Raw genomic sequence first — 57,671 nt, 5'->3', positions numbered from 1 at the left:
GCCCGCTGCGCGAGCAGAACGCCCTCGAGGCCGGCCGCGCCGTCACCGCGCTCGCCCGCGACGTCGTCGCCGTCACGGGTCCCGACCGGGTGTCCTGGCTCACTACGCTGTCCAGCCAGGTCCTCACGGGCCTGACCCCGGGCGACGGCGGGGCAGAGACCCTGCTGCTGGACGCGCAGGGCCACGTCGACCACGCCATGGCGGCCCTCGACGACGGCGAGCGTCTGCTCCTCGTCACGGAGGCGGGCGATGGCGAGGCCCTCGCCGCCTTTCTCGACTCCATGCGCTTCATGCTGCGCGTCGAGGTCGCCTCCCTGCCCGACGTCGTCGCCCTCGGCGCGATGGGCGACGGGATCGACGCCCTTGAGGCCGCCGCAACGGACGCCGGCGCCCACCTCGGCACCTGGCGCGACCCGTGGCCCGGCGTCACCGACGGTGGCACCAGCTACGACGTCGGCCTGGAGCGCCCCCACCCCGGCACCGGCTACCGCGCCGGGATGGTCCTCGTTCCCGAGGATCACGCCGAGGCCGTCGCCGTCGGCTTCCTGCGCGGCGGCGAGGACCGTCCGGGCGCGTCCCGGTCGCTCGCCGGGTCGCTGGCCTGGGAGGCGCTGCGCGTCGAGGCCGGCCGGCCGCGGTGGGCGCGCGAGGTCGACTCCCGCGTCATCCCGCACGAGCTCGACTGGCTGCGCACCGCCGTCCACGTGACCAAGGGCTGCTACCCCGGGCAGGAGACCATCGCCCGCACGCTCAACCTCGGCCGGCCCCCGCGCCGCCTCACGGTCCTCCAGCTCGACGGCCTGGCCGGCGAGCTGCCCCTGCCGGGCGCCGTCGTCCGCCTCGGGGAGAAGAAGGTCGGGACGGTCACCTCGGTCGTTCGCCACCACGACCTCGGCCCGATGGCCCTCGCCCTCATCAAGCGCAACGTCCCGGCCGACGCAGCCCTCACCGTCGAGGTGACGGAGGACCCCGCGGAGATCGAGGAGGGCGCTGTGCCTGAGGTCCTCGGACGCGTCGACGCCGCCCAGGAGCTCCTCGTGACCCCGGAGGGGCGAGCGACCGCGAGCCCGGCGCAGCGCCCGGGTGAGGGACTCCGCAAGTCGCTTCTCCACTGAGCCGTGGCGCGCCGTTAGGGTGGCCAGCGTGAACGTCCTCGCCACCCTCGCCGTGTACACCCAGCTGCTCGTCCACTGGGCGTACCTCGCGCTGCAGTGGGCGGCGGTCATCGTGGGAGTCCTCGCCTTCGTCGACGTCCTGCGCCGCCCCGCCGACCACTTCGTGGCCGCAGGCAAGCGGACGAAGGGCTTCTGGATGGGCGTCAACGCCGCCGGCTTCATCGCCGTGCTGCTCCTCGGCTCCGGATCGATGCTCGGTCTGCTCGGCTTCGTCGCGAACGCCGTCTACCTCGCGGACGTCCGCCCCGCGCTCGACTACCTCAAGCCGGTGCGGGTGCGCTCGCGCGTGCGCCGCGCGGACGGCTCCAGCCAGACCCGGCCGAACCACCGCGACGGGCGCGGTGGCAGGCCGGGCGGCGACGGCGGCTGGCGGCGCTGATGCGCGCCGTCCTTCAGCGGGTGGTCCGGGCCGCCGTCCGTGTCGACGACGGCGACGGCCGCGGCCCGCAGGTCGTCGGTGAGATCACCCGGCCCGGCCTCCTCGTCCTCGTCGGCGCCACGCACGACGACGGCCCCGAGCAGGTGGCGACGGTCGCCCGGAAGATCGCGGAGCTGCGCCTCTTCGACGGCCCCGCGTCCGAGGGCGAGCGGGGGAACGAGGTGTCCGTCACGGACCTTGGCGCGCCGGTGCTCGTCGTCAGCCAGTTCACGCTCTACGCCGACGTGCGCAAGGGGCGCCGCCCGTCGTGGAACGCGGCCGCGCCCGGGGAGGTGGCTGAGCCCCTCGTGGAGGCGGTGGCCGCGGACCTGCGCTCGCGTGGCCTGGAGGTGGCGACGGGCAGGTTCGGTGCCCACATGCTCATCGACATGGAGGCCGACGGCCCGGTCACGATCCTCGTCGAGGCCTGATCGCGCGCGCCGCGTCGGGCCCGTTGCTCCGCTTTGCACCGACCGCGCCGCTTCGCACCCGCCTCGCTGCTCCGCACCTACCACGCCGCTTCGCACCCTGCGCGCGCCGTCGGTACGTGTCGAAGCCGCGCACAGCGTGCAAACCGGGGCGAAGGGTGCATTGGTGTGCGGGCGGTGCGTGCGGGACGTGACCTCGGAGGGCCCGCCGGGACTCGGGGCCACGATCTGCTGTCCACCGATCGGTGGGCGCCCGAGTGAGCCGTCCGGTCGCTACCGGCGAGCCGTCGCGGCACCGAGGCTGGTGTTGTGAACGACATGACCGCCGCCCCCGCTGTCGAGCTGCGAGGGCTCACCAAGTCCTACGGCCCGAAGCAGGTCCTCACCGGCCTCGACCTCACGGTCGCTCCTGGCATCGTCCTCGCCCTCCTCGGCCCGAACGGCGCAGGCAAGACGACGACCGTCGAGATCCTCCAGGGTCTGCTCCGTCCCGACGCCGGTGAGGTGCGCGTCCTCGGTGAGGAGCCCCGCCGTGCCGGTCGCGCCTGGCGCGCCCGCCTCGGCGTCGTCTCCCAGTCCTCCCACGACCTCGTCGACCTCACGGTGACGGAGGCGGTCGCGTCCTCCGCCCGCTTCTACGTCGAGCCCGCCGACGTCGCCGCCACCATCGCTCGGGTCGGCCTCGCCGATGACGCCCGCACCCGGGCCGGCCGCCTCTCCGGTAGGAGGCGCCGCCGCCTCGGCGGGTGCCTCGCTGAGGACGGAACCGTCACCGAGCTCGCCCGCTCGGCCGGCTCGGAGTGCCTCGTCTCCTGGCTCGAGGGGAGAACGCCTCGCAGCACCAGGACGACCCGCCCGACGGCGCTCGTCGCCGAGCTCACCGACCGGCTCGCGGGAGCTGACGGCGAGGTGCCCGGCCTGGAGGGCCGCCCGCCCAGCCTCGAGGACCACTACCTCGCCCTCGTCGCCGACCACGAGGCGACGGGCCGTCCCCAGGGCGACGCCGCCTGAGCGCTGCCCGAACCGCTCCGTCCCGCCGCGTCACGCTCAGGAGACCACCATGACCGCCCTCTCGCCCGCCGCCCACGACGTCGCCCGCACCGGACGCCGGTCCTCCCACGCCTTGACACCCCGGCCCGGGAGCTCGCTCGCCGCCGTCGCGTCGCTGACGCGCACGAGCCTGATCCAGTTCGTCCGCGAGCCCGTCGGCGTTGACGTCTCGCTCCGCGGTTACGGCATCGACTACTGACGGACGCAGCCGGCGGTATGGAGGTGCCAGCACCGGCTCGAGTCAGCCCGTTTGGCGCGAGTGCGCCTGGTTCTCGGGCTGACTCGCGCCAAACGGGCTGGCTCGGTGTTTCTTACGGCGGCCTCATCGAGCTCGGGCGACCGCTGTGGCCCCATCTGGCGCCTTCTTCGGGGATGCGCACGGCCGCGCGCTCGCACTGGAGGTGCTCGGTGCCGTGGCCCGAGTGAGCCCGCGTCACCATCACTGCTTCGCACCCTGCGCTCCGATTCGCGCCCTGTGCGCGTCGTTGGCACGTATCGACGGGGCGCACAGGGCGCAAGCCGACGCGAGGGGTGCAACGGGGCGCGGGCGGTGGGGGTCCCGACATGCGAAGCGCAGGCAGCACCACCTCAACCCTGAGTCTCCTCGACTCAACCCGCCTCCACGCCCACTGCGAACAGTGGCATGCCGCCCCCACCCCCGCGGTTAGCCTTACCAGCACGTGCCAGCGCCCTGTCTCCGGCGGCTCTCCGAGCCTCCCCGCGCGAGACCGCCGGGCGCGACCACCCGAAAGCACGTGCCGAGGAGAAACCAGCGATGTTCGAACGCTTTACCGACCGCGCCCGCCGCGTCGTCGTCCTGGCCCAGGACGAGGCCCGAGCGCTCAACCACAACTACATCGGCACGGAGCACCTCCTCCTCGGCCTCATCCACGAGGGCGAGGGAGTCGCCGCCAAGGCCCTGGAGTCGATGGACATCTCCCTGGACGCCGTGCGCGCCCAGGTCGTCGAGATCATCGGCGAGGGCCAGTCCGCCCCCTCCGGCCACATCCCCTTCACGCCGCGCGCCAAGAAGGTCCTCGAGCTCTCCCTGCGCGAGGCCCTCCAGCTCGGCCACAACTACATCGGCACCGAGCACATCCTGCTCGGCCTCCTGCGCGAGGGCGAGGGCGTCGCCGCCCAGGTCCTCACCAAGCTCGGCGCGGACCTGTCCACGGTCCGCCAGACCGTCATGCAGATGCTCTCCGGCTACGAGGGCAAGGAGACCGTCAACGCTGGCGGCCCCGCCTCCAAGGAGGGCACCCCCTCCGGCTCCGCGATCCTCGACCAGTTCGGTCGCAACCTCACCGCCGCCGCGCGCGAGGGCAAGCTGGACCCGGTCATCGGCCGCCACAAGGAGATGGAGAGGGTCATGCAGGTCCTCTCCCGGCGCACCAAGAACAACCCCGTCCTCATCGGCGAGCCCGGCGTCGGCAAGACCGCCGTCGTCGAGGGCCTCGCCCAGGCGATCGTCCACGGCGACGTCCCCGAGACCCTGCGCGACAAGCAGCTCTACTCCCTCGACATGGGCTCCCTCGTCGCCGGCTCCCGCTACCGCGGCGACTTCGAGGAGCGCCTCAAGAAGGTCCTCAAGGAGGTGCGCACGCGCGGCGACATCGTCCTGTTCATCGACGAGATCCACACGCTCGTGGGTGCCGGCGCCGCCGAGGGCGCCGTCGACGCCGCCAGCATCCTCAAGCCGATGCTGGCCCGCGGCGAGCTCCAGACGATCGGTGCCACCACTCTCGAGGAGTACCGCAAGATCGAGAAGGACGCGGCCCTCGAGCGCCGCTTCCAACCCGTCACCGTCGAGCAGCCCTCCATCGAGGAGACCATGGGGATCCTCGCCGGCCTGCGCGACCGCTACGAGGCCTTCCACCGCGTCGTCATCACCGACGACGCCATCGAGGCCGCGGCCAAGCTCTCCGACCGCTACATCAACGACCGCTACCTGCCGGACAAGGCGATCGACCTCATCGACGAGGCGGGCGCGCGCCTGCGCATCCGCCGCATGACCGCCCCCCAGGAGCTCCGCGACATCGACGAGAAGATCGCCGACGTCAAGCGCGAGAAGGAGTCGGCGATCGACGACCAGGACTTCGAGCGCGCCGCGGCCCTCCGCGACGACGAGCGCCGCCTCACCGAGGAGCGCTCCGAGAAGGAGAAGGCCTGGAAGTCCGGCGACCTCGACCAGGTCGCCGAGGTCGACGAGAACCTCGTCGCCGAGGTCCTCGCCATGTCCACAGGGATCCCCGTGGTCAAGCTGACCGAGGCCGAGTCCGCCAAGCTCATGAACATGGAGGCCGAGCTCCACAAGCGCGTCATCGGCCAGAACAAGGCGATCGAGGCCCTGTCGAAGTCGATCCGACGCACCCGCGCCGGCCTCAAGGACCCCAAGCGCCCCGGCGGCTCCTTCATCTTCGCCGGCCCCACCGGCGTCGGCAAGACCGAGCTGGCCAAGGCCCTCGCCGAGTTCCTCTTCGACGACGAGGACGCCCTCATTCAGCTCGACATGTCCGAGTTCGCCGAGAAGCACACCGTCTCGCGCCTCTTCGGCGCCCCTCCGGGCTACGTCGGCTACGACGAGGGCGGCCAGCTCACCGAGAAGGTCCGCCGTCGTCCCTTCAGCGTCGTCCTCTTCGACGAGGTGGAGAAGGCCCACCCGGACATCTTCAACTCGCTCCTCCAGATCCTGGAGGACGGGCACCTCACCGACTCCCAGGGCCGACTCGTCGACTTCAAGAACACCGTCATCATCATGACGACGAACCTCGGCTCGAAGGACATCGGCAAGGCCGTGGCCACGGGCTTCCAGTCCACCGAGGGCGGCACGATGGACTACGAGGAGATGAAGTCGCACGTCAACCGCGAGCTCAAGCAGCAGTTCCGTCCCGAGTTCCTCAACCGCGTCGACGACCTCATCGTCTTCCCGCAGCTGACGAAGGAGGAGGTGCGCGAGATCGTCGACCTCATGGTCGCCCGCCTCGACAAGCGCCTCGCCGAGCAGGAGATGACGATCGAGCTCACCGACGCCGCCAAGGAGCTCCTGGCCGAGCGCGGCTTCGACCCGGTCCTCGGCGCGCGCCCGCTGCGTCGCGCCATCCAGCGCGACATCGAGGACGCATTGAGCGAGAAGATCCTCTTCGGCGAGATCGAGCGCGGCCAGAAGGTCGTCGTCGACGCCGAGGGTGAGGGCATCCTCGGGGAGTTCACCTTCCGCGGCGAGCCCTGGGACCCGAAGGTCGGCTCCGACCCGCTCGAGGACGAGGCGCCCGAGATCGACGGCCTCGGTGTCGCCCCGGTCTCCGGGACCGAGGACGCCACCTCGCCGACGACTCCTGTCGCCCCGACGACGCCGGTCACGTCCGACGGCGCCGCACCGCAGGAGGGCTGACGACGTCCTGACGCCGCGCCATCGACGGGGCCTCGGTCGGCCGACGGCGCAGCACCGCTCACGGAGGGCGGGCACCCCACTGGGTGCCCGCCCTCCGCCGGTGCTCAGGGCCGGGTCGCTCCACAGGCCGCACGCGTGCCGCACGGTGCTCGTTTCGGGAGCGCGACGACGCCGAGAGGCGTACGGTGCGTGAACGGCGTTTCCGGCAGCGTGACGATCTCGGCCCCACCGCCGCCCTCGTCCGGCTGCCGACGCCCCCACCCGTTCCCGTCCCAAGGACCCCTCATGGCGCAGCAGACGCAGAGCGGAGTCGTCGACACCGCCCACAAGCCCCTCATGAGCACGACGCAGATCCTGCTCATGAACCTCGGATTCTTCGGGATCCAGTACTCCTTCGGCATGCAGCAGAACGCGATGTCGCCGATCTACCAGTTCCTCGGGGCGTCCCCGGACGAGCTGCCGATCCTCAACCTCGCCGGCCCCGTCACGGGTCTGCTCATCCAGCCCATCATCGGTGCGCTCTCCGACCGCACCTGGTCCCCGAAGTGGGGGCGCCGCAAGCCCTTCTTCATCATCGGCGCCATCGGCTGCTCGGTCTTCCTCTTCCTCATGCCCTTCGTGACGGCCGTCTGGATGGCGGCGCTGTGCCTGTGGCTGCTGGACGCCAGCAATAACACGGCCATGGAGCCCTACCGCGCCTTCATCGCCGACCGCCTCCCCCAGAACCAGCTCGCCAAGGGCTTCCTCGTCCAGTCCCTCTTCTGCGGCGCGGGCTCGGCCCTCGCCGCCGGGACGCTCTCCGTCCTCGAGACCACCCTCAAGGGCGCGACCGCCGCGGGCATCCCCTACTGGATCTTCGGCGCCTTCATGGTCGGCTCGGTCTGCTCGATCGCCACGGTCCTCGTCTCGGTCCTGTCCACCAAGGAGCTCCCGCCGACGGAGCACGAGCTGGCCGAGCTCGAGCGCAAGAAGAAGGAGGAGGGGCCCTTCGGCTTCGTCCAGGACATCGTCGTCGCCATCACGGAGATGCCGCGAGGCCTCAAGAAGCTGGCCTGCGTCTACTTCTTCCAGTGGTACGCGATGAACGTCTTCTGGCAGTACCTGGGCCTCATGGTCGCCGTGAAGTACTTCGGCGTCGACATCACGAAGTCCGGCTACGCCTCCACCGAGGCCTTCTCGCACGCCTCCGGCTTCGCGACCGGCCTCATGGTCGCCTACTACCTGTCCTGCACCGTCGTGGCGCTCTTCCTGGCTCGCGCCTCCGCGGCGATCGGCCCGAAGCACGTCCACACGATCTCGCTGCTCATCGCCGCCGTCAGCTTCTACCTGCTCACCCACCTGGGGTCGGTAGGCCACACGACGATCCTCTACCTGCCGATGATCGGCATCGGCATCGCCTGGGCCTCCATCAACGGCATCCCCTACGTCATGGCCACCGAGATGATCCGCCACGAGCGCCAGGGCGTCTACATGGGCGTGCTCAACATGATGATCGTCATCCCGATGCTCATCCAGACCTTCACCTTCGGCTGGGTCTACGACCACCTCCTCGGCGCCAGCCCGGTCGACGCGCTGCTGTTCGCCGGGGCCTTCCTCGGCGTCGCCGGCCTGCTCATCCAGTGGATCAACGTCGAGAAGGACGCCGATCCGCTGGCCCGCGCCGGCGTCGTCGAGACGACCCCGACGACCGTCGCCTGACCCGGCCCCGACACGAACCAGGAGGATCCCCCATGTCCTACTCGACCATCGTCGCCGGGGTCGCGGACCTCGACGCCGACACCACCGTCCTCGAGCGCGCCTGCGCCGAGGCCGTCGCCCACGACGCGACCCTGCTGCTCGTCGCCGGCTTCGACCCGGTCAGCGCCCGTGACCGCGCCCGCACCGCCACCGAGGCGGGGCCCGAGCTGCGCTTCCACGAGACCACCCTGAGCGAGACCGAGGCCTACGACGTCGTTGAGCGGGCCCGTGAGCGGGCCGCCGCGGCCGGTGTCGCGGTGGTCCAGGGCGTCGTCGTCGAGGGGCGGGCCGTCCCGGCCCTCACCCTCGTCGCACTCGAGTCCCAGGCCGACCTCATCGTCGTCGGCTCGCAGGGCTCCACCACCTTCACCGGCCGCCTCTTCGGCGCCGCGAGCATCCAGGTGCTGCGCAAGTCCCACTGCGACGTGCTCGTCGTCCAGCAGGCCTGAGGAGCCGCACCGCATCCTCTGAGACCCGCGTCACGACGCCGTTCCGAGCTCGTGAGCCCGCTCCCGGGCTCCTCGGGACGGCGTTCGTGCGCGCGGCGGGGGAGTCGTCGCACGTCACGATCGGTTCACGGCGGGCGTGACCGCAGCCACGTGGATGACGCGTCTCATATTCTCTGTTATGGTCCCGCACGATTCGGAGTCATGCCGTATCGCTCAGTGCCCCACCCAGCGCACGCGGTGAGCGAGGCGGCCCCCCTCCCTCACGATCCCGAGCCACTGCTCCCGACCGTCCGGCTGGCCGGGCCCTCCGCGGCGCCGCACCGGCGGCGCCGGTGACCGAGCGACCCTGGTAAGACGGGTCGCGTGAGGAACGGAATCGAATGGACAGCACGTCCACCCCCTCGAGCAAGCCTCCCGTCCAGAAGGTCGACGTCAACGCCGAGAAGCATGCCCGCAAGGCGCAGGAGAAGGCGGACCGCACGGGCAAGGCCCGCGCCGCCAAGGCCGCGCAGAGGGCTGAGCGCGAGCGCCGCCGCCTGGCCAACATGCGCCGCCGCCGGCGCCTGCGCACCGACGACGTCACCGTCGTCGAGGAGTCCGCGCTCCGCAAGGCCATCCTCGGCGCCGTCGTCGGCAACATCATGGAGTGGTACGACGTCGGCGTCTACGGCTACGTCTCCGTCCTCATCGGCCAGGCCTTCCTCCCGAACGCCACCGACGCGGCCCAGAACCTCTTCTCCCTCGGCGTCTTCGCCGTGACCTTCGTGGCCCGCCCGCTCGGCGGCGTCATCCTGGGATCCCTCGGCGACCGCATGGGCCGCAAGGAGATCCTCGCCTTCACCCTCACGATGATGGCCCTCGCCACCACCGGTGTCGGCCTGCTGCCGCCCGCCAGCGCGATCGGCGTCGCCGCGCCGATCCTCCTCATCTGCCTCAAGCTCATCCAGGGCTTCTCCACCGGCGGCGAGTACGCCGGCGCGACCACCTTCGTCACCGAGTACTCCCCGGACAAGAAGCGCGGGTTCTACGCCGCCCTCCTCGACTGGGGCTCGTACATGGGCTACGCCCTCGGCGCGGGCTTCGTCACCATCCTCATGGTGACCCTGCCCGACGACACGATGGCCACCTGGGGCTGGCGCTTCCCCTTCTACCTCGCGCTCCCCATGGGCGCCATCGCCCTCTACATCCGTACCCACATCGAGGACACCCCGGCCTTCCAGGGCGCTCAGGCGGACGAGTCCGAGGACGTCGACCTCGCGGCCGCGGAGACCGACGTCATGAAGCCCGAGGAGGGCCCGCTGCCCTTCCCGCAGATGGTCCGGACCTACTGGCGCGAGCTCGGCACCGCGATCATCCTCGTCGCGGGCGCCAACACCGTCGGCTACGCCCTCACCGCGTACATCCCGACCTACCTCACCTCGACCCTCGGCTACGACGCCGTCCACGGCACCCTGCTCTCGCTGCCCGTCCTCATCGTCGTCGCCTTCCTCATCCCGACCATCGGCCTCCTCGCCGACCACGTCGGTCACAAGCCGGTCCTCTGGTCCGCGGCGATCGCCACGATCGTCCTCACCGTCCCGGCCTTCCTGCTCATGCAGCACGGCCAGATGTGGTCCACCTTCGTCGGCCTCGCGCTCCTCGCGTACCCGACCGCCGCCTACGTCGGCAACCTCGCCGCCACGCTGCCCGCCATCTTCCCGACGGCGCACCGCTACTCCGGCATGGGCATCGCCTACAACATCGCCGTCGCCCTCTTCGGCGGTACCGCGGCCTTCATCATGGAGGCCATCTCCACGGCGACCCACTCCGCGACGACGCCCGCCTACTGGATCATCTTCACCTCCCTGCTCGCCTTCTTCGCGATCTTCCGTCTCAAGGAGACCGCCCGCCGCCCGCTGCCCGGCTCGATGCCGGCCGTGGCGACCGAGGAGGAGGCCGCTGAGCTCGTCGAGACCCAGGAGGACAACCCCGACCTCGACGTCAAGGAGATGTTCGCGTCCGCCCCGACCCACCTGGTCGACCAGGAGCCGTCCGTCGCCGAGGCGGAGGCCGAGGTCGAGGTCGCCCTCGCGGCGGAGGAGAAGGCACGCGCCCGCCTGCGGCGCGCGGAGTCCGCGAGCGCCGCGGCGCGCCGCGCGGTCGTCGCCGCCCGCGAGCGCGAGACGGGCCAGGTGCAGGCCGAGCTCGTCGACGACGGGCAGGCTGCGACCGCCCTCCGCGAGGATGGTCCGCACTCCATCGCCGACCTCGGCGAGGAGCCCTCGCTTCCCGAGTGAGCACGCGACGGCTCGAGCCCGCGTCGAGCCGTCAACGGGGCGCCGGACGGTCTCCCCTCCGACGGCCCCGAGGAGGAGGTCGACGTCGTCAGCGTCATGGAGTCGACCCGCTCGTACTTCAAGGGCGGCGTCTCGGCCGTCGTCCTGGACGACCGTCGCGGCGCGACGGTGACGCTGCCGTGCGGCTCGCAGAACGGGACGCAGATGTCCGATCTTCGGCGCCATGGCGCGGTTAGGACGAGGGTCCCACGTCCCGGTGAGACGGATCACCCAGGTGGTTGGTGTGGTTTGGGTCCTAGACGACCGTCACAGTAGTGTGGGCCTCGACAACACACACCCCTTGAGTCACAAGGAATGCGAAAGAGGCGACGATGCCCAAGTACGTGTACCGCTTCAGTGAGGGCGACAAGGACCAGAAGGACCTCCTCGGCGGCAAGGGAGCGAACCTCGCCGAGATGACCCGCCTGGGTCTCCCGGTTCCCCCCGGCTTCACCATCACCACCGACGCCTGCCGGGCCTACCTCCACGACGGCGAGGTCCCCGACGAGCTCGCCCCCCAGGTCACCACCGCCCTGCGCGAGGTCGAGGAGGAGCTCGGCCGCGAGCTCGGCGCCGCCGAGGACCCGCTCCTCGTGTCCGTGCGCTCCGGCGCCAAGTTCTCCATGCCCGGCATGATGGAGACCGTCCTCAACATCGGCCTCAACGACGAGTCGGTCGAGGGCCTCGCGGCCGCCGCCTCCGACGAGCGCTTCGCCTGGGACTCCTACCGCCGCCTCATCCAGATGTTCGGCAAGACCGTCCTCGACATCGACGGCGAGCACTTCTCCCGCGCCCTCGACGCCAAGAAGGCCGACCGCGGCGTCAGCCTCGACTACGAGCTGGACGTCGACGCCCTCAAGGAGCTCGTCGCCGAGTACAAGACGGTCGTCCTCGAGCAGGCCGGCCTCGACTTCCCCCAGGACCCGCGCGTCCAGCTCGACATGGCCACCGAGGCCGTCTTCCGCTCCTGGAACACCGAGCGCGCCCACATCTACCGTCGCCGCGAGAAGATCCCGCACGACCTCGGCACCGCCGTCAACGTCTGCACCATGGTCTTCGGCAACATGGGCGACACCTCCGGCACCGGCGTGTGCTTCACCCGCGACCCCTCCACCGGCCGCTCCGGCGTCTACGGCGACTACCTCATCAACGCCCAGGGCGAGGACGTCGTGGCCGGCATCCGCAACACCCTCACGCTCGCGGACCTCAAGAACATCGACCGTCAGAGCTACGACGACCTGCGCGCCGCCATGCGCAAGCTCGAGACCCACTACCGGGACCTCTGCGACATCGAGTTCACCATCGAGCGCGGCAAGCTCTGGCTCCTCCAGACCCGCGTCGGCAAGCGCACCGCCGCCGCCGCCTTCCGCGTCGCCACCCAGCTGGTCGACGAGAAGCTCATCACGATGGACGAGGCCCTCACCCGCGTCACCGGTGACCAGCTCACCCAGCTGATGTTCCCGCAGTTCGAGGCCTCCGCCGACAAGGAGCTCCTCACCAACGCCAACCCGGCCTCCCCGGGCGCCGCCGTCGGCCACATCGCCTTCGACAACGCCGAGGCCGTCGAGCGCGCCGAGGCCGGCGAGTCCGTCATCCTCGTGCGTCGCGAGACCAACCCCGATGACCTGCCCGGCATGGTCGCGGCCGCCGGCGTCCTCACCGCCCGCGGCGGCAAGACCTCCCACGCGGCCGTCGTCGCGCGCGGCATGGGCAAGACCTGCGTCTGCGGCGCCGACCAGCTCGAGGTCGACGCCGAGGCCAAGACCGTCCGCGTCCTGGGCCGCGAGGACGAGCTCGTCCTCACCAGCGAGGACGTCATCGCCATCGACGGCCAGACCGGTGAGGTCTTCCTCGGCGACGTCGCCGTCTCCGACTCTCCCGTCATGACGTACCTGCGCCGCGGCCTCGAGGAGGCCCTCGACCGCGCCGGCGACGTCGACACCCGCGAGCTCGTCACCTCCGTGGACCGCCTCATGCGCCACGCCGACAAGGTCCGCCGCCTCGGCGTGCGCGCCAACGCGGACACCCCCGACGACGCTCGCCACGCGATCCACCGCGGCGCCGAGGGCGTCGGCCTGTGCCGTACCGAGCACATGTTCCTCGGTGAGCGCAAGCAGTTCGTCCAGAACCTCATCCTCGCCGAGAGCGACGAGGAGCGCGAGCACGCGCTCGCGGCCCTCCTGCCGCTGCAGAAGGGCGACTTCGTCCAGATGTTCGAGACGATGAACGGCAAGCCCATGGTGGTCCGCCTCATCGACCCGCCGCTGCACGAGTTCCTCCCCGACCTCACCGAGATGAGCGTCAAGGTGGCCGTCGACCGCGCCAACGGCGTGCTCGACCCCGCTGACGAGCAGCTGCTCTCCGTCGTCCGCCGCAACCACGAGGCCAACCCGATGCTGGGCCTGCGAGGCGTCCGCCTCCTGCTCACGATGCCCGGCCTCATCGAGCTGCAGGTCCGCGCCATCGCCGAGGCCGCCGTCGAGCGCCTCAAGGCCGGCGGCGACCCGCACCCGGAGATCATGATCCCGCTCGTCGGCTCCGTCCGTGAGCTCCAGATCGCTCGTGAGCGCGCCGAGGCCGTCCTCACCGAGGTCTCCGGCAAGTCCGGCTACAAGCTCGACTTCCCGATCGGCTGCATGATCGAGCTGCCGCGCGCCGCCGTCTCCGCGGACACCATCGCCGAGGAGGCCGACTTCTTCTCCTACGGCACGAACGACCTCACGCAGACCACGTGGGGCTTCTCCCGCGACGACGTCGAGGGGGCGTTCTTCAAGGAGTACCTCGAGGAGGGCGTCTTCGGCGTGTCCCCATTCGAGACCATCGACACCCGAGGCGTCGGCCGCATGGTCGAGCTCGGCGTCGAGCGCGGTCGCAAGACCAAACCCGGCCTCAAGATGGGCGTCTGCGGCGAGCACGGCGGTGACCCGGAGTCCATCGACTTCTTCCACCAGGTCGGGCTCAACTACGTGTCCTGCTCCCCGTTCCGCGTCCCGGTCGCCCGCCTCGAGGCCGGCCGCGCCGCCGTCTTCTTCCCCGAGGAGAAGAACGACGAGGAGTGACGAGCACGACGCCGCTCGGCTGAGGCCCGCGGGCGCCCGCCGCCCGCGCTGAGCCGAGCACCGCGACCCGCACCGGTTCCCGGTTCCTCCTAGGAGGGGCCGGGAACCGGTCGCGTCCGGGGCGCCAGGACGTCGTGGGCCCGTGCCAGAATCACGACCATGAGCCCCGCCGTCCCCGCCGCCTCGAGCGGCTCCGCCGCAGACCCCGCCGGGCCCCGGGCCGCCGTGGAGCTGGGGCGCGCCCTCACCGAGCAGGTGGGGCGCGTCGTCGTCGGGAAGCCGGAGGCGGTCCGGACCGCCGTCGCCACCTTCCTCGCGCGCGGGCACCTTCTCGTCGAGGACGTACCCGGCGTCGGCAAGACGACCCTCGCCCTCGCCCTGGCCCGCAGCCTCGACCTCGCCGTCAACAGGATCCAGCTCACCGCGGACCTCCTCCCGGCCGACGTCACCGGCGTCAGCGTCTACGACCAGACCACCCGCGAGTTCCGCTTCCACCCCGGCCCGGTCTTCGCCGGCGTCGTCATCGCCGACGAGATCAACCGCGCCACCCCGCGCACACAGTCCGCCCTCCTCGAGGCCATGGGGGAGGGGCACGTGAGCGTCGAGGGGCGCACGTTGCCCCTGCCCGACCCCTTCCTCGTCCTCGCCACCCAGAACCCCCTCGACATGGAGGGCACCTACCGCCTCCCCGAGGCGCAGCGCGACCGCTTCATGACCCGCCTCGCGCTCGGCTACCCGGACGCCGAGGCCGAGGCCTCCATGCTCCTGGACCGAGCCGACTCCGACCCCCTCGAGGACCTGCGGCCCGTCGCGGGAGAGACCGAGGCCAGGCGGGCCCGTCACGAGGTCGCCCGCCTGCGCGTGCCCGAGGAGACCGCGCGCTACACGGTCGCCCTCGTCGCCGCCACGCGGTCCACCGACGAGCTCTTGCTCGGTGCCAGCCCCCGCGCGGGGCTCCAGCTCCTCGCCCTCGCCCGCGCCGTCGCCGCGATGGACGGACGCGCCTTCGTCAGCCCGGACGACGTCGCCCGCTGCGTCCCGCCCGTCCTCACGCACCGCGTGCTCCCCGCCGGGCGGTGGGCGAGCGCCGCCGCGGCCCACGAGGCCGCAGCCGTCGCCCTCGAGCGCGTCGTCGCCACGACCGGGGTCCCGGGACGGCGGTGAGCGGGGCGGATCCGCTCCCGGCCCGTCCGACCCGGCGGCGAGCCCGTGGAGGAGCGCAGGACCGTGCGGTGCAGCGCGGTGGGTCCCGGGACCGGTCGCGGGGCGGGACACGGGGCGGGTCATGGGTCCTGCCGACGACGACGGGCTGGTGGCTCCTCGCCCTCGCCGTCTCGCTCGGTCTCGCGGGGCACCTCCTCGGCAGCCGCCTGGTCGGCGCGGGGCTCGTCACGGACGCCGGGATCCTCCTCGGCAGCGTCCTCGCGATCGCCCTCGTCACCGCCTGGGGTGAGGCCGCGCTCGCCTCAGCCGCCGGCGCCGTCCTCGGCCCGGAGGAGGCGCTCGCCGGGCACGGCGTCACCTGGACCCTGTCGACGCACGTCCCGTTCGGCGTGCCCCACGCGGTCACCTGGCGCACCGGCGGGACGGCGCACGTGAGCGCACCAACCGGCCGGTGCACCCCGTCCCTGGACGGCGCCGCCCGCCTCGGCCTCGACCCTCAGGAGCGGGGCGTCCTCACCGTCAGCGCCCGCCGGCTCAGCGTCACCGAGCCCCTCGGCCTGGCCCGAGGGAGCCGCGGCCTGCGCGCGAGCACCGAGACGATCGTCCTGCCCCGGCCCCTCACGGTCCCGTCCGAGGTGCTCAGCGCCGTCGTCTCCCGCGCGCGCTCCGAGGGCGCCCTCGCCGCGCCGCGATCGCGTGGGGGTACGGCCAGCGGCGACCTTCGCCCGTACCGGCCCGGCGACCCCCTCGCCACGATCCACTGGCGCCAGTCCGCCCGCACCGACTCCCTCCTCGTCACCGAGCACGAGGACGAGGCGGGTCCGCGCGCCGTCATCGCCCTCGACACCGCTCCGGCCGCGTACCGAGGTCGCTCGGACGCTCACCACCACCGGACGGGCCCGAGGACCGCCGCCCGCCCGCCTGCCGGCCGCGGAGGCTCCCAGGTGGACGAGGACCCTGGCACCCGGGGCCACGACGGACCTGCCCGGGACCGGGAGCGCGCCATCCGGCTGGCCTCCTCGCTCCTGGCCGAGCTCACCGGCTCGGGCGTGAGCGTCCAGCTCGTCGTCGACGGCGTCCCGGTCGACGACGTCACGGCCCGCAGGATCCTGGCGCTCCTCCCGCGCTCGGATGAGGACGCGGACGCGCGCTCGGGACCTACCGCCGGCCTGGCGACCGTCGGAGGCGACGGGGCCCACGGCGACGTCCGTGTCCCGGGCGGGCCGGGCGAGGTCGTGGACCTCCTCATCACCGGCGTCGGCGGCCCCTCTGCAGGCGCCGCCGAGCGCTGCGCGGCGCTCCTCGTGCGCGTGCACGACGGCGCCCTCCACCTCGATGAGGGGACGCGGCCGTGACCGCCCACGAGCCCGCCGTCACCCGGTCAGGTCGAGGCGCCCGGCCGCGTCGCCACCGCGGCCCCCGCCCCGTGGAGACGCCCCTCGACGCCGCCCCCGCACGCTGGCAACCGCTCGCCGCCGCCCTCATCGTCCTGGCGGCCTGGACCCTCGCCCTCGGTGCCCTCACCCCCGTCCTCGCCGCGGGCCCCTGGCAGGGGCACGCTCTCACGGTCGTCGCCCTCGCGCTGGTCGTCCCCGGGGCCGCCCGCACCCTCGTACCCCGCCGTCCCCTGACCGGCGTCCTGCTCGGGCTCCTCGCCGGCGTCGTCGGCACCCTCCTCATCGCCCACGGAGGCGGCGGGCTGGGACCCTGGCTCACCGACCCGGGCTCCGCGCTCCAGGACGCCGGCGGGCTCGCCCGCCGCACCGTCCCGCCCATGACCGTGACCGGCCCCTTCGAGGTGGTCGTCCTCGCCGCCTGCCTGCTCCTGGGCTGGTCCTGCGCCCTCATGTCCGCCGGCGGCGCCGACCAGGTCGGAGGCACCGCGCTCGTCCCCGGTCTGGCCCTCCTCGCGCCGCCCGTGCTCGCCGCCCGCAGTGCCCCCGGCCGCACCGTGGTGCTGCTGGCCGTCTGCGTCCTCCTCCTCATCGTGACGGGGGCGCCGCGCCGGAGCCCCTCGCGCTCCCGCCCCGCCCCCCGGAGTCGCAGCGCTCTCCTCGCCCTCCGGTCAGCAGGCGGGCGCCTCCTCGCCGTCGGCCTCGCCCTCGGACTGACCACCCTCCTCCTGCCCGTCGTCCCCGAGGCGGTCGTCGTGGCACCCGGCCAGGTCCGCGGCGGCTCGACGAGCGCCGACCCGACCCTCACCCTCGGCCACGACCTCGTCAGCGGGGACGACCGCACGGTCCTGCGCTACACCGACGAGACCGACGGCGCTCCCGCCCGCCGCTCGCTGCGGCTCACGCTCGCCGTCATCCGCGACCTCGACGGCACCACCTGGCAGCCCCTCGACACGACGGGCGGCACGAGCGCGGACTCGCTCCAGGACCCGGCGGGCGACGGAGCGCTCACGGCCGGAGGCGCGCTCGCCGCGGCCGGCGCCGACCCGACCGGCGCCGGCCTCGAGCGCCTGCGCGTCACCGACGTCGCCCTGGCCAGCGACCGGCTGCCCGGGCTCCAGTCGACGGTCCTCGTCACCGACGCCTCCGGCACCCGGACGAGGGACTGGAGCTGGGTGACCGGGACGAGCACCGCCCTCACCACCGCCGAGCCGCTCGAGCGCGGCGCGTCCTACACCGTGCTCGGCTGGACGAGCCTGGCGGGCCAGGAGCGGACGGCGCAGCGCCCGGCGGCGGCCACCCCGAGCGCCGAGGCCCTCACCCCCTACACCGCCCTCCCCTCCGACCTCCCGCCCGAGGTCTCCGCGCAGGCGCGGTCGGTCGTCGCCGCCGCGGGTGCCGGCGACCCCGCCTCCGAGGCGATCGCCCTGGCCGACTGGTTCCACGGCAACGGCTTCGCCTACGACGAGTCCGCACCCGGCTCCTTCGACGGCGCGGGCGGCTCGCCCATGGACACCGTGCGCGCCTTCCTCAGGGACCGCTCGGGCTACTGCGTCCACTACGCCGCGACCTTCACCCTCATGGCCCGCAGCCTCGGACTGCCCACCCGCATCGCCGTCGGCTACGCGACCCGCTCCGACGGCGCGGGCACGGACGTCACCGGCCGCGAGCTGCACGCCTGGCCCGAGGTCTGGCTCGCCGGACAGGGCTGGACGGCCTTCGAGCCGACCCCCGGCGGCGCCGGGGCCCGCGCCGACCAGGCCGACGCGACCGTCGCCGGGCCGACGCCCACGCCGAGCGCCACCGCCCCTGAGCCGACGGCGAGCGCGGCCGCCACCACCTCGGCGACAGCGGCGGCCGCGGCGGCGACGCCCGCAGGTGCCGACGGGGAGCGCTCGGGAGACCCGTGGCCCCTCCTGCGCGACCTGGGGAGGATCCTGCTCACCGCCCTCGTCCTGCTCCTGCCCGCCGCGGTGCGCGAGGCGGAGCGACGCGCCCGACGACGCCGGGCCCGGAGCGGGCCACGACCGGCCCGCTCCGCGTGGCGCGAGCTCCTCGCCGAGGCGCGGGACCTCGGGGTCCTCACCGGCCGGACGCCCCTGCGCGCCCAGACCCCGGAGGCGGCCGCCGAGGCGCTCGGTGCGGCGGTGCCCGGTGCGGCGGGCGCGGCGGCCCGCCTGGCCCGCTCGGTCACCGAGGAGCACTACCGCGGAGGTGGTGCGGAGAGCGACGACGTCGCTGGAAACCTCGAGGAGGCCGTCACCGCGCTGCGCTCGACCGTGACCGCCCCGCGCCGGGCTCTCGGCCGTCTCGCGCCGCGGGGCCTCGCCGTCGCGCCGCGCGAGCGGCGGCAGGCCCCGCCCTCCGCGCGCGGCTGAGCGCGCCCGCTGGACCGCCGTGGAGGAGCCCCTGGGCGACGGTGGTGAGCCGTGGGCGGCTCACCCGCCGGGAACGGAGTCGGGGCCCGTCGGTGCCGCCGGACGTGGACGGGGACGCTCAGCTCCCCAGCCTGAGCCTCCCCGCCAGCCAGTCGGCCTGGTCGGCGAGGGCCCGCGACCACACGGACCACTCGTGCCCGCCGGTGTACGTGCGGGTCGAGACCTCGATGCCCGCAGCGCCCGCGCCGTGGGCGAGCGTCGACACCGACGGCGCGTACCGGCGGTCGGATCGCCCTGCGGACAGGATCCCCGCGACGCCGTCGTAGGCACCCGGGGCGGCCGCGTCCCAGAGGCTGAGGGGGTCGTTCGCCTCGAAGGCCTCCCGGTCCCCGCCGAAACCGATCGGCACGGTCAGGACCGGTGGCTCGAGCGCGGGGCGCACCTGGGCGCTCATCGCGAGGAACGTGCGGAAGGGCGCCCGACGCCGGGCGATGACCTGGAGGGCGCAGGTGGCGCCGTTGGAGACGCCTCCGATCGCCCAGCGGGCGGGGTCCGCGCTCACGGCCGTGTGCTCGCGCAGCCACGTCGGCACGTCCCGCTCGAGGTACGTCGCGGCGGCGCCGCCCCTCGGCGTGTCCGATCCGAGCGGGTTGCGCCACGGCGACCCGAGCTGGTCGACGACGAGGACGATCGGCGCCCGCCCGCCGTAGCGGACGGCGAGCGAGTCCATCGTCGTCGCGAGGTCGCCGCGGGACACCCAGTCCTCGGGCGAGCCCGGCTGCCCGGACATGAGGACCAGGACGGGCAGCCCCTCCTCGGCTCCGAGCGGGATGGGCCGTGCCCCGGTGCCCGGGTGCGCCGGAGGCAGGTAGAGCCACGCCGGGCGCGGCGCGAGGGGAGGCAGCCCCCTCGGGGCGCTCGCCGGGACGTGGACGCGAAGGAGGCTGCTGGAGCGGGCGGGGCCCCGGCCGGTCGCCTCAGTCACGGGAGACGAGGACCTGGGCGAAGCGGGCGGCCTGGGCCGGCGTGATGTCCGGGACGTAGGCCCGCGCGATCGCCAGACCGACGGTCGGCAGGTCGACGACGTCGGGCACGGCCAGGTACATGGGGACGCTGCGGGGCTTGAACTTCCGCTTGAAGGAGTGCAGGGAGCCGAAGCCGTAGGCGGGCTCGAGCAGACCGGCCAGGAGGTCCAGGAGCGGGTCGAAGCGGGAGGCCCCGGCGTCGTCGACGCCCTCCGGCACGGGGGAGTGCGACAGCGGCGCGCCCGACAGGGACAGGAACCGCAGTCCGTCGGCCTGGGCGTCCTGGGCGGCGCGGGCGATGAGGTACTCGATGCTCGGCCGCCACCCGCCGTCCCGCTTGCGCATGACGTCGAGGGTGAGGCCGACGACCTGCCCGTCCTCGTACACCGGCATCCACGAGGTGACGGCGTGGACGGTGCCCTCCTCGTCGACGGCCAGGAGGAGGCGCGTCTCGTCGTCGTCGATCTCGGCGAGCCCGCCCAGGGTGAAGCCCATCTCCGGGAGGGCCTTCTCCCCGGCCCACGCCTGCGAGATGGCGCGGATCTGGTCGCGGCGGCCCTCGGGGGCGTCGCGCCAGGTGGTCCACACGGCCGTGATGCCCTCGCGGGAGGCGTGGTTGAGGGCGGTGCGGACGTCTTGGAAGGCCTTGCCCTTGAAGGCGAGGTCGGGCAGGTCAATGACGGCCTCCTCGGCGACCTGCAGGACGGTCCAGCCGCGGGCGCGGGCGGCACGCATGACGGGCTCGTGCACGGAGTAGAGGGCCGGGATGAGGCCGGTCTCGTGGCAGAAGCCGGTGAAGTCGTCGACGGCGGCCTCGACGTCCTCGGCGGCGCACGCGGGGTCGGACAGGGTGAGGGCGACGCCGCTACCGGTGCGGTAGGCGAAGCCCGTGCGCCCGTCCGCGGACAGCCGGGCCTCGTTACCGGGCCAGGTGAGCATCCAGCCGAGGGAGCCCGCTCCGGTGGTGCGCACGAGCTCCTTGAGGTCGGTCCGGGTGGCGCCGCCCGCCGCCGTCGGCGCGAGCACGGCGACGAGCGTCGCGCCGGCCCCGACCAGCCAGACGATCGCAGGCACGCCCTGCACGGCCACGTGCGCGAGCACGGAGCGGGCGATGAGCTGCGGCGCGAGGAAGGGCTCCGCGGAGCTCGGCAGGAGACGGGTGGCGTAGTCCCAGAAGAGGTCCCAGGCGTTGGCCTCAGGGGCGAAGCCCTCGGCGTCGGTCAGGCCCAGCACCACCGCGACGACGGCGCCGAGTGCGGCGGTCGCCGCCCACACGCCGAGCGCGCGTCGCAGGACGGCGCGGCTCGTGCGCTGCCCGAGGTCGCGCCAGCTCCAGGCGACGAGGAGCACGACGAGCAGGTTGAGGACGAGGGGGAGCGCCAGGTGGCTGGAGACGAGCCAGGGACCCGAGGTCGGGATGACGACGGCGTCGTGGTCGACCTGCCCGGTCGCGACGGACAGGACCGAGGTGATGGCGAGGAGGACCTGGAGGGCGATCGTGCCGATCGCGGCGACGCGGCGGCCGCGGCGCAGCCCCTCGGCGAGGACGAGCTGCAGGAGGACCGGCATGAGGGCGAGGAGGACGGAGCCGAAGCCTCCCAGGGGGTCCTCCCCGCCCGCCAGGCCGACGCGGACGCCGGACAGCGGCCCCGTGGCCGCGCGGGAGATGACGGCGAGGCCCATGGTGAGGGCCCAGCCCGTGACGAGGACGGCGAGGACCGAGCGGGAGGAGCGCGCCGTGCGGCCCAGGGCGGGTGAGGGCTGGGCGCTGCGCCAGGCCACGGCCCCCAGGGCCGTGCCGGCCAGGGCGGAGCCGAGGCGGGCGACCTCGCTGGCGGTGCCCGTGACGGCGGCGACGAGGGCGAGCAGCCCGAGGAGGAGGACGCGGGTGCGCCAGCGCCACGTGTGGCCCATGAGCTCGGAGGACGCGCCGGGGGAGCCGACGAGCAGGAGGGCGACACCGCTGATGGCGTGCTCGCCCATGCCCTGCCCCCAGGACGGCCAGATCGACGAGAGGACCGGGTGGAGCAGCACGACGGCGCCGACGCCGACGACGTGCCCCACGAGCGCGGCGAGCGCGAGACGGCGCGAGCCCATGAAGCGCTCGAGGAGGACGCCCCCGGTGAGAAGGAGGACGGCGCCGATGAGCGGTCCGAGGACGCCGGCCCCGGCCCAGGCCGTGAGGAGGGCCCAGGGACGGTCTGTCCCCTCGAGCGGGGCCGCCAGCACGGAGCCCCGGGCGACGGCGTGCGTCCCGCGTACGAGGAGCTCGATGACGCGGGCGACGACGAGGATGACGGCGAGGGTGAGGCTGACCGGCCCGGAGGCGCACCAGGACCACGCCGCCCGGGCCGGTCGGACAGCGGCGGCCGCGGCCCGGCGCAGTGGGCCGGGCGTAGTGTCCTCCGGCTCCTCGGGCTGGGACACGGTCGGGGCGCTTGCTGTCATCGCCTCATCCTCGCTCGCGCCGTCCCCCGTGCGGCTCCGCCTCGAGACGGATCCTGGACCTCGTGCCTCGCCCGTGAGGAGGGGAGCTGCCTCATCTGAGGACGTAGGCACCGAGCCAGCGACGCAGCGCGGAGAGCGCCTGCTCGCGCACGGGCGGCGCGGAGAGCACGACGTCGTGGACGGCGCCGTCGAAGCGGGCGACGGTGACGAGGCCGCCCATCCCGACCGCACGGCGCGCGCAGGCGTCGCCGTCGACGAGGGGGTCGGCGCGCCGGGAGTCCTCGGTGCGGGTGAGGGAGAGGTGCGTGCGCGCGGCGGACATCAGCAGCACGGGGCAGCGGACGTCGAGGCCGCGGGCGACCCGGGCCTGACCCGCCATGACGGCGAGCAGCCAGCCGGGGCGGATCGGCGAGCCCGCCAGCGGCCGCCACGGGTCGACGAGCGGGTACCCGGCCACCCAGGGGTCGTCCTTCCAGGCGGGATCGGGGACGGGCCCGTCGGCCGCCGTCCACCCGCGGGCGACGTCGAGGACCCTGCCAGGGTCCGAGGCGGGCAGCGGCAGGGGGCGGCGCGGGTCGCGGCGGCCGAGTCCGCGCAGCACGGGGGAGCCGACGACGCGGACGAGCGGCGAGCCCTGGATCTCAAGCCAGGGACCGTTGAGGACGAGGGCGTCGACGGCCCCGGGATGGCGGTCCGCCCACAGGGAGGTGATGAGGCCGCCGAGCGAGTGCCCCATGAGGACGACGGGCAGCCCCGGGTGCGCGGCTCGGACGAGGGCGAGGGCCGCGTCGATCTCCTCGTCGTAGGTGCTGAGCGAGGTCGTCCACCCGACCATCTGCCCCTCGCGCAGGGAGCGTCCGCAGCGGCGCAGGTCGAGGGCGTGGAACGCTCCGCCCGTGCGGGCGACGTCGCGGGCGAGCACGGTCTGGAAGAAGTAGTCGTTCCAGCCGTGCACGTAGAGCATGGCGAAGCGCGGTGAGCTCGGCGTCCCGGGGAGGGCCCGCGGGTCCTCGGCCGGGACGTGCCGCACGAGGGTGGCGACTGCGCCGTCGTCCTCGGCGTCGGGCCGCAGTGGGAGGGTGCGCTGCTGGAACCCTGGGCCGAGGTGGTCCGGAGACCACGCGCCGACGGGCGCCGGCTGCGGGGCGCCCGGGACGGGACCGCGCTCGCGGCGCGTGGCGGGGCGCTCCGTGCCCCCAGCGGGGAGCTTCGCGTCGCCACCCTGCTCGTCGTCGGCGCTGGTACCGGGTAGCCGGCTGGTGCCGCTCACCTCAGGCCCCCGCGAGAAAGTCGCGCAGCATGGCGTCGACCTGCTCGGTCTCGATGAGGAAGCCGTCGTGCCCGTGGAGCGAGGTGATGACCTCGCGGCGCGCGCCCGGGATGCAGCGCTCGAGCTGATCGGCCTGCGCGGGCAGGAAGAGGCGGTCGGAGTCGACGTTGGCGACGAGGGTGCGAGCCGTGATCGTGCCGAGCGCAGCCTCGGTCCCGCCCCTCTTCTGGCCCACGTCGAAGACCATCATCGAGTGGGTGACGATGAGGTAGGTGTTGGCGTCGAAGCGGGCGAGGAGCTTGCCGGCGTGGTAGTCGAGGTAGGACTCGATCTGGTAGCGCCCGCCGACGGCGGGGTCGCCGTCGCCCTGGTGGGCGCGTCCGAAGCGGGCGTCGAGCTCGGCGGCCGAGCGGTAGGTCGTGTGCGCGATGGCGCGCGCGAGCCCCAGCCCGCGAACCGGGCCGACGGAGTGGGAGTAGTAGTCGCCGTCGAAGAAGTAGGGGTCCGCGACGATGGCGAGCTCCTGGAGGTGGCACCAGGCGAGCTGGTCCGCCGTCGTCGAGGCGCCCGAGGCGAGGACGGCGAGGTTGCGCACCCGCTCGGGCCGGGAGACCGCCCACTCCAGGGCACGGTGGCCTCCCAGGGACGCCCCGAGGACGAGGTGGAAGGTCTCGATGCCGAGCGCGTCGGCGAGGCGCACCTCGGCGGCGACCTGGTCGCTGGTGGTGAGCCAGGGGAACCGCGAGCCCCAGGGGCGCCCGTCGGGGGCGGTGGAGGACGGACCGGTGGAGCCTTGGCAGCCGCCGAGCAGGTTGGCGGCGACGACGAGATAGCGATCCGTGTCGATCGCGCGGCCGGGTCCGACGAGGTCCCTCCACCAGCCGGCGGTGGGGTGGCCGGGACCGGCGTCGCCGGTGACGTGCGAGTCGCCGGTGAGGGCGTGGAGGATGAGGACGGCGTTGTCGCCGGCGGGTGAGAGGTCGCCCCAGGTCTCGAAGGCGAGGACGGTGCCGGGCAGGGTCTCACCGGACTCGAGCGGGAGGTCTCCGATCTCGAGGAAGCGACGGTGTCCCGGGTCGTCCCCGGGGCGCCAGGCGCCGGTGGGCGAGCCCGCCTGGCGGTCGACGAGCTTGGCGGAGGCGGTGCCGACGCCGGGCCACTCGGCCCAGGTCCCGTCGGTGCCGGGTTCGTTCGGGTGCTGCTCTGTCATGCTGCTGAGGACTCCGGTGCCGTCTCGTCTCAGGACAGGGAGGAGAGCGCCTGGTCGAGGTCGGCGATGATGTCGTCGACGTGCTCGATGCCGATGCTCAGGCGCACGGTGCCGGCGTTGATGCCGGCCTTGGCGAGGCCCGCCTCGTCGAGCTGGGCGTGCGTCGTCGTCGCCGGGTGGATCGCCAGCGAGCGGACGTCCCCGATGTTGGCGAGGTTGGAGAAGAGGGTGAGGTGGTCGATGAAGGCGGCACCGGCCTCGCGACCGCCCTTGAGGTCGAAGCCGAAGACGCTGCCGGCACCACGCGGTGAGTACTTCTGCTGCAGGGCGTGGTACGGCGAGCTCGGCAGGCCCGAGTACCGGACGTCCGCGACCTCGGGGCGGTCCTGGAGCCAGGTGGCCACCTTGAGCGCGTTGTCGACGTGGCGCTCCATGCGCAGGGAGAGGGTCTCGACGCCCTGCTGGATGAGGAAGGCGTTGAAGGGACTGGCGGCGAAGCCGAGGTCGCGCTGCCCCGCCGTGTGCGCCTTGAGGATGAACGCGACGTTGCCGAGCGGGCTGCCGACGCCGAGGTCCTTGGCGTAGACGAGCCCGTTGTAGGAGGGATCGGGGGTGTTGAAGTCCGGGAAGCGATCGGGCTGGGAGGCGTAGTCGAAGCGCCCGGAGTCGACGATGACGCCGCCCACTGAGGAGCCGTGCCCGCCGAGGAACTTCGTGGCCGACTCGACGACGATGTCGGCTCCCCACTCGATGGGTCGGATCAGGTAGGGGGAGGCGATGGTGTTGTCGACGACGAGCGGGATGCCGAGCTCGTGTGCCGCGGCGGCGATGGGCTCGATGTCGAGGATGTCTCCGAGCGGGTTGGGGATGGACTCCCCGTAGAAGGCGATGGTGCGCTCGTCGGCGAGCGCGGCCCAGGCCGCAGCGTCACCGGTCGTCTCGACGAAACGCACCTCGATCCCCAGCCTGGGCAGGGTCTGGGAGAGGAGGTTGACGCTGCCGCCGTACAGGGAGGGGGAGGCGACGATGTTGGAGCCCGCGCCACCGAGCGTGAGGAAGGTGAGTGCCTCGGCACCGAGCCCTGAGGCGACGAGGTGAGCGCCGACGCCGCCCTCGAGGGAGGCGATGCGGCTGGCGACGACGGCGTTGGTGGGGTTGTCGAGTCGGGAGTAGATCGGGCCGAGGGAGGCCAGGGCGAAGCGGTCGGCGGCCTCCTGCGCGTTGGGGAAAACGAAGGAGGTGGTCTGGTAGATCGGCAGGGCCCGCGCGCCGACCTCGGCGTCGGGGGTGTGTCCTGCCTGGACCTGCCTGGTCTCGAAGCGCCAGCCGGCGGGGTTGGCGGCGGTGGGGAGGGGAGTGGAGTCGATGGGGTTGGTGCTCATGTTGCGTGCGTCCTTCGTCGTTGAGGAGACGCGGGGGAGCTGCGCTCAGTGCGGCTCGTTCGTCGTGGCGGGCCTGTCGGGTGCGCCGTCCGCGTCCCAAGGGGAGGGAGCCGGGGTGGACCGGCGGACGTGCACGTGGGCCGCGTGCGGGTGTGCCCGGGCTGCGGCGGCGTGCGCGTCAGCGGGGCATTCGACGGGTGGCGCTCACGGTGCTGGTCGAGACGGTCGGCATGTCCAGGACCCTACCCGGCGGCGGAGCCGACGTCCTCCGTCCGACCGAATCATGGGCGGACTGACCTCCTCCTCGAGAATGACACCAGTGTCGTGAGACGTCTCACATCTGTGAAAACTCGGCGTGTTGCCAGGGGTTTCTGAGGTTCGCGGGATAGCCGCAACGGGTGGTGCGACTGTGAATGTTGTTGATTCTGTTTCGTGATGTGGTTCGTGTGGCTAATGTGCTTTCCAACCAGGAGGTGCGTCCGTCAAGGGGACGCGCCGTAGAACGACGGAGGACTTGTGAGCCTGCCTTCCCGTACACGACTCGACCGCGGGCCCGCGCGCACCAGCGCGCTCGTCGCGGTCGTCGTGCTCGCAGCCACCCTCACGCCGGTCGCCGCAGCGGACCCGGTGAGCCAGGACGACATCGACCAGGCCAAGGCGAACGAGGCGACGACGTCCTCGTCCATCGCCGACCTCGAGGCGCAGATCGCTCAGCTGAGCGTCGACTCGGACAACGCGCAGGTGGCCGCCGAGACCGCCAACGAGGACTACCTCAGCGCGCTCGACGACCTCGACGCCGCGACCGCGGACGCCGAGACGGCCCAGACGAACGCCGACGAGGCGGCCAAGAAGACCGAGGCCGCCCGCAGCGACCTCGGCCAGGTCGTCGTGCAGACCTACCAGGACGGCGACGGCGCCCTCAACGCCCTCACCCCCTACCTGTCGACGGACTCCTGGGGTGACGTCTCCGACGACGACGTCGCTCTCACCCGCGCCGGTGAGAACACCGACGCCGAGGTCCAGAAGGTCGAGGCCCTTCAGGCGGTCGCCGACACCATGCAGTCCATCGCCGACCAGAAGGTCACTGAGAAGCAGACCGCCGCCGACGACGCCGCGGTCGCCAAGACCGAGGCCGAGACCGCCGCGACGAACGCCGAGACGGCCGTCACGAACGCCGAGACCAAGCGATCGGGCCTCATCACCCAGCTCGCTGAGCAGCGCAACACGACCACCGCGCTCGAGACCAAGTACCAGGACCAGCTCGAGGCTGAGCGCAAGGCCCGCGAGGAGGCTGCCGCCAAGGCTGCTGCGGAGAAGGCCGCACAGACCCAGGCTGCCAAGGACGAGGTCGCCAAGGCGCAGGAGGCCGCCAAGTCCGGCAACATCGCCGAGTCCGAGGCCACCCCCTCGGCGAGCGCCGCCCCGACGGAGGAGGCCACGGCCGAGTGGACCCAGGAGCCGACGGCCGAGCCCACCCAGGAGGCCGCCGCTGCCGCCACTGCCGACACCGACGCCAGTGCGAAGGCCGAGGCCGACGCCAAGGCGAGCGCGGACGCCGAGGCCACCGCGAAGGCCCAGGCCGACGCCAAGGCAACGGCGGACGCCGAGGCCACCGCGGCCGCCGAGGCGCAGAAGAAGGCTGACGAACAGGCAGCCGCGCAGAAGGCGGCCGAGGAGCAGGCCGCTGCCGAGGCCGCCCAGAAGGCCGCTGAGGAGCAGGCCGCTGCCGAGGCCGCCCAGAAGGCCGCTGAGGAGCAGGCCGCTGCCGAGGCCGCCCAGAAGGCCGCTGAGGAGCAGGCAGCGCAGGAGGCGGCCGCGCAGGCCGCCGCCGCCTCCGCCAACAAGGCCGACACCGTCATCTCCGCCGCCAAGGACTACCTCGGGGTGCCCTACGTGTGGGCGGGCGAGTCGTACTCAGGCGTCGACTGCTCGGGCCTCATGGCGCTCGCCTACCAGCAGGCCGGGGTCTACCTCACCCACTCCTCCCGCGCGCAGTACGGGCAGGGCACCGCGATCCCGTTGTCGGAGGTCCAGCCCGGCGACCTCGTCTTCTGGTCGCACGACGGCACGCAGTCCGGCATCTACCACGTCGCCATGTACCTGGGGAACGGGCAGATCATCGAGGCCCCGAACGTGGGCATGGTCGTCCGCATCACGTCCATGTCCTACAGCGGCGGCATCATGCCCTACGCCGTGCGCCCCTGAGGCGCCTCCCCGGTCCCGTGAACGCTCCCGTTCCCGAGAACAGGGCCTGAACCGTCCACTCAGGTCCGCTGACGCCGTCCGGCCGCACCTCTTGCAGCGGCCCGGGCGGCGTCGGCGCGCCCGGAGCGGTGGGGTCCCGGCCCCCCGGGTGGGGGCGGACGTGACGGAGGGGCCGCACCGTCGCCGGTGCGGCCCCTCCTGCTCGCGCTGATGCGCGCTGCTCAGGACGCCTCAGTGCCCCTCGCGGGCGATGCGCTCCTGCTCGCGGTCGTAGGAGCGGCGGATCTCCTCCTCCGCCTCCTCGCGGCCCACCCAGTGAGCGCCCTCGACGCTCTTGCCGGGCTCGAGGTCCTTGTAGACCTCGAAGAAGTGCTGGATCTCGAGGCGGTGGAACTCGCTCACGTCCTCGATGTCGGTGCGCCAGGAGGCGCGCTGGTCCGCGGCCGGGACGCACAGGACCTTGTCGTCGCCGCCCTTCTCGTCGCGCATGCGGAACATGCCCAGGGCGCGGCAGTGGATGAGGCAGCCGGGGAAGGTCGGCTCCTCCAGGAGCACGAGCGCGTCGAGCGGGTCGCCGTCCTCGCCGAGCGTGCCGTCGATGAACCCGTAGTCGTCGGGGTAGCGGGTCGAGGTGAAGAGCATCCGGTCCAGCTTGATACGGCCGGTCTCGTGGTCGACTTCGTACTTGTTCCTGTTGCCCTTGGGGATCTCGATGGTGACGTCGAACTCCACGGGAAGTCTCCTTCTGAATGTCGTCTCCGGCCGTCTCCCGATCCGGTCGGTCTGCCTCGCCGTCGTCGTCCTGGGGCGCCGACGGGCCGCGGCGTCGCGTCGGGAGGGCTGGCCGCAATGGCACTAGTGTGGCGCACGAGGGCCCTCGCCGAGGCCGACTCGCCCCAACGGGCGGCCGGGCCGCGGAAGCCACGACGTCCGCGCGGGCGCGGCAGGACGACGCGGCCGCGGGCCTGATCCACGTTCCCCACGCCCCGGAGGTCCCGTGCGCAAGGCAACGATCGCTGGACTCACCGCCGCGACCCTCGTCGTCGCCGGCGGCTTCTACGGTCTCGCCGACGCCCTCGACGTCGCCCCCGGCCTGCTCACGACCGCGCCCGTCGGCCCGACGGCCGCCGCCTTCCCCACCGTGGAGCCCGGTGCGGGCACCGCCCCCACCGTCGCCGGCCTCGACGCCGACGCCGCCACTCCCTCCACGTCGGCCCTGGCCTCCTACGCCGACGCCCTCGCCTCCGACGACCTCATCAAGGGAGCCACGACCGGCGTCTCGATCATCGACGTCGCCACCGGTGACGAGCTCCTCGACCACGACGCCGGCAAGGCGCTCACCCCGGCCTCCTCCAACAAGGTCCTCACCGCCTGGACCGCGCTCCAGGTCCTCGGAGCGGACCACCGCCTCACGACCTCCGCCGTCCTCGACGGAAGCACCCTCACCCTCGTCGGCGGCGGCGACGTCCTCCTCTCCTCCGACAAGGGCGACGCCTCGGCCACCGCCGGGCACGCCGGGCTGGGCGACCTCGCCCGCGCGGCGGCCAAGAGGCTCAAGGCCCAGGGCGTCACCAAGGTCTCCGTCCGACTCGACGACACCATGTTCTCCGGCCCCACCTGGAACGACGGCTGGGAGTCCGGCAACGAGGCCTGGGTGGCTCCCGTCCAGCCGATCATGATCGACGTCAGCGCCGTCAAGGAGGGCTCCGGCTACCCAGCCGACCCCGCCATGGAGGCCGCCCAGGCCTTCGTCACGCACCTCAAGGAGGCCGGGATCACCGTCCACGGCGACCTCTCCCGAGCCGCCGCCCCCGACGGAGCCACGGAGCTCGCCTCCGTCCGGTCCGCGCCGCTCGAGGACGTCCTCGCCGTCTCCCTCAAGGCCTCGGACAACACGATGACCGAGGTGGAGGGGCGCGTCACCGCCGTCGCCGCCGGGAACGAGGGCAGCTTCGAGGGTGCAACCGCCACGGTCGCGGCGCGGCTCAAGAAGGACGGCTTCGACACCTCCGGCCTCGTCCTCAAGGACTCCTCCGGCCTGGCCAAGGCCGACAAGGTCCCCGCACGGCTCCTCGCCCAGGTCATCGCCCGCGCCGCCGGCTCCGACGGAGGCACCGCGGGCCGCACCCTCATCGGCGACCTCCCGGTCGGAGCCCTCGACGGCACCCTGGACGACCGCTTCAACGGCGCCGCCGGCGCCGGGACCGTGCGCGCCAAGACCGGGTCCCTCGATCAGGTCTCTTCCCTCACGGGCACCGTCGTCACGAAGGACGGCCGCCTCCTCGCCTTCTCCGTCATCCTTGACGGCTTCGAGTCCGGCGGCCTCGGCAGCGCCCGCGTCGCCATGGACCAGGACCTCATCGGGCCCCTCGCCGACTGCGGCTGCCGGGGCTGAGCGCCGTGGTCGCTCCCGCCTCCCCGATCGACTGGGAACGTGCGCTTCACCTGGCGCGTGCCGCCACGCCCCCGGGTCCCCGCGCAACGGCTCCCGAGCGGGCCGCCCTCGTCGTGCTCCTTCACGACGCCGCCGTCGACGCCCCGGCTCGCGTCGGCGGCCTCACGGGGCTCGAGCGGGAGGCGCGGGCCGTGGCGCGCTCGCTCGACGTCCGCGTCGTCGACCGCGACGCCGCCCGCCGGGCCGCCGTCGACTCCGTCCGACGCCTCGTACCCGCCGCTGCGCACGCGCCCGGGGAGCGGACCGGCGGCTCAGCCGACGCGGGCCGTGCCGACGCGCCGGGGCGCGGACGCAGCGCGGTGAGCATGGCGCTGGGCGCCGGACGCGCCCTCGGCCACCGCGCCGGCGGCACCGTCGGGACCCGTCTCGCAGCCACCGAGGTGGCCGCCGCGCTGGGCACCGTCTCGACCCGCCTCCTCGGCGAGGTCCTCCCCGCGGTCCCGGATCCCGCGGGGGCACCGGACGGCGACGGCGAGGAGGCCGCCTCCGCCTCACGGATCCTCATCGTCGCCCCCAACGTCCTGGCCCTGGCCCGCCGTCAGGACCTCGACCTCGCGGACCTCGCGCGCTGGGTGGCTCTCCACGAGACGGTCCACGCCGTCCAGCTCGCCGCCGCGCCGTGGCTGGCGGCCCACCTCGTCCGCGCCACCGCTGAGGTCGTTCGCGCCGTCACGGCGCGGGACGTCGCCGCCGCGCGCGAGCGCGCCGCCGGGCTGTCCGCGCACCTCGCCCTCCTCGAGGGGCACGCCGAGGCCTCCCTCGACGGCGTGGGGCCGGAGGAGATCGGCAGCGTCCACCGCCTGCGCGCCGTCGTCGGCCCGGCACGGTCGGGCGCGCTCGGAGACGTCCTCGCCCGCCTCACCAGTGTCCGTGCCAAGGGCGCCCAGCACGCCGACGGCGCGGACTTCGTCCGAGCCGTCCTCGCCGGCACGGGCCCCGCGGGCCTCGCAGCGGCCTGGGTGGCGCCGGAGAACCTCCCCCGGCCCGACGAGCTCGAGGATCCCGCGGCGTGGGAGGCAAGGGTCCTGCGCTGACGGCGGCCGCGGTTACCGCGCCCGCGCGGCCCATGACAGAATCCCGACATCACCGGACCCGCAGAAAGGCAGGACATGGACGCCGCTGACATGGGGGAGGACCTCGCGCAGGTCCTCATCACCGAGAAGGAGATCGGCCAGCGCCTCGACGAGATGGCCGCCCAGATCGACGCCGACTACGAGGGCAAGGACATCCTCCTCGTGGGCGTGCTCAAGGGCGCCGTCTACGTCATGGCGGACCTCTCCCGCAGGCTGCACCGCTCCGCCCCCATGGACTGGATGGCCGTGTCCTCCTACGGCTCGGGCACCAAGTCCTCCGGCGTCGTGCGCATCCTCAAGGACCTCGACGCGGACCTCACGGGCCGCCACGTCCTCATCGTCGAGGACATCATCGACTCCGGCCTCACGCTGTCCTGGCTCGTCGGCAACCTCTCCAGCCGCGGCGCCGCCGGCGTCGAGATCGCTACCCTCCTGCGCAAGCCCGAGGCCGCCAAGGTCGAGGTCGACGTCAAGTACGTCGGCTTCGACATCCCCACCGAGTTCGTCGTCGGCTACGGCCTCGACTACGCCGAGCGCTACCGCAACCTGCCCTTCATCGGCACCCTGCGGCCCGAGGTCTACGGGGGCTGACCCGGGAGCGGCCGACCGTCGGGCTCCCTGCGCGGCGCCGGTGACCCTTCCGTGACGCCGCCACGCCCCTCGCGAACCGTGACGCCCCTCGCGGCGCGCCGCAGCGTCTTTCGGCTAGCGTTTGGCAGTCAGACGCGCGAAGGGATCCACCGCTGATGAGCAACAACACGCACCCCGGCAGCAGCCGCCACTCCCGGGGACCCGGGCGCCGGGACGGCGGCCGGGACAGGAAGCGCGGCGCTCTGCGCAACCCACTGGTGTGGATCGCGCCCTTCGTCCTGCTCACCCTGCTCGCATGGGCGCTCCTGTCCAGCGCCTCCGGCTACCGCAGCATCGACACCTCCGACGGCATCGACCTGCTCAAGAACCAGGCGAAGACCATCGAGTCGGTCACCGTCATCGACGGCAACCAGCGCGTCGAGCTGGACCTGTCCTCCTCCTACGAGCAGCAGCCCAAGAAGAAGGGCGAGTCCGCCCAGAACCTCGGCAAGAAGGTCCAGTTCACCTACACGCAGGCGCAGGCAGACCAGGTCAACGAGCTCGTCCAGGCCGCCAACCCCTCGCAGGGCTACGACTCCGTCGTCCCGACGACGAGCTGGTGGTCCTCCATGCTCCAGCTCTTCCTCCCGATGCTCCTCTTCATCGCCTTCTTCTGGTGGATGATGGGCCGCGTCTCCGGCGGACGCGGCGGCGCCATGGGCTTCGGCAAGTCCAAGGCGAAGGTCGCGGACAAGGAGATGCCCGAGGTCACCTTCGACGACGTCGCCGGTGAGGACGAGGCCGTCGAGGAGCTCGAGGAGATCCGCGAGTTCCTCTCCGAGCCGGAGAAGTTCCAGGCCGTCGGCGCCAAGATCCCCAAGGGCGTCCTCCTCTACGGCCCGCCCGGAACCGGTAAGACCCTTCTCGCCAAGGCCGTCGCCGGCGAGGCCGGCGTCCCCTTCTTCTCCATGTCCGGCTCGGAGTTCGTCGAGATGTTCGTCGGCGTCGGCGCCTCCCGCGTCCGCGACCTCTTCGAGCAGGCCAAGGAGAACGCCCCGGCCATCATCTTCGTCGACGAGATCGACGCCGTCGGACGCCACCGCGGCTCCGGCATGGGCGGCGGCCACGACGAGCGCGAGCAGACCCTCAACCAGCTCCTCGTCGAGATGGACGGCTTCGACGCCTCCACCAACGTCATCCTCATCGCGGCCACGAACCGCCCCGACGTCCTCGACCCCGCGCTCCTGCGCCCGGGCCGCTTCGACCGCCAGGTCAGCGTCGAGGCCCCCGACATGAACGGCCGCGAGGCCATCCTCCGCGTCCACGCCAAGGGCAAGCCGATGACCCGCGACGTCGACCTCAAGCAGGTCGCCAAGCGCACCCCCGGCTTCACCGGCGCGGACCTTGCCAACGTCCTCAACGAGGCCGCCCTCCTCACGGCCCGCTCGAACGCGCAGCTCATCGACAACCGCGCCCTCGACGAGGCCATCGACCGCGTCATCGCCGGCCCGCAGAAGCGCACCCGCGTCATGAACGACCACGAGAAGGCCGTCACCGCCTACCACGAGGCCGGCCACGCCCTGTGCGCCGCCGCCGGCGCGTACTCCGACCCGGTGACCAAGGTGACGATCCTGCCGCGCGGCAAGGCGCTGGGCTACACGATGGTCATGCCCGCGGACGACAAGTACTCCACGACCCGCAACGAGCTCCTCGATCAGCTCGTCTACGCCATGGGCGGCCGGGCCGCCGAGGAGCTCGTCTTCCGCGACCCCACCACCGGCGCCTCGAACGACATCGAGAAGGCCACCGGCACCGCCCGCAAGATGGTGACCGACTTCGGCATGACCCGCTCCGTGGGCGCCGTCAAGCTCGGCACCACCGAGAACGAGACGGTGCTGGGCCTGTCCGCCACGAACCGCGACTTCTCCGAGGCCGTCGCCGCGAGCGTCGACGCCGAGGTCCGTGAGCTCATGGACGCCGCGCACCGCGAGGCCTGGGAGATCCTCACCCGCAACCGCGCCGTCCTCGAGGACCTCGCCACGCAGCTCCTCGAGAAGGAGACCCTGCTGGAGAAGGACCTCGAGCGGATCTTCGCCCCCGTCATCAAGCAGCCGGCCCGCCCGCTCTGGCGCAGCGACGACGCCCTCGTCATGGACGAGGCCATCGCGGCCGGGGAGTACTTCTCCGGGTCCAAGGCCCTCGGCCGTCACGACGCCGGGCGCGCCTCGCAGGGCGACGACGAGCAGGCCGAGGTCCCCGGATCCGTCGAGGCTCCCGCCCCGCTCGATCCCGAGACACCGATCCAGCCCGGTCTGCCGAACCCGCCCTCCCAGCAGGACGGCTCGGACCTGGGCACCTCCGGTCCCCGCGCATGAGCGCGGAGACGGAGCACGGCACGGGCGAGGACGCCGACCGGCCCGCCCCGGCCGGGGCCGTGGCCTCGCCGGCCGGCCGGCCCTACGACGCCGAGGGCGTGCGCCGCGCCGTCCGGGACCTCCTCGTCGCCATCGGCGAGGACCCGGACCGCGACGGGCTGGCCGAGACGCCCGACCGCGTGGCCCGCGCCTACGCGGAGATCTTCGCCGGCCTCGCGGAGGACCCGGGCGCGCACGTCGAGAAGGTCTTCGACGTCGGCCACGAGGAGATGGTCCTCGTGCGGGACATCCCCATGTACTCGGTGTGCGAGCACCACCTCCTGCCCTTCCACGGCGTCGCCCACGTCGCCTACATCCCCGGCGAGGGCGGGCGCGTCACGGGCCTGTCCAAGGTCGCGCGCCTCGTCGAGGGCTACGCGCGCCGCCCCCAGGTCCAGGAGCGACTCACCTCCCAGGTCGCCGATGCCATGGTCGAGCGCCTGGGCGTGCGCGGCGTCCTCGTCGTCGTCGAGGCCGAGCACCTGTGCATGTCGATGCGCGGCATCCGCAAGCCCGGCTCGAACACCGTGACCTCCGCGGTCCGCGGCCAGATGCGCAACGCGGCCACACGCTCCGAGGCCATGAGCCTCATCCTGGGGCGGCGTCACTGACCCTGATCGAGGCGTGCCTGAGCACGCGGCAAGGGGCCGGCGCCCGGTGGTGCCGGCCCCTTGCCGCGTCGTGGCCGCCCGCCTGACCCGCTCGTCCCGTGAGCGGGGTGAGCGGTGTGCGCGGGATGGCGGTGCTCAGTCCTCGACGACGGAGACGTCGACGCGGATGTTCCCACGCGTCGCGTTGGAGTAAGGGCAGACCTGGTGGGCCTTGTCGGCCAGGGCCTGCGCCTCGTCGTGAGGGAGGGCGGGGACGACGACCTCGAGGGCGACGGCGAGGCCGAAGCCCTCGCCCGCCTTGCCGATCGAGACACGGGTGCCCACGGAGGAGTCGCCGAGGTCCTTGCCCGCGGAGCGGGCGACCATCTGGAGGGCTGAGTGGAAGCACGCGGCGTAACCGGCGGCGAAGAGCTCCTCGGGGTTCGCTCCCTCGCCGCTGCCTCCCATCTCGCTCGGGATCGCGAGGTCCATGTCGACGCGGCCGTCGGCGGTGCGGACGTGACCGTCGCGGCCGGCGCCCGTCGCGATCGCCTCGGTGGTGTAGAGGGGGGTGATGTCCTGCATGCGTTCTCCTTCGGTGTCCGGCGGGCGGTGCGCCCGTGCTCGCGGCACCGCCCGACGTTGAAGAGGGTAGTCCACAAGTAAGTTGTGCACAATATAGAGGTGGGCTCCCGTTCCGTGCACCACTCCCAGCTCGACCTCGACCGCCAGCTGTGCTTCTCCCTGTACCGGGCCAGCCGCGCGGTGACGCGCGCCTACCGGCCCGTTCTCACTGAGCTCGGCCTCACCTACCCGCAGTACCTCGTCATGCTCGTCCTGTGGGAGACCGAGGGGCCCCTCGGCGTCGGAGAGGTCGGGGAGCGTCTGGGCCTGGACAGTGGCACGCTCACCCCGCTGCTGCGCCGGATGGAGCAGGCGGGGCTCCTCACCCGCAGCCGTGGGGAGGATGAGCGCCGCCGACTCATCGCCCTCACCGCGCAGGGGCGCTCCCTCGAGGACCGCGCGGCGCGCGTGCCCGAGCGCATGGCCGCTCTCTACCCGGCCGACACCGAGCAGGCCCGGGAGGTCAAGGCCTACCTCGACGACCTCGCGGACCGCCTCACCTGACGGCCGGACGCCTCGGGCCGTCCGGGCACGACGCGACCGCCGTGCCCGGACGGCTCCCAGGTCAGGCCCAGGGGTCCACGAGGATGCGGATCGGGTTGCCGACCTTCTTCTCGAGGTGCTCGATGCCCGTGCGGATGTCGCGCAGCGGCACGACCTCACTCACCGACTCGGTGAGGTCGAGACGGCCGTACCGCAGCATCTCGGTAAGCATGGCGATGTCCTGCGTCTTGTAGCCGAGGTGGCCCAGGACCCGCTTGTTCTTGAGGTTGAACTCGACGAACGTCCCGAGGTTCATCTCCTGGGCGCTGATGCCGATCGTGACGACGCAGCCGTGGTTGTCCAGGGAGGCGACGGCCTGCTTGAGCGTGGAGGGGATGCCGACGGCGTCGAAGGCGACGTCGATCATGCGCCCGCCGGTGGCGGCGGCGACCGAGTCGATGAGGTTCGGGTCGTCGGCGCGGAAGACGTGGTCGGCCCCCAGGCGCTCGGCGCGCTCGAGGCAGTCCTCATTGAGGTCGACGCCGATGATCGGCACGGCGCCCGCGAGCTTCGACAGCTGGACGACGTGCGTGCCCACGCCTCCCAGGCCCCACACGCCCACCGCGTTGCCGGGGTGCACCTTGCCGGTGCGCACGACGGCGCCGAAGGGCGTGGAGACGGCGTCTGCGAGGAGGGCGGCCTGCTTGAGGTCCACCTCGTCGGGCACGCGCGTCATGCCCATGACGTTGGCGACCGTGTACTGCGCCCAGCCGCCGTCGTAGGCGAAGGCCATGAGGCGCAGGTTGAGGCACGCGGTGAAGTCGCCGCGCTGGCAGCGCCTGCACTTGAGGCAGGGGCGTCCCGCCGACGGGATGACCCGGTCGCCGACCTCCCAGCCGGTGACTCCCGGACCCACGGCGTCGATCGTGCCGGACGCCTCGTGGCCCTGGGTGACGACGGGCACGTTGTCCGGGAAGGCGCCGTGGATGAGGGAGAGGTCCGAGTGGCAGATCCCGCAGTACGCCACCTTGATGCGCACCTGGCCCGGACCGGGCTCCGGGATCGGCACCTCCTCGACCTCGACGCGCCGTCCGTCGGCGTGGAAGCGCTCAGCGAGCATCATCCTTGGAGCAGGGGGCTGGGTTCCGGTCATGTGATCACGTCCTTGTCATCAGCTGTCATCGGCTGTTGTCAGCGGTCGTCGGGCACGCCGCCGGCCACCGTGGTGCGGGCTCTCCGTCGCGGCCGTGCCGGCCCCCCGACCACCCCATCGTAGGAACGACGCCGCGAGTACGGGCCCGTATCGAGGGTTGCGTTCCGGCGTCGGACGAGGGAGCCGCGTTCACGCTCCGCGAGGGCGAGCTCGGCCTCGAGCGCGTTACAGAACGGTGCCGCCCCGATACCCTGGGGCGGTGAACTCGGCCGACGCCCTCGTCCCGGCACCTCTGCCCGCGCCCCTCTCCGAGCCCTCCGCGGCCGGACGGACCCTCGTCATGGGCATCGTCAACGTCACCCCCGATTCCTTCTCCGACGGCGGCCGATGGGCCACCGCTGACCTCGCGGCCGCCCACGGACGCCAGCTCATGGCCCAGGGCGCGGACCTCGTCGACGTCGGTGGGGAGTCCACCCGGCCCGGCGCCAAGCGCGTCCAGAGCGAGGAGGAGCGCGAGCGCGTCGTCCCCGTCATCCGTGCCCTGGCCGCCGAGGGGGTCCCCGTCTCCGTCGACACGATCCACGCCGAGACGGCCCGCGCCGCCGTCGAGGCCGGCGCGGTCATCATCAACGACGTCTCCGGGGGCCTCGCGGACCCGGGCATGCACCCCCTCGTCGCCGAGCTCGGCGTCGTCTACGTCTGCCAGCACTGGCGCGGGAACCCCGAGACCATGAACGGCCTCACCGACTACGCTGACGACGTCGTCGGGGGCGTCGAGGCCGAGCTGCGCGAGCGCCTCGCGAGCCTGAGGGCCGCCGGGGTGCGCGACGAGCAGGTCGTCACCGACCCCGGTCTCGGCTTCGCAAAGACACACCCGCAGTCCTGGGAGCTCCTTGCCGCCACCGCGCGCCTGCGCGAGGACCTCGGCCTGCCGGTGCTCATCGGCTCGTCCCGCAAGCGCTTCCTGGCCGGTGCCGTCACCCCCGAGGTGGCCGCCGAGCCCCTGGCCCGTGACGACGCCACGGCCGCCACGACCGCCCTCGCCGCCCTCGCGGGCGCCTGGGCCGTGAGAGTCCACGAGGTCCCGGCCAACCGGGACGCCGTCCGCACCGCCTCCCTCTGGAAGGAACCACGATGACCCACCTGAGCCACTCCAGCAGCGACAGGATCCGGCTCACCGGCCTGTCCGCACGCGGGCACCACGGCGTCCTTCCCTCCGAGCGCCAGGAGGGGCAGCTCTTCAGCGTCGACCTCGTCCTCGACCTCGGGCAGCGCGGGACGGCCGTCGCCGCCCAGACCGACTCGCTCGACGACGCCGTCGACTACTCCGCCGTGGCGAGCCAGGTCATCGAGGTCATCGAGGGGGAGCCCGTCAACCTCATCGAGACCCTCGCCGAGCGCGTCGCCGACGTCGCCCTGGCCCACCACCGGGTGCGCTCCGTGCGCGTCACGGTCCACAAGCCGCAGGCGCCCCTCACGGTCGCCTTCGACGACGTCGCCGTCTCGATCCTGCGGACCGCGGACGTCGAGTGGGAGGACGACGACGCGAGCGCCGCTGCTCCTGCCGCCGCCCCGGAGCCCGCACCGGTACCGCCGGCGCCCCTGCCGAGCGCCGAGGACGAGGCCCTCGCGGCCGCCGGCGACGAGTCGGCCCCGAGCGAGCCCGAGCCCGAGGCCGACCCTCAGGACGCCGAGCTCGCCGCCGCGGCCCTCGTGGCCGCACCCGTCGCCGCGCCCACCGGAGGCGCGGCCGCCGCGGCGGCCGCCTTCGCCGCCGCCAACGTCGCTGCCGAGGGGTCCGCCCGCAGCACCGAGACCGATGGCCCCGAGGACGCCGAGCCCGAGCCCGTCGTCGTGGAGGAGACCGCCACCGGCGAGGCGTCGAGCGGGGCGAATCCTCAGGACGCCGAGCTCGGCGCCGCGACGCTCGCCGCCGCGCCCGCCGCGGCCCCCACCGCGGGCGCCGCCACGGCGGCGGCCGCCTTCGCCGCCGCCAACGTCGCTCCAGAGGACGAGCCCGCTCCGGCCGAGGCCGGGACGAGCCCTCTCGACCAGCGTCCCGAGGGACGCCCCGCCGAGGTCGTCATCGCCCTCGGCGGCAACGTCGGGGGCGTCGTCCCCGCGCTGCGCCAGGCCGTCGCCACGCTGCGTGAGACCGAGGGCGTCGAGGTCACCGCCGTCGCCCCGCTCGCACGCACCCAGGCCGTCACCGAGGCCGCCTCCGGCCCGCAGCCGGACTTCCTCAACACCGTCGTCCTCGCTCGCACGACCCTCGCACCGCGCGAGGTCCTCGACCTGTGCCACCGGCTCGAGGACGCCGCCGGCCGTGTCCGCACCGAGCACTGGGGGCCGCGCACCCTGGACGCCGACCTCGTCGACTACGAGGGCGTCACGAGCGACGACCCCGAGCTCACGCTCCCGCACCCGCGGGCCACCGAGCGGGCCTTCGTCCTCGTCCCGTGGTCCCAGGCCGACCCCTTCGCCGAGCTCGGAGGCGAGGTCGTCGCCACGCTCGCTGACGAGGCCCCCGACCGCGACGGCGTGCGCTGGCTCGCCCTCGACTGGATCGACTCCGACCACCTGCCCGCGCTGCCCACCGGCCAGTACGTCGCCCCGCCCGCACCCTCCGCTCACGCGGCTCCCGCCCCGGCCGACGGCGTCGAGGGCCAGGGGATCTGATGCGCCGCACGCGCTGGACGACCGTCCTCGCGTGCGCCCTCGCGACCGGCGTCCTCAGCTGGGTCGTGAGCGACCTGCTCCTGCGCCGCCAGGGCTGGGTACCCGAGGTCGCGCCGTGGGGCGGCGTCGTCGCCCTCGTCATCTCGGTCATCGTCCTCGTCGCGGGCCTCGCCGTGCGTCGCCTGCGCGCCCACGAGCCCACCTGGATGACGCCGACCGGCGCCGCCACGACGGCGAGCGCCGCGCAGGCCTCCGCCGTCGTCGGGTCCCTCGTCGGTGGTGCCTACGCCGGGCAGCTCGTCCTCGTCCTCGCCAACCCAGCCTCGCCCGCCCTCACCCGCCTCGGCTGGACCGCTGCCGGCTGCCTCCTCGCGTGCGCCGTGTGGATCGCGGTGGGCCTGGCCGTCGAGCACTGGTGCGCCATCGACACGTCCGACGACGATGAGGACGGCACGAAGGGGCACGGCGGCGCCGGTGGCTCGGTTCCTCCTGGCGGCGCACCCGCCTGAGGACGCGTCTCGTCCTCCCGGGGGAGGGAGGGGCAGGGCCCCCGTGAGACGGTGGCCTCACCCGACCCGAGGAGCCCCCCATGAGCGCCCCCGACCCCGTCACCCGCCCCGCCCCTGCCGCGGCGGCTGAGCCGTCAGCCGCTCGGGCACGACCAGCAGCCGGCCGCCGACCGGTGCGCTCGACCACGGCGGGCGGCAGCCCCTTCGACCCCGACGGCGTCGTCTTCAGGCCCGTCTCACCGCGCCTGACCACCGCGCGCCTCATCCTCAACGGGTGCTTCGACGCCGTCGTCATCGTGGTGCTCGCCGTGCTGGGGATCATCGTGAGCCCCTGGTTCCACGTCGGGACGGCGATCGGTGCGGTCCTGCTCGTGTGGGAGCTCTGGCTCATCCCGCGCCAGGTGCGGGCCATGGGCTACGCCCTCGCCGAGGACCACCTCCTGTGGCGCAAGGGAATCATGTTCCGCCGCATGAGCGTCGTCCCCTACGGGCGCATGCAGTTCGTCGACACCTCCCAGGGCCGGCTCGCGCACCGGCTCGGGATCGCCGAGGTCAAGCTGCACACGGCCGCTGCCTCGACCGACGCCACGATCAACGGTTTGCCCGTCGAGGAGGCGGAGAACCTGCGACGGATCCTCTCCGAGCGCGGCGAGCAGAGGATGGCCGGCCTGTGAGCGCCGACCAGCGGCCCACGCCCACCCGGAGCCGGTCCCAGCGACGGCACGACCGCGCGGTGCGGCGCGCAGCCGGCCGGGAGGAGCGCGGCATCTCCCTGCCCGAGGACGTCACCTGGCACCGGGTCCACCCGGTCACGCCGCTCCTCCAGGGATGGAAGATCATCACCGCGGTCCTCGCGATCGTCACCGTCCAGAACCTCGACACCGCGATCGAGGTCTACCGGGCCGTTCGCAAGCAAGGCTTCGACCTCTCGCACGGCGCCATCCTGTGGGCCGTCGTCGGGACCGCGGGTGCTGTCGCGCTCACGGCCCTGGCCCTGTGGCTCTCCTGGTGGATGCGGACCTACGCCGTCGACCGCGACGCCGTCTACCTACGCAGCGGGGTCCTCACCCGCCAGCTGCGCATCGCCCGGCTGCCCCGGATCCAGTCCGTCGACGTCGTCCACCCGCTGCTCGGGCGGATCCTCGGGCTCGGTCAGCTCAAGGTCGAGGTCGCCGGGGGAGGGGACTCCCGCGTCCTCATCGGCTACCTGCGCACCCGCGAGCTCGAGGAGCTCCGCGACCGGATCCTCGACCTCGCCGCAGGAGCGCGGACCGCTGACGCCCGCGGCGGCTCCACGGCCCAGGACGCGGCCGAGGGACCCGGAGAGGGCGACCTGCCCGCTGCCGGCGCGGCGCCCGCTCCTGAGCGGACCGGCACGACGGGCGCCGCCACCACGGCGGGGCACGTCCCCCTCGGCTTCGAGGGAGCGGAGTCCGCGGCCAGGCTGACCGGGCTCAGCGGGGAGGAGCGCCCGCTCTACGCCGTCGACACCCGGGTCCTCCTCCTCTCGACCCTGCGCTCGGGGCAGACGCTCCTCATCCTCCTCATCGTCCTCGCCTCCGTCGGCGGCACGCTGGCCGCGGCCCTCCTCGACGGCAGCGGAACCGACCTCGTCGGGCTCCTTCCAGCGCTCATCGGACCGCTCGCCATGGTCGGGGCCGTCTGGGGCCGCTTCAACAAGGGCTGGGGCTTCCGAGCGGCCGCCACCCCCGCCGGCATCCGCACGCGCTGCGGCCTGACCTCGGACACCTCCTCCACCCTCCCGCCCGGCCGCGTCCACGGCGTCAGCCTCGAGCAGGGGCCCTTCTGGCGGGGACCGGACTGGTGGAGCGTCAAGGTCTGCGTCGCCGGCCGGTCGGCTGCGGAGGCATCGTCGTCCGGAGGCGTCCAGGACACCGGCGTCAACGTCCTCCTGCCCGTCGGGGACCGTGACACGGCGATACGCGCCCTCTGGCTCGTCGCCCCGGACCTCGGGACGAGCGATCCCGACGGGCTCCTGGACGCAGCCCTGGCCGGTTCCGGCGACGACGGCGTCGGTGACCCCACCGCGCCTGTGGGCTCCTCCGAGCGCGGCCTCATCGGGGTCCCCCGACGCGGCCGTGTCTTCTCCCCGATCGCGTGGCGGTGCGAGGGTCTGTGGCTCACGGACACCTGCGTCGTCCTGCGCCTGGGGCGCTTCTGGCGGCGCACGAGCGTCATCCCCTACGAGCGCATCCAGTCGCTGTCCGTCCACGAGGGACCGCTGGCGCGACGACGCGGGCTCGCCAGGCTCCACCTCGACATGGTAGACACCAACGTCGCCTGCCAGATCTCCAACCTCGACCGCGACGACCTCGCGGCCGTCGAGCAGGTCATCGCGCAGCGCGCCCTGCGCCGTCGCCAGGAGGAGCACCTCGACCGCTGGCTCGAGCGCGTCGCCTGACACGTGCTCGCCCGTGTGCGCGCCGAGACCGGGCGCACGGCGCGCTGGACCGGCACCGAGGACGAGCGGGCCGAGCCCGCCGACGGGCGGCGTGAGAGCATCGAGCGCATGAGCGACGCCAGCATCCCCGAGCCCGGCACCCCCTCCGCCGCGAAGGCGCCCGCCGGGCCCGGGCAACCAAGCCGCCCAGGGCGCCTGGGGGTCGGCGTCATCTCCGCCGGCCGCGTCGGCGCCGTCCTCGGCTCCGCGCTCCGGTCCGTCGAGCACCAGCTCGTCGGTGTCCACGCCGTCTCCGAGGCCTCCCGCGAGCGCGCCGAGATGCTGCTGCCCGGCGTTCCGCTCCTCGAGGTCGAGGAGATCGTCCGCCGCTCCGAGCTCGTCCTCCTCGCCGTCCCCGATGACGAGCTCTCCGGCCTCGTCTCGGGCCTCGCCGAGGTCGGCGCGTGGCAGATGGGGCAGATCATCGTCCACACCTCCGGCCGCTACGGCGTCGGCGTCCTCGCCCCCGCCCAGGCCGCCGGCGCGATCCCCATCGCCCTCCACCCCGCCATGACCTTCAGCGGCTGGTCGATGGACCTCGCGCGCCTCACCGGCTGCCCTATGGCCGTCACCGCGCCGCCCGCCTTCCTGCCCGTCGGCCAGGCCCTCGCCGTCGAGCTCGGCGGTGAGCCCTTCGTCCTGCCCGAGGAGGCGCGTCCCGCCTACCACGCGGCTCTTGCCCACGGCGCCAACCACCTCGTCACCCTCGTCGGTCAGGCCGTGCGTGCCCTCGAGGCCGCCGGCGTCGAGGACGGCGCCGCGACCCTCCGCCCGCTCCTCACCGCGGCCCTCGACGGGGCGCTCCAGGAGGGGGCGGACAGCGCGCTCACTGGCCCCGTCGCGCGTGGCGACGCGGGCACCGTCGCCAGCCACCTCACGGCCCTGGCCGGGCTGCGCGACGAGGAGGGGCGTCCGCTCGCCGACGCCGTAGACACCTACCGGGCCCTCGCCGCCGCCACCGTCGACCGCCGTGAGGCCACCGGCCGCCTGCGGGAGGACCAAGTGCGCGCGCTGCGCGACGCCCTCGACGACTGAGCCCGTCCGGCGCGACTAGCCTGGGCGCCGTGACCACCACGCAGAACCAGCCCGTCACCCTCGCCCGGAGCCGCCCCGGGCTCGCCGCCGCGCTCGACACCGACACCGCGCCCCGCGCCGTCGTCATGACGATGGGCGCCCTCCACCAGGGCCACTTCGACCTCGTCACCGAGGCCGCGCGCCGCGTCGGCGCCGACGGCACGGTCGTCGTCACGATCTTCGTCAACCCTCTCCAGTTCGGCGCCGGGGAGGACCTCGACGCCTACCCGCGCACCCTCGAGGCCGACGTCGAGGGCCTCACCGCCACCCTCACGGGCGACGACGGCACCCTCCGCGTGGGCCAGCTCGTCGTCTTCGCTCCCACCCCGGAGGTCATCTACCCCGACGGCGAGCCCTCCGTCCGCCTCGACCCGGGCCCCATGGCCACCGTCCTCGAGGGCGCCACCCGCCCGATCCACTTCGCCGGCGTGCTCCAGGTGGTCCTCACGCTCATGCACCTCACGCAGCCGCGGTGGGCGCTCTTCGGGCGCAAGGACGCCCAGCAGCTCGCCATCGTCCAGGCGATGGTCCGCGACCTCGCCGTCCCGGTCGAGATCGTCCCCGTCGACATCCGCCGCGAGGAGTCCGGCCTCGCGATGAGCTCGCGCAACGCCTACCTCTCCGACGCCGAGCGCGGGCAGGCCCTCGCCCTGTCACGGGCCCTCGAGGCCGGGCGCCAGGCCGCCGCCAAGGGCGCCGACGCCGCCGGGGTCCGTCACGCAGCCCTCGACCTCCTCACGAGCGCCCCCGGCGTCGAGGCGGACTACGTCGCCGCCGTCGACCCCGCCACCTTCGTCGACGCCGCCGGCGCCGGCCCGGGCCTGCCCGGAGCGGACGCCCCCGTGTCGAGCGGCGAGGTCCTCCTCGCGCTCGCGGCGCGCGTCGGGAGCACGCGCCTCATCGACAACGCGCTCATCACTCTCGGCGCCTGAGACAGCGCGGCCCAGCGCGACGACCTCGACCTTCCGGGGCGAGCACGACGCCGACGGCGCCGAGCTCGTCCCAGCCGGCCGGGCTCGTGCGCGGGCGGCCGCGTCACCGACCTCACGCTGCGGTCACCGACCTCACTGCGGCGCGCCCCGACCGAGCCCCTAGGCTTGTCCGCGATGAGCTCCCGCACCCGCACAATGATGACCTCGAAGATCCACCGCGCCACGGTGACCCAGGCGGACCTCGACTACGTCGGCTCCATCACGGTGGACGCGGACCTCCTCGACGCCGCGGACCTCCTGCCCGGCGAGCGCGTCGACGTCTGCGACTGCGAGAACGGCAACCGCTTGTCCACCTACGTCATCCCCGGCGAGCGCGGCGCCGGCGAGATCTGCATCAACGGCGCGGCGGCACGCCTCGTCAATCCCGGCGACGTTGTCATTCTCATCGCATACTCCCAGCTGCCCGACGACGAGGCCCGCACCTACCTGCCCCGCGTCGTCTTCGTCGACGAGCACAACCACGTCGTCGACCGCTCCGCCGAGCCGGGCGGCGTCCCCACCGAGGGCGTCGGCGCCGACGTCGCCCGCCTCCAGGGGCTGCGCCCCTCCGGCATCCCCCTCGCCGAGGCCCGCGCCTGAGCGGCCGGGCGACGAAGGGCCGGTGCGGCGGGGTGGCCGATCCCTCGCGTCCGGGCCGCTGAGCGTGGTCCCGCCGCCGGTAGAATCCCGGCCGTGACTGACGCGACTGAGAACCAGCAGCCCCCCGCTCCCGAGTCCGCCGCCCCTGCCGACAAGCCCCAGAAGCAGAAGCAGGCCAAGCAGGACCCGGGCCCGGGCGAGCAGTTCGAGATCCGCGCCGCCAAGCGCGACCGCCTCCGCGCCGAGGGCTGGGAGCCCTACCCCGTCGCCCTCCCCGTCACCACGACCATCGCCGCCGTCCGCGAGCAGTACGCCCACCTCGAGGCTGGCCAGGAGACCGAGGACGTCGTCGGCCTCGCCGGACGCGTCGTGTACCTGCGCAGCTCCGGCAAGCTCTGCTTCGTCACCCTCTCCGACGGCGCCGGTACCACCATCCAGGCGATGGTCTCCGCCAAGTCCCTGCCCGGTGAGGGGCACACGAGCCTCAAGTCCTTCAAGTCCGACGTCGACCTCGGCGACCACCTCTTCGTCCACGGCCGCGTCATCTCCTCGCGCCGTGGCGAGCTCTCCGTCTTCGCCGAGACCTGCCTCGCCGACGGCCGCACCGCCGAGGAGCTCCCCGAGCTCGGCGATGACGCCGTCGAGGTGCCCGCCTGGCGTATCGCCTCCAAGGCGCTCCTGCCCCTGCCCAAGACCTGGACCAACGAGGACGGCGAGTCCGTCTCCCTGTCCGAGGAGCAGCGCGTGCGCCGCCGCGAGCTCGACCTCCTCACCCGTCCCGCGGCCCGCGACATGGTCCGCACCCGCGCCGCCGTCATGCGCTCCCTGCGCGAGAACTTCCACCGCCGCGACTACCTCGAGCTCGAGACCCCGATGCTCCAGCCGATCCACGGCGGCGCCGCCGCGCGCCCCTTCGTCACGCACATGAACGCGTACGACATGGACCTCTACCTGCGCATCGCCACCGAGCTCTACCTCAAGCGCGCCGTCGTCGGCGGCGTGGACCGCGTCTTCGAGATCAACCGCAACTTCCGCAACGAGGGCGCCGACTCCTCCCACTCCCCGGAGTTCGCGGCCCTGGAGGCCTACGAGGCCTACTCCGACTACAACGGCATGGCCGAGCTGACCCGCAACCTCGTCCAGCAGGCTGCCCGCGACGCCTTCGGCCTGGCCGAGGGCGAGGAGGTCGTCACCCTCGCCGACGGCTCCGAGTACGACCTGTCCGGCGAGTGGCGCACCATCGACCTGTACGGCTCGGTCTCCGAGGCCGTCGACGAGGAGATCACCGTCGAGACGCCCCGCGAGGAGCTCGTCCGCATCGGGGAGAAGCTGGGCCTCGAGTTCGACGACTACGAGGTCGCCGGCAAGGTCGTCGAGGACATCTTCGAGGAGACCGTCGGCAACGACCTGTGGGAGCCCACCTTCGTGCGCGACTTCCCCGAGGACACCTCCCCGCTCACCCGCTACCACCGCTCCCGCCCGGGCCTGACCGAGAAGTGGGACCTGTACGTGCGCGGCTTCGAGCTCGCCACCGCCTACTCCGAGCTCGCGGACCCGGTCGTCCAGCGCGAGCGCTTCGTCGCCCAGTCCCTCGCCGCCGCCAACGGCGACCCGGAGGCCATGGTCGTCGACGAGGACTTCCTGCGCGCCATGGAGCAGGGCTTCCCGCCCTCCGGCGGCATGGGCATGGGCATCGACCGCCTCCTCATGGCCCTCACCGGCCAGGGCATCCGCGAGACCATCACCTTCCCGCTGGTCAAGCGCGGCTGACGACGACGGCGGCGTCGCGCAGACCCGCCCCGACACGCAAGCGCCCTCGACGACGGCGGTCCCGGCTCCCCGGGGCCGCCGGACGGAATGCCCAGGGCGGCCTCGCGGTTACCCACCCCATGAAGGCATTCATCCTCAACGAGTACGGCACCGACCCGGTGCTCACCGACGTCCCCGAGCCCCACGCCGGCTCCGGCGAGGTCGTCATCGACGTCGCCGCCGTCTCCGTCAACCCCGTCGACGCCCTCCTCGCCAAGGGCACGGTCCGCCTCGTCGTCCCGCTCGACCTCCCGACGCGTCTCGGCTTCGACGCAGCCGGCACCGTCGTGGAGGTCGGCGACGGCGTCACCGGGCTCGCCGTCGGCGATCGGGTCGTCACCCGCGCCGACCAGGCCCACATGGGCACCTTCGCGGAGCGGGTCGCCGTCGACGCCTCCGTGGTCGCCCCCGCCCCGAGCGGGACCAGCCTCGCCGAGGCAGCATCCCTACCGCTCACCGCTCTCACCGCCTGGCAGGCGCTCGTCGACCGCGGCCACCTCGCCACCGGCCAGAAGGTCCTCGTCCACGCCGGAGCCGGCGGCGTCGGATCCCTCGCCATCCAGATCGCCAAGCACCTCGGCGCCGAGGTCGCGACGACCGTCTCCCCGCGCAACGCCGAGCTCGTCCGCTCCCTCGGCGCCGACCACGTCATCGACTACCACTCGCAGGACTTCACCGAGGTCCTCTCGGGCTACGACCTCGTCCTCGACGGCGTCGGAGAGAAGAACGTCCTGCGCTCGCTGACCGTCCTCAAGCCGGACGGCCTCGTCGTCGGCCTCAACACCCCGCCCGACGCGGCCCTCGCCCGCACGCTCGGTACCACGGGAGTCAAGGGACTCCTCGTGCGCGCCCTGGGCGCGCGCGTCCAGCGCCGCGCCAAGAGGCTCGGCGTGCGCTACGAGTACCACCTCATGCACCCCGACGTCGCCGAGCTGCGCGAGATCATCGACCTCGTCGACTCCGGGGAGCTGCGCCCCGTCGTTGGCCGGGAGCTGCCCTTCTCGGAGGTCCCGGCTGCGCTCGCCTCCGCGCACAACGGAGGCGGCCACGGCAAGACGGTCCTCGTCCGCTGAGCCCACTGAGCCTGGGGGACCGTGACTGAGGCTGGGACACGGCCCGCAGCCGGACGGCGTCTTGGTCGATTCTTGGCGGGCGGCGTCGACGCTTGCCGCCATGACCACGACGACCTCGCCCCGCCTCCGCCCGCGCCCGGTGCTGACGCCACGCGCCAGGACCTCCCGCAGAACACGAGCCCGCTGGGCACCGGCCACCACGGGGGCGGCGTCATCGCCGCACCCGAGCACCTGCCCCTCCAGGACGCCGCGCTGCGCCCGTGGGTCGCGCTGGCGCTCGCAGGCGTCGCCGTCGTCCTCCTCGCCGGCGTCCGCCTGCACGCGTCCTCGGCCGACCTCGCCGTCACGGCCTGGTTCAACGCGCACCGCGTCGGCGTCGTCGGCGCCCTCACCACGGGCCTGTACCGCTACCTTGAGCCGCCGTACGCCGCGGCCCTCGCAATCGTCATCGTGCCCGGCGGCGGGGCCTGCACCGCGCGCCCTCCGTGGCCCTGAGCACCGCCGTCACCTACGCCCCCGTCGCGATCCTCAAGATGGTCTACGCCCGCCCGCGCCCGGACACGAGCCTGCTCGCCCACCCCATGGCGATGCACCCGGGGGACTGGTCCTTCCCGCCCGGGCACACGGCCTTCGTCGTCTCCCCCGGTGCGGCGCTCGTCCTCGCCAGCCTCGACTCGCGCGCCTCGCGCTGAGCGCCCTGGGCGCCGCAGGCCTCCGACGACCCGCGCTCGCGGCACGTCCCGCGCCGCCCCCGTCCGCGCGGCGGGGACGCTCGCGCGGTGGGGGACACGTCCGGTAGATCGGCATGAGCCCTGTGCACCAGGTGCGGCCCGGATCCTTCTGGCAGTCCGGCCGCTCGGACTGGAGGGCGCCCCCGGGAGGGGCGAGGACGCAGTGCCGTCACGAGACCTGAGCCGGAGGGCCCTCAGCGCGCCCGCTCCTCCGGGTGCCGATAGCCTGGCGCCGCGACCCGTACCGGCCGGGTCGCGTCCCGCACCGAGCCGGAGCAGCCTTGAGGAGCCCGATCGCATGACGCCCACGACCGACCAGCCCGAGCCCGCCGGCAGCACCGCGACCGCGGGCTCCGCGGAGCTCGGGGAGCGTGCCCGTCGCAGCCGCGAGGGCATGAGCAAGCCCGTCGAGAAGGTGCTGCTGCGGGGCCTCGGGCTCGTCCTCCTCGCCGTGGCTCTCGTCTTCGGGCTCCTGCGCCTCGGTGTCCTGCCCGGCCAGCGCACCTCCGTCTCCGCGGCGACGATCCAGTCCTCCTTCACCGACGTCGCCGAGCTCGCCACCCAGGACTACAGCTTCACCGACGTCGGGAAGTACTCCGAGGACAACAAGGAGGTCCTCGGGGTCGAGGTCCCGATGACCGGGTCCAGCTTCCTCGTCACCTACTCGGGCACCGTCAAGGCCGGCATCAAGGACGCCTCCGCCGTCACCGTCGACGTCGACGACGCCTCCCGCACGGTCACCGTCACCGCGCCCGCCGTCCAGGTCCTCTCCACGAGCATCGACCCGGACACCGTCACCACCTATGACCAGTCCCTCAACCCGCTCAACCAGACCGAGGTCTCCGACGTCACCGGCTTCCTCTCCGACCAGGAGAAGTCCGAGGAGGACAAGGCGGTCAAGGGCGGGCTGCTCACCAAGGCCCAGGACCGGGCCGAGTCGCTCCTCACCGAGCAGGTCAAGGCCACCCTCAAGGGCACGGAGCAGGAGGACTACGCCGTAAAGGTGACCTTCAAGGACGCCGCCGGGAAGTGACGGGCGCGCCGCGCACCAGCGGGGGCGCGGCAGGCAGCGGCTGGACGCGCCTCAGGCGACGCCGTCGCCGCGGTTGCCCGGGATCGACGAGGAGCCGATGTGCTCGGCGATCGTCGCCTCGCACTGGGCGCGGCCCACGGGGCGGCAGCCCTTGCCCGTCCAGTCGGCGATCTTCGCGGGCTCCTCGTGGGCGAGGCGCAGCCCGCGCGTGAGAAGGACGTGGACGGGCTTGCGGTGCTCGGCGAGGTCGCGACGCAGCCGGAACCACCAGGTCTGCGGACGGGGGCGCTTGAGGACGAGGGCGTCGGCGAGCAGGCCCTCCTCGCGGCAGCGGTCGACGAGCTCGGCCGCGAAGATCCCCTCGGCGACGAAGGCCTCAGCCGTCCCGATGTCGAGGGAGGAGTAGTCCACGGTGGCGTTGTCCGGGATCGAGTAGACGGGCGCGCGGGTGCGGCCCTCGCGGCACAGCTCGCGGATGGCGACCATGGCGCGCTCGGCGTCCCACGAGGCGGGGTGGTCCCAGTCGACGGCACTCATGGCCTCGTCGCGCCCGACGCCGTCCTCGCCGGAGAGGCTGCCATCCAGGAGCGGCATACCGGGCTCGTCCCCGTCGCGGTAGAAGTCGTCGAGCTTGAGGCGCTTGGCTCCGACGCGGCGCAGGAGGGAGGTCTTGCCGGACCCCGAGGGACCGGTCAGGAGGATGACTCGCGCGCTCACGGGACCCAAGACTAGATCCACTCGGTCGTCCGCTGTCCACGAGGGCGCGTCAGAGCCTGCGGAGCCTCGTGCTCGCCACAGAGCCACCGGTCCATGACGCGGATGAAGCGTGCGGCTGCTCCTGCGCTCAACCTCCTGACGCGCCCTCGTGGACACGAGATCCGGTCGCAGGTCCGCCGCAGGACGGACCTCGCCCCGCCGGCGTGGCCGGCGGGGCGAGGGCGGAGCAGCACGAGCGGTTGCTCAGTGGGCGATGACGACTCCGAGGTGGCGCGGGCCGTGGACGCCCTGGACGCGGACGAGCTCGATGTCAGCCGTGGCCGAGGGGCCGGCGATCCAGGTGGTCGGGCGCTCGGGGTGCTCGCCGAGGACGTCGACGGCCTGCGGCACCGTGGGGACGACCATCTCGCGCTCGAGGACGCACACGTGGCGGTCCGGGACGAGCGTGATCGCGCGGCGGCCCTGGTCGGGCTCGCCGTCGAGGATGATCGTGCCGGACAGGGACACGCCCACCCGCGAGCAGGTGACGACGGCGTCGACCTTGTCCAGGTCGAGGGTGGCGATGGGCTCCTCGCGGGAGTCCTCGCGCAGCTCGCGGTCGGAGCGGGCGGCGGCGTCCTTGTAGACCTGCGGCAGGCCGGAGGGGACGACGACGACCTTCGCGTCGCCGAGCAGCTCGTCGATCGCCTCGGCGATCTCGGCGTCCGAGGTCTTCGTGCGCACGACGGCGTCGTAGTCCTCGAGCTTCTCGATCATGTCGGCGACGACGGGCTCGGAGCCCGGAGCGTCGGCTCCGACGCGGACGTAGTCGCGCGGGACCTCGGGGGCGGGGCCGCGCTGGGAGCGGGAGAGCGCGTCGCGCGCGCGGGCGAGGATCGCTTCCTTGGCGTCCATCAGTTCTCCTCCTTGCTGAGGCGGGGCTGGGCGGCGGCGACGTCGTGGGCGTCGCGCTCGTCGCGGTGCAGCGGCGTCGTCGTCGACTCGGCGGTCACGTCCGCGGGGCTGTCGGCGCCGTGGGTGCGCTTCCACCACTCGCGGAAGTTCTCCTTGGGAGCCTCGGGGATGTCGCGGGCACCGGTCCACATGGAGCCGGGGTAGGGCAGCGCGCCGATCTTTCCGTCGCGTGCCACGAGCCGCGAGACCTTGACGCCCTGCTGGGCCCAGGACCAGAAGCCGCCCGCGCTCATCGGCGGCTGCGTCGCGGTCATGGCGAGGTCCCACATGTCGGGGAGGACCTTCTTCTTGACGTCGACGCTGCGGGCGCGCAGGTGGATGAGGATCGTCGGGATGTCGATCTTGACCGGGCAGGCCTCGCCGCAGGCCCCGCACAGCGAGGACGCGAAGGGCAGCTGGTGGTTCGGGTCGTCCTCGGACAGGCCCTGCGTGAGCTGCGGGGTGATGATCGCGCCGATCGGGCCCGGGTAGACCGAGCCGTAGGCGTGGCCGCCGGTGTGCTGGTAGACGGGGCAGATGTTCATGCAGGCGCCGCAGCGGATGCAGTGGAGGGCCTCGCGGCCGATCGGGTCGGCGAGGGTCTTGGTGCGCCCGTTGTCCATGAGGATGAGGTGGAACTCCTGCGGGCCGTCGCCCTCGGTGACGCCCGTCCACATGGAGGTGTAGGGGTTCATGCGCTCGCCGGTCGCGGAGCGCGGTAGGAGCTGGGAGAAGATCTCGACGTCCTGGTAGCGGGGGACGAGCTTCTCGATGCCCATGACGGTGATGAGCGTCTCCGGGAGGGTGAGGCACATGCGGCCGTTGCCCTCGGACTCGTAGACGGAGACGGTGCCGGTCTCGGCCACGCCCATGTTGGTGCCGGAGACGGCGACCTTGGCGTGGAGGAACTTCTTGCGCAGGTGGGCGCGTGCGGCGCCGGCGAGCTCGACCGGGTCGTCGGAGAGCTCCTCGGGAGCGTCGCCCATGCGGTCGAGGAAGATGCCGCGGACCTCGGAGCGGTTGCGGTGGATCGCGGGGACGACGATGTGCGAGGGCATGTCGTCGGCGAGCTGGACGATCATCTCGGCGAGGTCGGTCTCGTGGGCGGTGATGCCCTCGGACTTGAGGTGCTCGTTGAGGTTGATCTCCTGGGTCGCCATCGACTTGATCTTGACGACCTCGTCGACGCCCTTGGCCTTGATGAGCTCGGTGACGATCTTGTTGGCCTCGGCGGCGTCACGGGCCCAGTGGACGATGCCGCCGCGCTTGGTCACGTTGGCCTCGAACTGGTCGAGGAGCTCGGGCAGGCGGCTCATGGTCTCGGCCTTGACGGCGCTGGCGGCGTCGCGCAGGGCCTCCCAGTCGGGCATCTCCGCGGCGCGCTGGTCGCGCTTGGAGCGGATGGTGCGCGTCGCCTTGCCGAGGTTGGCGCGCATCTGGGTGTTCTGGAGGGTCTTGTGGGCTCCGTGCTGGAAGTCCTCGCCCCAGCGCAGCGGGTTCTCGGGGATCTGGACCTCGGTGACCCAGCCACCGGTGTGCGGGGCGAGGTCCTCGGTCAGGGCCTGGGCGCGGTCGTCGGTGGTCGTCATCGGACCATCGCCTCCTCGGGGGTCGGGGCGTAGGAGACGTTGCCGACGAAGGGCTTGTCCTTCGTCGAGGCGAGGATCTCCGCCAGGTGCATGATCTTGACGCCGGAGTTGATGCGGCTCAGGCCGCCGCCGACGTGCATGAGGCACGAGTAGTCGCCCATGCACAGGACCTCGGCGTGGGTGGACATGACGTTGGTGACCTTGTCCGCGAGCATGGCGGTGGAGGTCTCGTGGTTCTTCATGGCGAAGGTGCCGCCGAAGCCGCAGCACACCTCGGCGTCCGGCAGCGGGGCGAGGTCGATGCCCTCGACGGCGCCCAGCAGCTTGTAGGGGCGGTCGCCGACCTTGGCGATGCGCAGCGAGTGGCACGTGGGGTGGTAGGTGACGCGGTGCGGGAAGTAGGCGCCGACGTCGGTGAGGCCGAGGACGTCCACGAGCAGCTCGGAGAGCTCGTAGGTCTTGGCGGCGACCTCCTCGGAGCGCCTGGCCAGCTTGGCGTCGCCGAGGTGCTCGGCGACGAGCGCCTGCTCGTGGCGGGTGGCGCCGGCGCAGGATCCGGAGGGGACGACGACGGCGTCCCACTCGCCGTCGAGCACGGGCTCGAAGGTCTTGACGTGGTTGCGGATGAGGGGCTCGGCCTTCTTGAAGTAGCCGGTGTTGGCGTGCATCTGGCCGCAGCACACCTGTCCCTCGGGGAAGACGACCTCGTGGCCGAGTCGCTCGAGGAGGGTGACGGTGGCCTCGGGGGCCTGTGGGAACATCGAGTCCCCGATGCAGGTCGCGAAGAGAGCAATGCGCACGTGTGGACCTTTCGTCGACGCCGCCCCGGTGCGGGGCGGACCTGGCGCCAGGTTAGGGACCTGGGTCCCGGGTCGCACGGTGGGCGCGGGTCGGTGGCGGGATCCCGCGGAAACGCGCCGACGCGGAGCGACCCTGGCGCCGTCTTCCAGCGTGAGATCCGTGAGGCGGGTCGTGCGGAAAACCGGCGGGAGGTCCTGAGCCGGGGTCCGGGCCTGGTGCCTCTCCGGCACTCGCCCCCGTTCCGCCCGCGCCCAGCGTCGAGACAGACGGCTTCCCGCCGGGTCCGACGGCGTTGACGTCGGACCCGGCGGGAAGCCGGTGCTCTGGGGCGGGTCTGGGGATCGGTCCGGAACCGGGCTCGGGATCGGGCCCGGGGGCGTGGTGCGGGTGAGGGGCTCCTGCTAGGGGGCGCCCGTCAGGCCGGCATGTAGGCGCCGAGCCAGCCCTGGGAGGCGACGAAGACGAGCGCGCAGAGCAGGAGCAGCAGGCCGATGGAGTACGGCGCGGCCTTCTTGAGAACCTCGGAGTCCGTCCCCGGGGCCTGGACGGCGGTGGTGACGACGGCGAGGTTCTGCGGGGAGACGATCTTGCCCAGGCCCGCACCGACCGTGTTGGCGGCCAGCAGGATGCGCGGGTCGAGCCCGGCCCCCTGCGCCGCGGTGACCTGGAGGTTGGCGAAGAGCGCGCCCGCGCTCGTCGCCGAGCCCGCGACGGCGGTGCCGACCCAGCCCAGGATGGGGGAGAGGAACGCGAAGGCGGCGCCCGTGGTCGCCAGGGCGGCGCCGATGGCGGTGGTCTGCCCGGAGAAGTTCATGACGTAGGCCAGCGCCATCACCATGGCGATCGTGAGGATCGACAGGCGCAGGTTGTAGATCGTCTCCGGCAGCGCGCTGAAGAGGCGCCCGGCGCTGACCTGGAAGCGGCCGCCGGAGGACCGGGACGCGTACAGGAAGGCGATGATGATGGCGGTGAGGAAGATCCAGGTGCCGGGGTTGGACAGGATCTGGAGCGTGTAGATGGGGCTGGTGGATGCCTTGCCGTCCGAGGTGAGGAGGTTTCCGTAGATCCCCGGCCATGGGATCTTGACGTCGGTGGCCTCCAGGGCGGCGTTGAGCCCCTTCCACAGCTTGGTGACGGCGATGATGACGACGACGAGGACGTAGGGCGCCAGGGCGAGGATGACGCGCTCGCGGTCGGGCTTGTCCGCCTCGGCCGTCTCGGTGTGGAACTCCGTCGGCGTCGTCGGCGTCCACACCAGGAGGAACAGGTAGGAGGCGGCCAGGCCGAGGAGGGCGGCCATGACGCTGGTGAGCTCGTAGGAGATCGACGGGGCGATGAAGTGCCCGGCACCGGTGGCGACGCCGGCGACGAGCGCGAGCGGCCAGAGCTGGCGGACCGCGCGGGCGCCGTCGAGGATCGACAGCAGGATGAAGGGCATGAGGACGCAGATGATCCACGTGAAGTGGCTCATGAAGGAGCCGATGGCCGCCGGATCCTGACCGCCTCCGAGCTTCGCGGCCGTCGTGACCGGGATGGCCATGGCGCCGAAGCCGACGTAGATCGCGTTGCCGACGATGGTGACGAGGGCGGCCTTCATCTTGGGCAGGCCCAGCGTGATGAGCATGGCGGCGGTGATGGCGACGGGCGCGCCGAATCCGGCGAGGCCCTCGAGCAGGCCGCAGAAGGAGAAGGAGACGATGAGGGCCTGGGCGCGCATGTCACCCTTGCCGATGGCGTTGAAGACGGCCTTGAGGTCCTGGGACCGGCCGGAGACCTCGGTGAGGTTGTAGAGCCACACGGCCGCGATGATGATGTAGATGATGGGGACGAAGCCCATGGCGAGGCCCTGGGTGGCCGAGAGCGCCGTCATGCCGACGGGCATGTGGAAGCAGGCGACGGCGAGCACCATCGAGACGACGAGCGCGATGATCGAGCACCAGTGGGTGGGCACCTTGAAGGCGCCCATGAGGGCGAAGAAGGCGACGAGGGGCAGCAGCCCCACGATCGCGGTGAGGAAGACGTTGCCCCCCACGGCTGTCGTCGACGGCGTGAAGGAGGCGGCCAGCGCGAGGGCGGGCAGGGCGGTCGGGACCATGAGTGCTCCGGGGTCGGGCGGGGAGTGGCGCCGTGATCATCCCACGCGCCGCGCGCCGCGCGGTGCGAGAGGGGTGAGGCGTTCAGCCCTGCCCCTCTGCGTCCTTCGTCACTGACGCCACGTCCCACCGATGGAGTCTCGATACCCCTACGGGTGTCGTTGCCCTCGCGAACTGATACCCGCCGGGGTATCGAAGGACAGAGAGGTGATCGCGGTGTGCCGAGCGGTGACGTCCAAGAAGTGCGGGAAGACGACGTGGGCCGGGTGCGGCCGGCACGTCGATCAGGTCATGGTCGGGGTGCCGCAGCGTGACCGCTGCACCTGCGGGACCGACGGACCGGGCGGAGGGGAGGCTGCCTCCGGGTGGACCGGCCGCGCCCGTTACCTTGTTGGTGGTTGCCGGTGTAGGGATGCCGGTGGCCGGGCCAGCGGTGGTCGGCATGATGTCTTGCCCCTGTCTTCACAATGATCCGGGGGGTGTTGTCACCGGCCGCCGCAGGGCTGCTGGTTCACCGCTGATCAGGGGAACGGACCGAGACTCGAGTCCTTTCGTAACGTGGGTGCGGGACCAGCCGCTCGAGGCTGGCCCCGTGTCCTGCGAGACGAAGGGGGCCTGTTCAATGGTTTGTGTAAGCCCTCCTGGAAGGACTGACACTGATGACCATGACGGATGAGAAGGCGCCCTCGGGTGGTGCGGGTCGTGAGGCGATCGAGGCGCTGGTGGCCTCCGGTGGCC

General features: G+C 73.1%; 46 protein-coding genes (1 of these 46 running past the window's edge). 33 read left to right on the top strand and 13 right to left on the bottom strand.

Annotated features, from left to right (window positions below; all coding sequences use genetic code 11):
* The 13 genes from ygfZ to IXW69_RS06330 form a co-directional block, all read left to right on the top strand.
* A protein-coding gene (ygfZ, locus tag IXW69_RS06390) for a CAF17-like 4Fe-4S cluster assembly/insertion protein YgfZ (RefSeq protein WP_194785525.1) crosses the window boundary here: on the top strand, positions 1–1,115 show its 3' portion. 88 nt of this gene lie to the left of the window's left edge; only the last 1,115 of its 1,203 coding nucleotides appear in the window; its start codon lies off the left edge, out of view; the stop codon is at positions 1,113–1,115.
* A gap of 28 nt (positions 1,116–1,143) precedes the next feature.
* A complete protein-coding gene (locus tag IXW69_RS06385; protein WP_194785524.1) occupies positions 1,144–1,554 on the top strand; it encodes a DUF2516 family protein in 411 nt (136 codons plus the stop codon).
* Complete coding sequence (dtd, locus tag IXW69_RS06380; RefSeq protein ID WP_194785523.1) at positions 1,554–2,024, top strand: D-aminoacyl-tRNA deacylase; 471 nt, start codon at positions 1,554–1,556, stop codon at positions 2,022–2,024. The genes IXW69_RS06385 and dtd overlap by 1 nt, the downstream gene beginning before the upstream one ends.
* Positions 2,025–2,339: 315 nt before the next feature.
* Positions 2,340–3,032 (top strand): ATP-binding cassette domain-containing protein, encoded by a 693-nt coding sequence (locus IXW69_RS06375; RefSeq protein ID WP_194785541.1) that lies wholly within the window; start codon positions 2,340–2,342, stop codon positions 3,030–3,032.
* 49 nt (positions 3,033–3,081) lie between these two features.
* A complete protein-coding gene (locus IXW69_RS06370; RefSeq protein WP_194785522.1) occupies positions 3,082–3,270 on the top strand; it encodes a hypothetical protein in 189 nt (62 codons plus the stop codon).
* Positions 3,271–3,846: 576 nt separating this feature from the next.
* A complete protein-coding gene (locus IXW69_RS06365; RefSeq protein ID WP_194785521.1) occupies positions 3,847–6,462 on the top strand; it encodes an ATP-dependent Clp protease ATP-binding subunit in 2,616 nt (871 codons plus the stop codon).
* A 285-nt stretch (positions 6,463–6,747) separates the two neighbouring features.
* Positions 6,748–8,160: an MFS transporter gene (locus IXW69_RS06360; protein WP_194785520.1), complete on the top strand. Its 1,413-nt coding sequence runs from the start codon at positions 6,748–6,750 to the stop codon at positions 8,158–8,160.
* A 32-nt stretch (positions 8,161–8,192) separates the two neighbouring features.
* Positions 8,193–8,648, top strand: a complete 456-nt coding sequence (locus IXW69_RS06355) for a universal stress protein (protein WP_067941878.1) — start codon at positions 8,193–8,195, stop codon at positions 8,646–8,648.
* A gap of 380 nt (positions 8,649–9,028) precedes the next feature.
* Positions 9,029–10,924, top strand: coding sequence for an MFS transporter (locus IXW69_RS06350; RefSeq protein WP_194785519.1), 1,896 nt, complete (start codon positions 9,029–9,031; stop codon positions 10,922–10,924).
* Positions 10,925–11,295: 371 nt separating this feature from the next.
* On the top strand, positions 11,296–14,022 hold the full coding sequence (gene ppdK, locus IXW69_RS06345; RefSeq protein ID WP_194785518.1) for a pyruvate, phosphate dikinase: 2,727 nt from the start codon (positions 11,296–11,298) through the stop codon (positions 14,020–14,022).
* Positions 14,023–14,181: 159 nt separating this feature from the next.
* Complete coding sequence (locus IXW69_RS06340; RefSeq protein WP_194785517.1) at positions 14,182–15,186, top strand: AAA family ATPase; 1,005 nt, start codon at positions 14,182–14,184, stop codon at positions 15,184–15,186.
* 68 nt (positions 15,187–15,254) lie between these two features.
* Complete coding sequence (locus IXW69_RS12020; RefSeq protein WP_194785516.1) at positions 15,255–16,541, top strand: DUF58 domain-containing protein; 1,287 nt, start codon at positions 15,255–15,257, stop codon at positions 16,539–16,541.
* Positions 16,538–18,958, top strand: a complete 2,421-nt coding sequence (locus IXW69_RS06330; RefSeq protein ID WP_194785515.1) for a transglutaminase family protein — start codon at positions 16,538–16,540, stop codon at positions 18,956–18,958. Before IXW69_RS12020 ends, IXW69_RS06330 begins: the two co-directional genes overlap by 4 nt.
* A 118-nt stretch (positions 18,959–19,076) precedes the next feature.
* Here the strand turns inward: IXW69_RS06330 and IXW69_RS06325 are convergent, their stop codons facing one another.
* The 5 genes from IXW69_RS06325 to IXW69_RS06305 form a co-directional block, all read right to left on the bottom strand.
* Positions 19,077–19,943, bottom strand: coding sequence for an alpha/beta hydrolase (locus IXW69_RS06325; protein WP_194785514.1), 867 nt, complete (start codon positions 19,941–19,943; stop codon positions 19,077–19,079).
* A complete protein-coding gene (locus tag IXW69_RS06320) occupies positions 19,936–22,431 on the bottom strand; it encodes a bifunctional lysylphosphatidylglycerol flippase/synthetase MprF (RefSeq protein WP_194785513.1) in 2,496 nt (831 codons plus the stop codon). The genes IXW69_RS06325 and IXW69_RS06320 overlap by 8 nt, the downstream gene beginning before the upstream one ends.
* Positions 22,432–22,522: 91 nt before the next feature.
* Positions 22,523–23,701, bottom strand: a complete 1,179-nt coding sequence (locus tag IXW69_RS06315; RefSeq protein WP_194785512.1) for an alpha/beta hydrolase — start codon at positions 23,699–23,701, stop codon at positions 22,523–22,525.
* Between the two features lies 1 nt (position 23,702).
* Positions 23,703–24,911 carry a homoserine O-acetyltransferase MetX gene (gene metX / locus IXW69_RS06310; protein WP_194785511.1) on the bottom strand — a complete coding sequence of 403 codons (1,209 nt, stop codon included), beginning with the start codon at positions 24,909–24,911 and terminating at the stop codon, positions 23,703–23,705.
* 29 nt (positions 24,912–24,940) lie between these two features.
* On the bottom strand, positions 24,941–26,293 hold the full coding sequence (locus tag IXW69_RS06305) for an O-acetylhomoserine aminocarboxypropyltransferase/cysteine synthase family protein (protein ID WP_194785510.1): 1,353 nt from the start codon (positions 26,291–26,293) through the stop codon (positions 24,941–24,943).
* 516 nt (positions 26,294–26,809) lie between these two features.
* Here IXW69_RS06305 and IXW69_RS06300 point away from each other — a divergent pair.
* Positions 26,810–28,498, top strand: a complete 1,689-nt coding sequence (locus IXW69_RS06300) for a C40 family peptidase (protein WP_323745207.1) — start codon at positions 26,810–26,812, stop codon at positions 28,496–28,498.
* A 231-nt stretch (positions 28,499–28,729) separates the two neighbouring features.
* Here IXW69_RS06300 and IXW69_RS06295 read toward each other — a convergent pair whose 3' ends face one another.
* Positions 28,730–29,230, bottom strand: coding sequence for an inorganic diphosphatase (locus tag IXW69_RS06295; RefSeq protein ID WP_194785509.1), 501 nt, complete (start codon positions 29,228–29,230; stop codon positions 28,730–28,732).
* A 265-nt stretch (positions 29,231–29,495) separates the two neighbouring features.
* Between IXW69_RS06295 and dacB the strand changes: the two genes are divergently transcribed.
* The 5 genes from dacB (at position 29,496) to folE (ending at position 35,621) form a co-directional block, all read left to right on the top strand.
* Complete coding sequence (dacB, locus tag IXW69_RS06290; protein ID WP_194785508.1) at positions 29,496–30,893, top strand: D-alanyl-D-alanine carboxypeptidase/D-alanyl-D-alanine endopeptidase; 1,398 nt, start codon at positions 29,496–29,498, stop codon at positions 30,891–30,893.
* A 5-nt stretch (positions 30,894–30,898) separates the two neighbouring features.
* Positions 30,899–31,987, top strand: coding sequence for a zinc-dependent metalloprotease (locus IXW69_RS06285; protein WP_323745206.1), 1,089 nt, complete (start codon positions 30,899–30,901; stop codon positions 31,985–31,987).
* A 75-nt stretch (positions 31,988–32,062) separates the two neighbouring features.
* On the top strand, positions 32,063–32,617 hold the full coding sequence (hpt, locus tag IXW69_RS06280) for a hypoxanthine phosphoribosyltransferase (RefSeq protein WP_194785507.1): 555 nt from the start codon (positions 32,063–32,065) through the stop codon (positions 32,615–32,617).
* A gap of 155 nt (positions 32,618–32,772) precedes the next feature.
* The gene (ftsH, locus tag IXW69_RS06275) at positions 32,773–34,971 is read left to right on the top strand and encodes an ATP-dependent zinc metalloprotease FtsH (RefSeq protein WP_194785506.1); all 2,199 of its coding nucleotides are present in this window, start codon (positions 32,773–32,775) and stop codon (positions 34,969–34,971) included.
* Positions 34,968–35,621 carry a GTP cyclohydrolase I FolE gene (gene folE / locus IXW69_RS06270; protein ID WP_194785505.1) on the top strand — a complete coding sequence of 218 codons (654 nt, stop codon included), beginning with the start codon at positions 34,968–34,970 and terminating at the stop codon, positions 35,619–35,621. The genes ftsH and folE overlap by 4 nt, the downstream gene beginning before the upstream one ends.
* Before the next feature lie 135 nt (positions 35,622–35,756).
* On the opposite strand, the gene IXW69_RS06265 is transcribed toward folE, so the two are convergent.
* On the bottom strand, positions 35,757–36,185 hold the full coding sequence (locus tag IXW69_RS06265; protein ID WP_194785504.1) for an organic hydroperoxide resistance protein: 429 nt from the start codon (positions 36,183–36,185) through the stop codon (positions 35,757–35,759).
* A 99-nt stretch (positions 36,186–36,284) separates the two neighbouring features.
* On the opposite strand from IXW69_RS06265, the gene IXW69_RS06260 reads away from it, so the two are divergent.
* Positions 36,285–36,728 carry a MarR family winged helix-turn-helix transcriptional regulator gene (locus IXW69_RS06260; protein WP_323745205.1) on the top strand — a complete coding sequence of 148 codons (444 nt, stop codon included), beginning with the start codon at positions 36,285–36,287 and terminating at the stop codon, positions 36,726–36,728.
* A 61-nt stretch (positions 36,729–36,789) separates the two neighbouring features.
* On the opposite strand, the gene IXW69_RS06255 is transcribed toward IXW69_RS06260, so the two are convergent.
* A complete protein-coding gene (locus tag IXW69_RS06255) occupies positions 36,790–37,860 on the bottom strand; it encodes a zinc-binding dehydrogenase (RefSeq protein ID WP_228524936.1) in 1,071 nt (356 codons plus the stop codon).
* Between the two features lie 259 nt (positions 37,861–38,119).
* On the opposite strand from IXW69_RS06255, the gene folP reads away from it, so the two are divergent.
* The 13 genes from folP (at position 38,120) to IXW69_RS06190 (ending at position 50,800) form a co-directional block, all read left to right on the top strand.
* Positions 38,120–38,998 carry a dihydropteroate synthase gene (gene folP, locus IXW69_RS06250; RefSeq protein ID WP_323745204.1) on the top strand — a complete coding sequence of 293 codons (879 nt, stop codon included), beginning with the start codon at positions 38,120–38,122 and terminating at the stop codon, positions 38,996–38,998.
* Positions 38,995–40,539, top strand: coding sequence for a 2-amino-4-hydroxy-6-hydroxymethyldihydropteridine diphosphokinase (folK, locus tag IXW69_RS06245; RefSeq protein ID WP_194785503.1), 1,545 nt, complete (start codon positions 38,995–38,997; stop codon positions 40,537–40,539). The genes folP and folK overlap by 4 nt, the downstream gene beginning before the upstream one ends.
* Positions 40,539–41,048 carry a DUF3180 domain-containing protein gene (locus IXW69_RS06240; RefSeq protein WP_194785502.1) on the top strand — a complete coding sequence of 170 codons (510 nt, stop codon included), beginning with the start codon at positions 40,539–40,541 and terminating at the stop codon, positions 41,046–41,048. Before folK ends, IXW69_RS06240 begins: the two co-directional genes overlap by 1 nt.
* Before the next feature lie 80 nt (positions 41,049–41,128).
* Positions 41,129–41,722, top strand: coding sequence for a PH domain-containing protein (locus tag IXW69_RS06235; RefSeq protein ID WP_194785501.1), 594 nt, complete (start codon positions 41,129–41,131; stop codon positions 41,720–41,722).
* Entirely contained in the window at positions 41,719–43,470 is a 1,752-nt protein-coding gene (locus tag IXW69_RS06230; protein WP_194785500.1) for a PH domain-containing protein, read from the top strand. Before IXW69_RS06235 ends, IXW69_RS06230 begins: the two co-directional genes overlap by 4 nt.
* 108 nt (positions 43,471–43,578) lie before the next feature.
* A complete protein-coding gene (locus tag IXW69_RS06225) occupies positions 43,579–44,544 on the top strand; it encodes a Rossmann-like and DUF2520 domain-containing protein (protein ID WP_194785499.1) in 966 nt (321 codons plus the stop codon).
* A 20-nt stretch (positions 44,545–44,564) separates the two neighbouring features.
* The gene (panC, locus tag IXW69_RS06220; protein WP_407646538.1) at positions 44,565–45,515 is read left to right on the top strand and encodes a pantoate--beta-alanine ligase; all 951 of its coding nucleotides are present in this window, start codon (positions 44,565–44,567) and stop codon (positions 45,513–45,515) included.
* Between the two features lie 174 nt (positions 45,516–45,689).
* Positions 45,690–46,154 (top strand): aspartate 1-decarboxylase, encoded by a 465-nt coding sequence (panD, locus tag IXW69_RS06215; protein ID WP_194785497.1) that lies wholly within the window; start codon positions 45,690–45,692, stop codon positions 46,152–46,154.
* 93 nt (positions 46,155–46,247) lie between these two features.
* Positions 46,248–47,924 (top strand): lysine--tRNA ligase, encoded by a 1,677-nt coding sequence (locus IXW69_RS06210; RefSeq protein WP_194785496.1) that lies wholly within the window; start codon positions 46,248–46,250, stop codon positions 47,922–47,924.
* A 119-nt stretch (positions 47,925–48,043) separates the two neighbouring features.
* Positions 48,044–49,036 (top strand): NADP-dependent oxidoreductase, encoded by a 993-nt coding sequence (locus IXW69_RS06205; RefSeq protein ID WP_194785495.1) that lies wholly within the window; start codon positions 48,044–48,046, stop codon positions 49,034–49,036.
* 21 nt (positions 49,037–49,057) lie between these two features.
* Entirely contained in the window at positions 49,058–49,531 is a 474-nt protein-coding gene (locus tag IXW69_RS06200; RefSeq protein ID WP_194785494.1) for a hypothetical protein, read from the top strand.
* A complete protein-coding gene (locus tag IXW69_RS06195) occupies positions 49,522–49,728 on the top strand; it encodes a phosphatase PAP2 family protein (protein WP_194785493.1) in 207 nt (68 codons plus the stop codon). Before IXW69_RS06200 ends, IXW69_RS06195 begins: the two co-directional genes overlap by 10 nt.
* Positions 49,729–50,065: 337 nt before the next feature.
* Positions 50,066–50,800: a DUF4230 domain-containing protein gene (locus tag IXW69_RS06190; protein ID WP_228524932.1), complete on the top strand. Its 735-nt coding sequence runs from the start codon at positions 50,066–50,068 to the stop codon at positions 50,798–50,800.
* Positions 50,801–50,851: 51 nt separating this feature from the next.
* Here the strand turns inward: IXW69_RS06190 and IXW69_RS06185 are convergent, their stop codons facing one another.
* From IXW69_RS06185 to IXW69_RS06165, 5 genes are all read right to left on the bottom strand, one after another.
* Positions 50,852–51,517 carry an ATP-binding protein gene (locus IXW69_RS06185; protein WP_194785492.1) on the bottom strand — a complete coding sequence of 222 codons (666 nt, stop codon included), beginning with the start codon at positions 51,515–51,517 and terminating at the stop codon, positions 50,852–50,854.
* 243 nt (positions 51,518–51,760) lie between these two features.
* On the bottom strand, positions 51,761–52,411 hold the full coding sequence (locus IXW69_RS06180; RefSeq protein ID WP_194785491.1) for a LutC/YkgG family protein: 651 nt from the start codon (positions 52,409–52,411) through the stop codon (positions 51,761–51,763).
* Positions 52,411–54,039 carry a LutB/LldF family L-lactate oxidation iron-sulfur protein gene (locus tag IXW69_RS06175; RefSeq protein ID WP_194785490.1) on the bottom strand — a complete coding sequence of 543 codons (1,629 nt, stop codon included), beginning with the start codon at positions 54,037–54,039 and terminating at the stop codon, positions 52,411–52,413. Before IXW69_RS06175 ends, IXW69_RS06180 begins: the two co-directional genes overlap by 1 nt.
* Entirely contained in the window at positions 54,036–54,839 is an 804-nt protein-coding gene (locus IXW69_RS06170; RefSeq protein ID WP_194785489.1) for a (Fe-S)-binding protein, read from the bottom strand. The genes IXW69_RS06175 and IXW69_RS06170 overlap by 4 nt, the downstream gene beginning before the upstream one ends.
* A 416-nt stretch (positions 54,840–55,255) precedes the next feature.
* Entirely contained in the window at positions 55,256–56,935 is a 1,680-nt protein-coding gene (locus IXW69_RS06165; protein ID WP_194785488.1) for an L-lactate permease, read from the bottom strand.
* Positions 56,936–57,671 lie beyond the last annotated feature (736 nt).

The organism is Actinomyces haliotis (assembly GCF_015355765.1).
GTDB classification, from domain to species: Bacteria; Actinomycetota; Actinomycetes; order Actinomycetales; family Actinomycetaceae; genus Actinomyces; species Actinomyces haliotis.
Note: the sequence above shows the minus strand (reverse complement) of the source record. Positions and strands in the feature narration are given on the sequence as shown.

What these genes read in the sequence shown, in the direction of transcription:
- panD (WP_194785497.1), top strand. Translation starts at nt 45,690, where the DNA reads ATGAGCTCCCGCACCCGCACAATGATGACCTCGAAGATCCACCGCGCC.
- IXW69_RS06265 (WP_194785504.1), bottom strand. Translation starts at nt 36,185, where the DNA reads ATGCAGGACATCACCCCCCTCTACACCACCGAGGCGATCGCGACGGGC.
- hpt (WP_194785507.1), top strand. Translation starts at nt 32,063, where the DNA reads ATGGACGCCGCTGACATGGGGGAGGACCTCGCGCAGGTCCTCATCACC.
- dtd (WP_194785523.1), top strand. Translation starts at nt 1,554, where the DNA reads ATGCGCGCCGTCCTTCAGCGGGTGGTCCGGGCCGCCGTCCGTGTCGAC.
- IXW69_RS06240 (WP_194785502.1), top strand. Translation starts at nt 40,539, where the DNA reads ATGCGCCGCACGCGCTGGACGACCGTCCTCGCGTGCGCCCTCGCGACC.
- IXW69_RS06355 (WP_067941878.1), top strand. Translation starts at nt 8,193, where the DNA reads ATGTCCTACTCGACCATCGTCGCCGGGGTCGCGGACCTCGACGCCGAC.
- IXW69_RS06225 (WP_194785499.1), top strand. Translation starts at nt 43,579, where the DNA reads ATGAGCGACGCCAGCATCCCCGAGCCCGGCACCCCCTCCGCCGCGAAG.
- IXW69_RS06365 (WP_194785521.1), top strand. Translation starts at nt 3,847, where the DNA reads ATGTTCGAACGCTTTACCGACCGCGCCCGCCGCGTCGTCGTCCTGGCC.
- IXW69_RS06340 (WP_194785517.1), top strand. Translation starts at nt 14,182, where the DNA reads ATGAGCCCCGCCGTCCCCGCCGCCTCGAGCGGCTCCGCCGCAGACCCC.
- IXW69_RS06165 (WP_194785488.1), bottom strand. Translation starts at nt 56,935, where the DNA reads ATGGTCCCGACCGCCCTGCCCGCCCTCGCGCTGGCCGCCTCCTTCACG.
- ppdK (WP_194785518.1), top strand. Translation starts at nt 11,296, where the DNA reads ATGCCCAAGTACGTGTACCGCTTCAGTGAGGGCGACAAGGACCAGAAG.
- IXW69_RS06305 (WP_194785510.1), bottom strand. Translation starts at nt 26,293, where the DNA reads ATGAGCACCAACCCCATCGACTCCACTCCCCTCCCCACCGCCGCCAAC.
- IXW69_RS06255 (WP_228524936.1), bottom strand. Translation starts at nt 37,860, where the DNA reads ATGACCGGAACCCAGCCCCCTGCTCCAAGGATGATGCTCGCTGAGCGC.
- metX (WP_194785511.1), bottom strand. Translation starts at nt 24,911, where the DNA reads ATGACAGAGCAGCACCCGAACGAACCCGGCACCGACGGGACCTGGGCC.
- IXW69_RS06360 (WP_194785520.1), top strand. Translation starts at nt 6,748, where the DNA reads ATGGCGCAGCAGACGCAGAGCGGAGTCGTCGACACCGCCCACAAGCCC.
- IXW69_RS06320 (WP_194785513.1), bottom strand. Translation starts at nt 22,431, where the DNA reads ATGACAGCAAGCGCCCCGACCGTGTCCCAGCCCGAGGAGCCGGAGGAC.
- IXW69_RS06175 (WP_194785490.1), bottom strand. Translation starts at nt 54,039, where the DNA reads ATGACGACCACCGACGACCGCGCCCAGGCCCTGACCGAGGACCTCGCC.
- IXW69_RS06375 (WP_194785541.1), top strand. Translation starts at nt 2,340, where the DNA reads ATGACCGCCGCCCCCGCTGTCGAGCTGCGAGGGCTCACCAAGTCCTAC.
- ftsH (WP_194785506.1), top strand. Translation starts at nt 32,773, where the DNA reads ATGAGCAACAACACGCACCCCGGCAGCAGCCGCCACTCCCGGGGACCC.
- IXW69_RS06190 (WP_228524932.1), top strand. Translation starts at nt 50,066, where the DNA reads ATGACGCCCACGACCGACCAGCCCGAGCCCGCCGGCAGCACCGCGACC.
- folK (WP_194785503.1), top strand. Translation starts at nt 38,995, where the DNA reads ATGACCCACCTGAGCCACTCCAGCAGCGACAGGATCCGGCTCACCGGC.
- IXW69_RS06370 (WP_194785522.1), top strand. Translation starts at nt 3,082, where the DNA reads ATGACCGCCCTCTCGCCCGCCGCCCACGACGTCGCCCGCACCGGACGC.
- IXW69_RS06180 (WP_194785491.1), bottom strand. Translation starts at nt 52,411, where the DNA reads ATGGACGCCAAGGAAGCGATCCTCGCCCGCGCGCGCGACGCGCTCTCC.
- folE (WP_194785505.1), top strand. Translation starts at nt 34,968, where the DNA reads ATGAGCGCGGAGACGGAGCACGGCACGGGCGAGGACGCCGACCGGCCC.
- IXW69_RS06235 (WP_194785501.1), top strand. Translation starts at nt 41,129, where the DNA reads ATGAGCGCCCCCGACCCCGTCACCCGCCCCGCCCCTGCCGCGGCGGCT.
- IXW69_RS06350 (WP_194785519.1), top strand. Translation starts at nt 9,029, where the DNA reads ATGGACAGCACGTCCACCCCCTCGAGCAAGCCTCCCGTCCAGAAGGTC.
- IXW69_RS06205 (WP_194785495.1), top strand. Translation starts at nt 48,044, where the DNA reads ATGAAGGCATTCATCCTCAACGAGTACGGCACCGACCCGGTGCTCACC.